Annotated in this window: 57 protein-coding genes and 1 pseudogene (2 of these 58 running past the window's edge); 11 read left to right on the top strand and 47 right to left on the bottom strand. The window is 71.1% G+C overall.

What is annotated here, in order from left to right; all coding sequences use genetic code 11:
* From C9J87_RS04960 to rpsB, 7 genes are all read right to left on the bottom strand, one after another.
* Positions 1-265: the 5' portion of a histidine phosphatase family protein gene (locus C9J87_RS04960; protein ID WP_107704879.1), read on the bottom strand. The gene continues 251 nt to the left of window position 1, outside the view; only the first 265 of its 516 coding nucleotides appear in the window; it begins with the start codon at positions 263-265; the stop codon falls past the left edge of the window.
* Positions 262-1,041, bottom strand: coding sequence for an SDR family oxidoreductase (locus tag C9J87_RS04965; protein WP_107704880.1), 780 nt, complete (start codon positions 1,039-1,041; stop codon positions 262-264). The genes C9J87_RS04960 and C9J87_RS04965 overlap by 4 nt, the downstream gene beginning before the upstream one ends.
* Before the next feature lie 4 nt (positions 1,042-1,045).
* Positions 1,046-1,939, bottom strand: coding sequence for a phosphatidate cytidylyltransferase (locus C9J87_RS04970; RefSeq protein ID WP_010833688.1), 894 nt, complete (start codon positions 1,937-1,939; stop codon positions 1,046-1,048).
* Between the two features lie 20 nt (positions 1,940-1,959).
* Positions 1,960-2,514: a ribosome recycling factor gene (gene frr, locus C9J87_RS04975; RefSeq protein WP_198017033.1), complete on the bottom strand. Its 555-nt coding sequence runs from the start codon at positions 2,512-2,514 to the stop codon at positions 1,960-1,962.
* 75 nt (positions 2,515-2,589) lie between these two features.
* Positions 2,590-3,306, bottom strand: a complete 717-nt coding sequence (pyrH, locus tag C9J87_RS04980; protein ID WP_010833690.1) for a UMP kinase — start codon at positions 3,304-3,306, stop codon at positions 2,590-2,592.
* A gap of 153 nt (positions 3,307-3,459) precedes the next feature.
* Positions 3,460-4,272 carry a translation elongation factor Ts gene (gene tsf, locus C9J87_RS04985; RefSeq protein WP_010833691.1) on the bottom strand — a complete coding sequence of 271 codons (813 nt, stop codon included), beginning with the start codon at positions 4,270-4,272 and terminating at the stop codon, positions 3,460-3,462.
* Between the two features lie 72 nt (positions 4,273-4,344).
* The gene (gene rpsB / locus C9J87_RS04990; protein WP_084622881.1) at positions 4,345-5,490 is read right to left on the bottom strand and encodes a 30S ribosomal protein S2, sunset domain variant; all 1,146 of its coding nucleotides are present in this window, start codon (positions 5,488-5,490) and stop codon (positions 4,345-4,347) included.
* Positions 5,491-5,909: 419 nt separating this feature from the next.
* Between rpsB and C9J87_RS04995 the strand changes: the two genes are divergently transcribed.
* Positions 5,910-6,515 carry a M23 family metallopeptidase gene (locus tag C9J87_RS04995; protein ID WP_010833693.1) on the top strand — a complete coding sequence of 202 codons (606 nt, stop codon included), beginning with the start codon at positions 5,910-5,912 and terminating at the stop codon, positions 6,513-6,515.
* A 202-nt stretch (positions 6,516-6,717) separates the two neighbouring features.
* Here C9J87_RS04995 and C9J87_RS05000 read toward each other — a convergent pair whose 3' ends face one another.
* The 14 genes and pseudogenes from C9J87_RS05000 to C9J87_RS05060 all read right to left on the bottom strand — a co-directional run bounded on the left by C9J87_RS05000 (position 6,718) and on the right by C9J87_RS05060 (position 16,972).
* Positions 6,718-7,668, bottom strand: a complete 951-nt coding sequence (locus C9J87_RS05000; RefSeq protein WP_010833694.1) for a tyrosine recombinase XerC — start codon at positions 7,666-7,668, stop codon at positions 6,718-6,720.
* Positions 7,669-7,738: 70 nt separating this feature from the next.
* Positions 7,739-8,875 (bottom strand): DNA-processing protein DprA, encoded by a 1,137-nt coding sequence (gene dprA, locus C9J87_RS05005; RefSeq protein WP_010833695.1) that lies wholly within the window; start codon positions 8,873-8,875, stop codon positions 7,739-7,741.
* Positions 8,872-10,488 carry a YifB family Mg chelatase-like AAA ATPase gene (locus C9J87_RS05010; protein ID WP_036493147.1) on the bottom strand — a complete coding sequence of 539 codons (1,617 nt, stop codon included), beginning with the start codon at positions 10,486-10,488 and terminating at the stop codon, positions 8,872-8,874. Before C9J87_RS05010 ends, dprA begins: the two co-directional genes overlap by 4 nt.
* Positions 10,488-10,871, bottom strand: coding sequence for a YraN family protein (locus C9J87_RS05015; RefSeq protein ID WP_010833697.1), 384 nt, complete (start codon positions 10,869-10,871; stop codon positions 10,488-10,490). Before C9J87_RS05015 ends, C9J87_RS05010 begins: the two co-directional genes overlap by 1 nt.
* A gap of 134 nt (positions 10,872-11,005) precedes the next feature.
* Positions 11,006-11,314, bottom strand: a complete 309-nt coding sequence (locus C9J87_RS05020) for a DUF2469 domain-containing protein (protein ID WP_010833698.1) — start codon at positions 11,312-11,314, stop codon at positions 11,006-11,008.
* Between the two features lie 3 nt (positions 11,315-11,317).
* A complete protein-coding gene (locus C9J87_RS05025) occupies positions 11,318-12,037 on the bottom strand; it encodes a ribonuclease HII (RefSeq protein WP_010833699.1) in 720 nt (239 codons plus the stop codon).
* Between the two features lie 10 nt (positions 12,038-12,047).
* Positions 12,048-12,854 (bottom strand): signal peptidase I, encoded by an 807-nt coding sequence (gene lepB / locus C9J87_RS05030; protein WP_107704881.1) that lies wholly within the window; start codon positions 12,852-12,854, stop codon positions 12,048-12,050.
* Positions 12,855-12,910: 56 nt separating this feature from the next.
* Complete coding sequence (gene rplS / locus C9J87_RS05035; protein WP_010833701.1) at positions 12,911-13,261, bottom strand: 50S ribosomal protein L19; 351 nt, start codon at positions 13,259-13,261, stop codon at positions 12,911-12,913.
* A 214-nt stretch (positions 13,262-13,475) separates the two neighbouring features.
* Positions 13,476-13,874 (bottom strand): GNAT family N-acetyltransferase, encoded by a 399-nt coding sequence (locus tag C9J87_RS20160; RefSeq protein ID WP_232819879.1) that lies wholly within the window; start codon positions 13,872-13,874, stop codon positions 13,476-13,478.
* A gap of 90 nt (positions 13,875-13,964) precedes the next feature.
* Positions 13,965-14,630 (bottom strand): annotated as a pseudogene (gene trmD / locus C9J87_RS20165) (tRNA (guanosine(37)-N1)-methyltransferase TrmD); the annotation flags it as partial.
* A complete protein-coding gene (gene rimM, locus C9J87_RS05045) occupies positions 14,627-15,184 on the bottom strand; it encodes a ribosome maturation factor RimM (protein ID WP_232819833.1) in 558 nt (185 codons plus the stop codon). The gene rimM and the pseudogene trmD, both read right to left, overlap by 4 nt.
* 182 nt (positions 15,185-15,366) lie before the next feature.
* Entirely contained in the window at positions 15,367-15,609 is a 243-nt protein-coding gene (locus C9J87_RS05050) for an RNA-binding protein (RefSeq protein ID WP_010833704.1), read from the bottom strand.
* 5 nt (positions 15,610-15,614) lie between these two features.
* The gene (rpsP, locus tag C9J87_RS05055; protein ID WP_010833705.1) at positions 15,615-16,145 is read right to left on the bottom strand and encodes a 30S ribosomal protein S16; all 531 of its coding nucleotides are present in this window, start codon (positions 16,143-16,145) and stop codon (positions 15,615-15,617) included.
* A gap of 173 nt (positions 16,146-16,318) precedes the next feature.
* Positions 16,319-16,972 carry a GNAT family N-acetyltransferase gene (locus tag C9J87_RS05060; RefSeq protein ID WP_232211513.1) on the bottom strand — a complete coding sequence of 218 codons (654 nt, stop codon included), beginning with the start codon at positions 16,970-16,972 and terminating at the stop codon, positions 16,319-16,321.
* A 159-nt stretch (positions 16,973-17,131) separates the two neighbouring features.
* Between C9J87_RS05060 and C9J87_RS05065 the strand changes: the two genes are divergently transcribed.
* Positions 17,132-17,740, top strand: coding sequence for a hypothetical protein (locus tag C9J87_RS05065; protein WP_107704884.1), 609 nt, complete (start codon positions 17,132-17,134; stop codon positions 17,738-17,740).
* Between the two features lie 69 nt (positions 17,741-17,809).
* On the opposite strand, the gene C9J87_RS05070 is transcribed toward C9J87_RS05065, so the two are convergent.
* A complete protein-coding gene (locus C9J87_RS05070; protein ID WP_107704885.1) occupies positions 17,810-18,889 on the bottom strand; it encodes an amidohydrolase family protein in 1,080 nt (359 codons plus the stop codon).
* 47 nt (positions 18,890-18,936) lie between these two features.
* On the opposite strand from C9J87_RS05070, the gene C9J87_RS05075 reads away from it, so the two are divergent.
* From C9J87_RS05075 to C9J87_RS05085, 3 genes are all read left to right on the top strand, one after another.
* Complete coding sequence (locus C9J87_RS05075) at positions 18,937-19,749, top strand: lysyl oxidase family protein (protein WP_107704886.1); 813 nt, start codon at positions 18,937-18,939, stop codon at positions 19,747-19,749.
* 174 nt (positions 19,750-19,923) lie between these two features.
* A complete protein-coding gene (locus C9J87_RS05080; RefSeq protein WP_010833710.1) occupies positions 19,924-20,265 on the top strand; it encodes a hypothetical protein in 342 nt (113 codons plus the stop codon).
* A 134-nt stretch (positions 20,266-20,399) separates the two neighbouring features.
* Complete coding sequence (locus tag C9J87_RS05085; RefSeq protein ID WP_051204221.1) at positions 20,400-21,641, top strand: MFS transporter; 1,242 nt, start codon at positions 20,400-20,402, stop codon at positions 21,639-21,641.
* Here the strand turns inward: C9J87_RS05085 and C9J87_RS05090 are convergent.
* The 7 genes from C9J87_RS05090 to C9J87_RS05120 all read right to left on the bottom strand — a co-directional run bounded on the left by C9J87_RS05090 (position 21,618) and on the right by C9J87_RS05120 (position 29,433).
* The gene (locus C9J87_RS05090) at positions 21,618-21,986 is read right to left on the bottom strand and encodes a hypothetical protein (protein ID WP_010833712.1); all 369 of its coding nucleotides are present in this window, start codon (positions 21,984-21,986) and stop codon (positions 21,618-21,620) included. The two genes, C9J87_RS05085 and C9J87_RS05090, sit on opposite strands and share 24 nt — an antisense overlap.
* A gap of 49 nt (positions 21,987-22,035) precedes the next feature.
* Positions 22,036-23,595: a signal recognition particle protein gene (ffh, locus tag C9J87_RS05095; RefSeq protein WP_010833713.1), complete on the bottom strand. Its 1,560-nt coding sequence runs from the start codon at positions 23,593-23,595 to the stop codon at positions 22,036-22,038.
* Positions 23,596-23,763: 168 nt separating this feature from the next.
* A complete protein-coding gene (locus C9J87_RS05100; RefSeq protein WP_157953120.1) occupies positions 23,764-26,001 on the bottom strand; it encodes a [protein-PII] uridylyltransferase in 2,238 nt (745 codons plus the stop codon).
* A gap of 4 nt (positions 26,002-26,005) precedes the next feature.
* On the bottom strand, positions 26,006-26,344 hold the full coding sequence (locus C9J87_RS05105) for a P-II family nitrogen regulator (RefSeq protein ID WP_107704888.1): 339 nt from the start codon (positions 26,342-26,344) through the stop codon (positions 26,006-26,008).
* The gene (locus C9J87_RS05110) at positions 26,341-27,675 is read right to left on the bottom strand and encodes an ammonium transporter (protein WP_107704889.1); all 1,335 of its coding nucleotides are present in this window, start codon (positions 27,673-27,675) and stop codon (positions 26,341-26,343) included. Before C9J87_RS05110 ends, C9J87_RS05105 begins: the two co-directional genes overlap by 4 nt.
* Before the next feature lie 121 nt (positions 27,676-27,796).
* Positions 27,797-28,135, bottom strand: a complete 339-nt coding sequence (locus tag C9J87_RS05115; protein ID WP_010833716.1) for a P-II family nitrogen regulator — start codon at positions 28,133-28,135, stop codon at positions 27,797-27,799.
* A complete protein-coding gene (locus C9J87_RS05120) occupies positions 28,132-29,433 on the bottom strand; it encodes an ammonium transporter (protein WP_198652277.1) in 1,302 nt (433 codons plus the stop codon). Before C9J87_RS05120 ends, C9J87_RS05115 begins: the two co-directional genes overlap by 4 nt.
* Positions 29,434-29,665: 232 nt before the next feature.
* Between C9J87_RS05120 and C9J87_RS05125 the strand changes: the two genes are divergently transcribed.
* The 4 genes from C9J87_RS05125 to C9J87_RS05140 all read left to right on the top strand — a co-directional run bounded on the left by C9J87_RS05125 (position 29,666) and on the right by C9J87_RS05140 (position 36,677).
* Positions 29,666-30,700 (top strand): glycosyltransferase family 2 protein, encoded by a 1,035-nt coding sequence (locus C9J87_RS05125; RefSeq protein ID WP_107704891.1) that lies wholly within the window; start codon positions 29,666-29,668, stop codon positions 30,698-30,700.
* Positions 30,697-31,536: a hypothetical protein gene (locus C9J87_RS05130; protein ID WP_107704892.1), complete on the top strand. Its 840-nt coding sequence runs from the start codon at positions 30,697-30,699 to the stop codon at positions 31,534-31,536. The genes C9J87_RS05125 and C9J87_RS05130 overlap by 4 nt, the downstream gene beginning before the upstream one ends.
* Positions 31,537-31,597: 61 nt before the next feature.
* Entirely contained in the window at positions 31,598-33,742 is a 2,145-nt protein-coding gene (locus C9J87_RS05135; RefSeq protein ID WP_107704893.1) for a glycosyltransferase, read from the top strand.
* Positions 33,743-33,746: 4 nt separating this feature from the next.
* Positions 33,747-36,677 carry a glycosyltransferase gene (locus C9J87_RS05140; RefSeq protein ID WP_107704894.1) on the top strand — a complete coding sequence of 977 codons (2,931 nt, stop codon included), beginning with the start codon at positions 33,747-33,749 and terminating at the stop codon, positions 36,675-36,677.
* Positions 36,678-36,732: 55 nt separating this feature from the next.
* Here the strand turns inward: C9J87_RS05140 and ftsY are convergent, their stop codons facing one another.
* The 17 genes from ftsY to C9J87_RS05225 form a co-directional block, all read right to left on the bottom strand.
* Positions 36,733-37,863, bottom strand: coding sequence for a signal recognition particle-docking protein FtsY (gene ftsY / locus C9J87_RS05145; RefSeq protein WP_010833722.1), 1,131 nt, complete (start codon positions 37,861-37,863; stop codon positions 36,733-36,735).
* A gap of 45 nt (positions 37,864-37,908) precedes the next feature.
* The gene (locus tag C9J87_RS05150; protein ID WP_036491045.1) at positions 37,909-38,088 is read right to left on the bottom strand and encodes a hypothetical protein; all 180 of its coding nucleotides are present in this window, start codon (positions 38,086-38,088) and stop codon (positions 37,909-37,911) included.
* 170 nt (positions 38,089-38,258) lie between these two features.
* Positions 38,259-38,702, bottom strand: coding sequence for an acyl-CoA thioesterase (locus tag C9J87_RS05155; RefSeq protein WP_010833723.1), 444 nt, complete (start codon positions 38,700-38,702; stop codon positions 38,259-38,261).
* Complete coding sequence (smc, locus tag C9J87_RS05160) at positions 38,699-42,256, bottom strand: chromosome segregation protein SMC (protein ID WP_010833724.1); 3,558 nt, start codon at positions 42,254-42,256, stop codon at positions 38,699-38,701. Before smc ends, C9J87_RS05155 begins: the two co-directional genes overlap by 4 nt.
* Positions 42,257-42,354: 98 nt before the next feature.
* A complete protein-coding gene (locus C9J87_RS05165; protein ID WP_010833725.1) occupies positions 42,355-43,623 on the bottom strand; it encodes an MFS transporter in 1,269 nt (422 codons plus the stop codon).
* A gap of 51 nt (positions 43,624-43,674) precedes the next feature.
* The gene (locus C9J87_RS05170) at positions 43,675-45,216 is read right to left on the bottom strand and encodes an LVIVD repeat-containing protein (protein ID WP_010833726.1); all 1,542 of its coding nucleotides are present in this window, start codon (positions 45,214-45,216) and stop codon (positions 43,675-43,677) included.
* A 47-nt stretch (positions 45,217-45,263) separates the two neighbouring features.
* The gene (locus C9J87_RS05175; RefSeq protein ID WP_036491047.1) at positions 45,264-45,455 is read right to left on the bottom strand and encodes a hypothetical protein; all 192 of its coding nucleotides are present in this window, start codon (positions 45,453-45,455) and stop codon (positions 45,264-45,266) included.
* Between the two features lie 106 nt (positions 45,456-45,561).
* Entirely contained in the window at positions 45,562-46,452 is an 891-nt protein-coding gene (gene mutM / locus C9J87_RS05180) for a bifunctional DNA-formamidopyrimidine glycosylase/DNA-(apurinic or apyrimidinic site) lyase (protein ID WP_010833727.1), read from the bottom strand.
* 2 nt (positions 46,453-46,454) lie between these two features.
* Positions 46,455-47,249, bottom strand: a complete 795-nt coding sequence (gene rnc, locus C9J87_RS05185; protein WP_010833728.1) for a ribonuclease III — start codon at positions 47,247-47,249, stop codon at positions 46,455-46,457.
* On the bottom strand, positions 47,191-47,376 hold the full coding sequence (rpmF, locus tag C9J87_RS05190) for a 50S ribosomal protein L32 (protein ID WP_036491049.1): 186 nt from the start codon (positions 47,374-47,376) through the stop codon (positions 47,191-47,193). The genes rnc and rpmF overlap by 59 nt, the downstream gene beginning before the upstream one ends.
* Positions 47,377-47,434: 58 nt before the next feature.
* Positions 47,435-48,007, bottom strand: coding sequence for a YceD family protein (locus C9J87_RS05195; protein ID WP_107704895.1), 573 nt, complete (start codon positions 48,005-48,007; stop codon positions 47,435-47,437).
* Positions 48,008-48,090: 83 nt separating this feature from the next.
* Positions 48,091-48,603 (bottom strand): pantetheine-phosphate adenylyltransferase, encoded by a 513-nt coding sequence (gene coaD / locus C9J87_RS05200; RefSeq protein ID WP_107704896.1) that lies wholly within the window; start codon positions 48,601-48,603, stop codon positions 48,091-48,093.
* A 5-nt stretch (positions 48,604-48,608) separates the two neighbouring features.
* Positions 48,609-49,196: a 16S rRNA (guanine(966)-N(2))-methyltransferase RsmD gene (rsmD, locus tag C9J87_RS05205; protein WP_107704897.1), complete on the bottom strand. Its 588-nt coding sequence runs from the start codon at positions 49,194-49,196 to the stop codon at positions 48,609-48,611.
* On the bottom strand, positions 49,193-51,400 hold the full coding sequence (locus C9J87_RS05210; protein WP_107704898.1) for an ATP-dependent DNA helicase RecG: 2,208 nt from the start codon (positions 51,398-51,400) through the stop codon (positions 49,193-49,195). Before C9J87_RS05210 ends, rsmD begins: the two co-directional genes overlap by 4 nt.
* The gene (locus C9J87_RS05215) at positions 51,401-53,047 is read right to left on the bottom strand and encodes a DAK2 domain-containing protein (protein WP_107704899.1); all 1,647 of its coding nucleotides are present in this window, start codon (positions 53,045-53,047) and stop codon (positions 51,401-51,403) included. It lies immediately after the preceding gene.
* A gap of 135 nt (positions 53,048-53,182) precedes the next feature.
* Positions 53,183-53,368 (bottom strand): 50S ribosomal protein L28, encoded by a 186-nt coding sequence (rpmB, locus tag C9J87_RS05220; RefSeq protein ID WP_036491057.1) that lies wholly within the window; start codon positions 53,366-53,368, stop codon positions 53,183-53,185.
* A 128-nt stretch (positions 53,369-53,496) separates the two neighbouring features.
* Complete coding sequence (locus C9J87_RS05225; RefSeq protein ID WP_107704900.1) at positions 53,497-54,447, bottom strand: thiamine-phosphate kinase; 951 nt, start codon at positions 54,445-54,447, stop codon at positions 53,497-53,499.
* Positions 54,448-54,577: 130 nt separating this feature from the next.
* Here C9J87_RS05225 and C9J87_RS05230 point away from each other — a divergent pair, with 130 nt between their 5' ends.
* Together C9J87_RS05230 and C9J87_RS05235 are read left to right on the top strand one after the other, a co-directional pair.
* Positions 54,578-54,814 carry an Lrp/AsnC family transcriptional regulator gene (locus C9J87_RS05230; protein WP_010833736.1) on the top strand — a complete coding sequence of 79 codons (237 nt, stop codon included), beginning with the start codon at positions 54,578-54,580 and terminating at the stop codon, positions 54,812-54,814.
* Positions 54,815-54,834: 20 nt separating this feature from the next.
* On the top strand, positions 54,835-55,278 hold the full coding sequence (locus tag C9J87_RS05235) for a DUF3515 family protein (RefSeq protein ID WP_157953121.1): 444 nt from the start codon (positions 54,835-54,837) through the stop codon (positions 55,276-55,278).
* A 4-nt stretch (positions 55,279-55,282) separates the two neighbouring features.
* Here C9J87_RS05235 and C9J87_RS05240 read toward each other — a convergent pair whose 3' ends face one another.
* Positions 55,283-55,943 carry the 3' portion of a D-alanine--D-alanine ligase family protein gene (locus tag C9J87_RS05240; protein ID WP_107704902.1) on the bottom strand. It continues 455 nt past the right edge of the window, so 661 of the gene's 1,116 nt are visible here — the last part of the coding sequence; its start codon lies beyond the right edge, outside the window — the gene reads right to left on this strand; the stop codon is at positions 55,283-55,285.

Consider the following 55,943-nt stretch of genomic DNA (forward strand, 5'->3'; position numbering starts at 1 on the left):
GCACGCGATCGCCGAAGTCCTCGAACCACCCCGCGGCGCGCTCGTGCTCGCGCAGGTCCTCGATGATCCCGACGTCGCTGTCGGTCAGCAGCTGGGCCGTCTCCTGCGCCTTGGGCTCGGGCGAGCAGAACCACGCCGCCCGGCTCGGCAGCCGCTCCCGCAGCGCCCAGACGTCGTCGAAGCCGGATGGGTCGAGCTCCCACTCGGCGGCGGGCCGCAGCGGGTCGACGAGCGGCCGGCCGTGACGGACGAGGTGCAGCGTCACAGGAACTCCCCCGCCCCACGCAGCCGCGTGCTCAGCACCCGGGCGGCCCGGCTCGAGTCGAGGCGTACGTCGATGGGCCCCGCGACACCCGCGGCGGCCCGGCTCGTGGCTCGCAGCGAGGCGGGGTCGAGCCGGTCACGGCGCGCGATCAGGCGACCCAGCTCGAACCGGCTCATCGCCTGGGCGCCCCCGACGTGCAGCACTCCCTGGAGGTGGTTGCCGGCGAGCTCGACGAGGGCGGCCGCCAGGTCGCCGACATGGACGGGGCAGCGCTGCTCGTCATCGAAGAGCGCCCCGTCGGCGCCCGACGCGAGCGCGTGCACGAGTCGTTCGTGCTGCGAGGTCCCGTCGCCGAGGATCAGCGACGTGCGAGCGACCACCACGTCGGGGCACACGGCGAGCGCCACGGTCTCGGCGGCGGCCTTCGCGGCGCCGTACGCCGTGATCGGGTCGGGCGGGGCGGACTCGTCGTAGAGCCCGTCGGCACCGGAGAAGACGACGTCGCTGGAGACGAGGACCAGTCGTGCTCCGTGGCGGGCAGCCGCGGTGGCGACGTGCGCGGCGCCGGTGGCGGTGACGTCCCAGTCCGACTGGACGTAGGCCGTGTGGATGATCGCGTCGGGGCGGTGGTGGCCGACGAGCGCCTCGACGGCGTCGCGATCGCGCAGGTCGGCGTCGTGCGAGCCGACGCCGATGACGTCGTGCTCGCGCGCAGCAGTCGCGACGACGTGGCGCCCGAGATAGCCGGTGCGGCCACCGGTGACGAGGAGTCGCACGGACCTAGAAGACGAGGTAGTGGAGCAGCAGCCAGATCGGGGCGACGGTCGCGAGCAGCGAGTCGAGGCGGTCCATCAGGCCGCCGTGCCCGGGGATGATCTGGCTCATGTCCTTGATGCCGAGGTCGCGCTTCATGACCGACTCGCAGAGGTCGCCCAGGGTCGCCATGACGACGGCGATCAGCCCCAGCAGGACACCCACCCACCAGTCACCGCCCAGGAAGGAGGTCACTAGCCAGACACCGACGGCGACGCACGCGATCAGCGAGCCGGCGAAGCCCTCCCACGACTTCTTCGGGGAGATCACCGGGGCCATCGGGTGCTTGCCGAACAGGACTCCGGCGATGTAGCCGCCGGTGTCGGAAGCGACCGTGATCGCGATGAACGTGACGACCGCGCGCATGCCGATGTCGTCGAAGTCGAAGCCGAACGACGGGTTGGTGCCGCCCTCCGCGAGCAGCAGGGCGACGAACGAGGCCAGGAACGGCACGTAGATCAGCGTGAACACCGACGCTGTCGCGTTCTTGACGTAGCCGTCGACGCCTCGGCGCAGCAGCCAGAGCATCACGATCAACGAGGTCACGGCCGTGGCGGTCACCAGGGCGGGCGCGCCCCAGACGTAGGCGACCACCACCATGACGACCGCGCCGAGCATCAGCGGCTGCTCGGGGATGTCGATGTCCTTGGCGGCCAGCCCCCGGTGCAGCTCCCACACGGCGACCACGACGGCCACCGCCACGATGAGCATGAACGCGGTCTTCCAGAAGAAGAGCGACAGATGGATCGCCGAGACCAGCACGACGCCGGAGATGATGGCGGCGGGCAGGTCACGACCGGCACGGCCGTGGTCCTTCTGGGGCGTCGGCTGAGAGGCGTCCGGCGCGGCGGGAGTCGTCATGATGTGAGGTCGGCTTCGGCTCAGACCTCGAGCAGCTCGGCTTCCTTGTTCTTGAGCATGTCGTCGATCGCATCGGTGTGCTTCTTGGTGATCGAGTCGAGCTTCTTCTCGGCGCCGGTGACGTCGTCCTTGCCGACCTCGCCGTCCTTCTCGAGCTTCTCCAGGCCCTGCTTGGCCGTGCGGCGCACGTTGCGGACCGCGACGCGGCCGTCCTCGGCCTTGCCCTTGGCCATCTTGATGTAGTCCTTGCGGCGCTCCTCGGTCAGCTCCGGGAAGACCGCGCGCAGCACCTTGCCGTCGTTGGACGGGTTGACGCCGAGGTCGGAGTCGCGGATCGCCTTCTCGATGTTGGCCATGGCGCCGATGTCGAAGGGCGCGATCAGGATCGTGCGCGCGTCCTGCGAGGTGAAGGACGCGAGCGCGGACAACGGCGTGGGCGTGCCGTAGTAGTCGGCGACGATCTTGGCGAACATGCTCGGGTTGACCCGGCCGGCGCGGATCGCCGCGAACTCCTCGCGGGTCGACTCGACCGACTTGGACATCTTGTCGTCGGCCTCGTTGAGGACTTCGTTGATCACGGCTGCTCCTAGTTGCAGATGGCGGCGTACTGCCAACGGTGCTTGCTGATGGGTCTGGATCGTGGGGCCGGATCAGCCGTCGCGGCTGACCAGCGTGCCAATCTTCTCACCTCGGACGATGCGCAGGATCGCGCCCTCGTCCTCGGCACCGAAGACGACCAGCGGCATGTCGTTCTCCATGCACAGCGCGAACGCGGTGGCGTCGGCGATCTTGATGCCCTGCTGGAGGGCGTCCTGGAAGCTCAGCGTGTCGTACTTCGTGGCGGTGGGGTCCTTCTTGGGGTCGGCGCTGTAGACGCCGTCGACGCCCTGCTTGGCCATCAGGACGACGTCGCAGCGGGTCTCGAGGGCCCGCTGGGCCGCGACCGTGTCGGTGGAGAAGAAGGGCATGCCGGCGCCGGCACCGAAGATGACCACGCGGCCCTTCTCGAGGTGGCGCATGGCGCGGCGCGGGATGTAGGGCTCGGCGACCTGACCCATCGTGATGGCGGTCTGGACACGGGTCTCGATGCCTTCCTTCTCCAGGAAGTCCTGCAGCGCCAGGCAGTTCATGACCGTGCCGAGCATGCCCATGTAGTCGGCTCGCGAGCGGTCCATGCCGCGCTGCTGCATCTCGGCGCCACGGAAGAAGTTGCCGCCGCCGACGACGATCGCGACGTCCACGCCCTCACGGACGACGGTCGCGATCTCGTGGGCCACCTTGGACACGACATCGGGGTCCACCCCGACCTTGCCGCCACCGAAGACCTCACCGGAAAGCTTGATCAGGACACGGTTGTAGGCGGTCACTCAGGAACCCTTTCGAAGGTGTTGTCGATGCCCGAGCAACCTACTCGACACGGGCAACGCGGGTCGACTCGGCAGCGGCTGCGGGGCACAAATGCCGGAGGGGTCGTACGCCGCGGCGTACGACCCCTCCGGATCAGTCTGTGAGGCTGGCGATCAAGCGCCGACCTCGAAGCGCGCGAAGCGCTTGACGGTGGTGCCGGCCTCGTCGAGGACGGTCTTGACCGACTTCTTGGCCTCGGAGACCGACTCCTGCTCGAGCAGGACGATCTCCTTGTAGAACCCACCGAGGCGACCCTCGACGATCTTGGCGATCGCCTGCTCGGGCTTGCCCTCCTCGCGGGTCTTCTGCTCGGCGATGGAGCGCTCGCTCTCGACGACGTCCGCGGGGACCTCGTCGCGGGTGAGGTACTGGGCCTTCATCGCGGCGACCTGCATCGCGGCGGCGCGGGCAGCACCGGCGTCGCCCTCGAACTCGACGAGCACGCCGACGGCGGGCGGCAGGTCAGCCGAACGCTTGTGCATGTAGACGACGGTCTCGCCGTCGAAGTAGGCGACCTGACCGAGCTCGATCTTCTCGCCGATGGTGATGGCGAGCTCCCCGACGACCTCGCCGACGGTCTTGCCGTCGAGCTCGACCGCCTTGAGGGTCTCCAGGTCGCCGGCCTTGGCGGCGTCGGCCGCGTCGGCGATGCGCTGGGCCACGGCGACGAAGTCGTCACCCTTGGCCACGAAGTCGGTCTCGCACTTGAGCTCGACCAGCGCGCCACCGGAAGTGGCGACGAGACCGGCGGAGGCCTCGCGCTCGGCGGCGCGGTTGGCGGCCTTGGCGGCACCCTTGACGCGCAGCAGCTCGACAGCCTTGTCGAAGTCACCGTCCGCCTCGGTCAGCGCCTTCTTGCAGTCCATCATCCCGGCCTGCGTCAGCTCACGGAGCTTCTTGACGTCGGCAGCGGTGAAGTCAGCCATGATCCCTCATCCTTCAGTTCGTGTGTGGTGAGCTGAAGCGGGCCGCGAGTCTCCTTGCGGCCCGCCAGCCGATCAGTCGTTCTTGTGCTCGGCGTTGACGAAGCCGGCGGCCTCGGCAGCCTCGGCGGTCTTGAACCAGACCTCGGCCTTGGTGCGGCCGTACCAGGGGCTGGTGGGCGCGTGGAACTTCATCGAGTCCTTGTTGCCCTTGATGTCGAAGCCCTCGGGAGCCGAACCGTCCTCGTTGGCGGGCGCCGAACCGGCGAACTCACCCTCGGCCGGGACATCCGCGAGCGGCTTGACCTCGGCAGCGGCCTCGTCGGCGGCGGGCGCCTCGACGACGGCCTCGGCGGCAGCAGCAGCGGCGGGAGCCTCGACAGCGGCACCGGTCGACTCGGCGGCGGGCGCCTCGGTCGTGGCGTCGCCACCGGTGGCCTCGACGGCAACCTTCTCGGCGTCACCCTCGAGGAGCTCGCGCTCCCACTCGGCGAGCGGCTCGGCGGCGGTGGCGTCGGTGGCCTTCGGACCGGAGCGGGCGATGAGGCCCTCGGCGACGGCGTCGGCGACCACGCGGGTCAGCAGGCCGACGGCGCGGATCGCGTCGTCGTTGCCCGGGATCGGGAAGTCGACCAGGTCGGGGTCGCAGTTGGAGTCGAGGATGCCGATGATCGGGATCCGCAGCTTGCGGGCCTCCTCGACGGCGAGGTGCTCCTTGTTGGTGTCGACGATCCACACGGCGGAGGGGACCTTGGTCATCTCGCGGATGCCGCCGAGGGTCTTCTCGAGCTTGGTGTGCTCCCGCTTCATCTGCAGGAGCTCCTTCTTCGTGCGACCCGAGCCCGCGACGGTGTCGAAGTCGACGTCGTCGAGCTCCTTGAGGCGGTTGATGCGCTGGTGCACGGTCTGGAAGTTGGTGAGCATGCCGCCGAGCCAACGCTGGTTGACGTAGGGCATCCCGACGCGCGTCGCCTGCTCGGCGATGGCCTCCTGGGCCTGCTTCTTGGTGCCGACGAACATCACGACACCGCCCTTGGCGACGGTCTCCTTGACGAAGGCGTAGGACCGGTCGATGTAGGCCAGCGACTGCTGCAGGTCGATGATGTAGATGCCGTTGCGCTCGGTCATGATGAAGCGCTTCATCTTGGGGTTCCAACGACGGGTCTGGTGACCGAAGTGGACGCCGCTCTCGAGCAGCTGGCGCATGGTGACGACTGCCATGTGATTCTCCTGTGTGATGGAGGCGCTCACCCGGTGTGCGCGACCTTGATGCAGGCCGAGCCGGGGATCGGATCTCCGAAGTGGTTTTCAGTTGCTTGCGCCCGACGGGTGTCGGTCGCCCTGACGCTCGCGCGCGATCCGATCCGGCTCGAATTCGAGCCGGAACTGAGGATCGGCGCCCACGGGTGGTCGGCCTCCAGGGAAAGAGGCCGTCGCGGTCTGCGAGCGTGCGAAGTCAGCCCGGGTCGATCTGGGTAGTGCTGGGCTGCTTCGCGAATCGTAGGCCACCCGCCCGTCGGCGTGCCAATCGAGCCTCGACCGGGCCCCGAACCGTCCACAGGCCCCTCGTCGGACGTCGTGTCCACAGGGTACGTCGCAGCGCGCGTGCCGCACCGTCGCGTGGGCGCGACGCTGGGTCGATGAAGCCGTTGCGCTGTCTCCTCCCGGTCGTGCTCGCCCTGCTGCTCGCCCTCGTCTGCGGCCCGGCCTCCGCCCTCCCCCGCCCGCCCGAGCCGGATCCGGTCGGCATCTGGCCGCTGAGTCCCGAGCCCGACGTGATGCACGGCTTCGACCCGCCCGACGACCCCTGGGGCTCGGGCCACCGAGGTGTGGACCTCGCCGGCACGGTGGGCCAGTCAGTGCTGAGCGCGATGGCCGGCCAGGTCGCCTTCGTGGGCAAGATCGCCGGCAAGCCCGTGGTCACGATCACCCACGGCGACACCCGCACGACCTACGAACCCGTCTCCTCCTCGCTCGAGGTCGGCGCCGTCGTGGCCGCGGGCGACCGCATCGGCTCGCTGAGCCTGCCGTTCAGCCACTGCTTCCCCCGCGCCTGCCTGCACTGGGGCTGGCTGCGCGGCGAGACCTACCTCGACCCGCTGGGCCTCGTCAGCGACGGCCGCGTGCGACTGCTGCCGCTGTGGCGCGAGTCGCCGATCGACCACGGAGCGACGGCGGCACAGTGGCGACCACCACCCCTGCCGTACGCCGCCTGGTATCCCCCGCTCCGGGCCCACCTCCCCTGACGACCGAGCCCTGACGACCGAGCCCTGGGTGACCCGACGCCGCGGTGAGTGAGCAACATTTCCCGGGGCGCGAATGTGGCTCACCCACCTGCCTGCCCGCGTGTCCTCGCAACTCGCCGACGCAGCGGTGGTCCAGCCACATTTCCGGCGCTCTGAATGTGGCTCAATCACCGCCGCCGAGGGGGCGGAGGCGGAGGTCCGCTCAGGCGCGCGGGTGGGCCTGGCGGTAGGCCTGCCGCAGCCGGTCGGTGGTGACGTGGGTGTAGAGCTGCGTCGTGGCCAGCGAGGCGTGGCCGAGCAGCTCCTGGACCGAGCGCAGGTCGGCCCCGCCCTCGAGGAGATGGGTGGCGGCGGTGTGGCGCAGGCCGTGCGGGCCCATGTCGGGCGCGCCGGGCACCTCGGCGATCCGGCGGTGCACCAGCTCACGCACGGCACGCGGGTCGATCCGGCGACCACGGGCGCCGAGGAAGAGGGCCGCGCCAGCACCCTCGACCCGGATGGCCGGACGGCCCAGGGTGAGCCAGCGGTCGACGGCCCGAGCAGCCGGCTGGCCGTAGGGAACCGAGCGCTCCTTGCGACCCTTGCCGAAGACCCGCACGACTCGCCGCTGGGTGTCGAGGTCGTCGATGTCGAGGCCGACCAGTTCTCCCACGCGGATACCGGTGGCATAGAGCAGCTCGAGCATCGCGACGTCACGCAGGCCGATGGGCGAACCGTCGTCGGCCCGCTCGGCGGCGGCCCGGATCAGGTCGGCGGCCTCGTCGGCGCGGAGCACCGGAGGCAGGGTCTTGTGCTTCTTCGGCGAGCCCAGCGAGGCCCCGGCATCCGACGGAGCCCGGCCCGTGCGGGCCAGCCACGCCGTGAACACCCGAGCGGCCGTGGCCCGACGGGCGATCGTCGTTCGCGACTTGCCCATGGACTGCTGCTTGGCCAGCCAGCTGCGCAAAGTGCGCAGGTCCAGCTCGCCGACGTCGACCAGCCCGAGCCGGGTGGCGTGGTCGAGCAGGCTGACGAGGTCACCGAGGTAGGCCCGGACCGTGTGCGGGGTCAGGTCGCGTTCGGAGGTGAGGTGCCGCTCGTAGTCGGCCAGGATCTTCGCCATCGACTCCGGGAGCTCGGCGTCGCGCGCCTCCACGTCTGCGTCGGTCGCCATCCTGCGATCGTAGGACGGCCTGGGCGGCGGACGCCGGAGCCACGACGGGAGGGTGGGGACCGTCGACCGGTCATCGGCCACCTCCGCCACGTCCGCCCCCTGCGACCAGCCGCCAGCCGTCGACGGCCAGGTGGACCAGGCCGGCCTCGGTCAGCTCCACCAGCACCCGGTCGGCCTCCTGCACACCGACGCCCGCGATGCTGCTGATCGACTCGGTGCTGGCCCCCCGCGCGACCGGCACCGCGTCGAGCACCCGCACCTGGCGCAGCGAGAACCCGTCATGGGCGCGCTCCGGCCCGCGCGGGACGGCCATCAGGTGCTCCCCCGAGCCGCCGACGAGCTCCAGCACCTCGGCCCCGCTCGTCACCAGCGCGGCCGAGCCCTTGCGGATCCACTCGTGCACGCCCTGGGACGTCGCGCTGGTGACCGGCCCGGGGACGCCCATCAGCACCCGGCTCAGCTGATCGTTCCAGTGGGCGGTGTTGAGGGCGCCGCTGCGCAGCGCCGCCTCGACCAGCACCGTGCCGCGGCTCAGCGCCGCGATCAGCCGGTTGCGGGACAGGAAGCGCACCTTGGTCGGCGCGGAGCCCGGCGGCGCCTCCGAGACCACGGCGTGACGCTGGGCGATGTGGTCGATGAGCTCGCGGTGGGCAGCGGGATAGGCACGATCGGCGCCGCAGGCGAGCACAGCGACCGTCGCTCCTCCGGCAGCGAGCGCGCCCCGGTGGCCGGCCTGGTCGATGCCGAACGCTGCCCCGGAGACCACCGGCCGGCCCGCGCGGGCAGCCGAGGCGGCCACGTCCGTGGCGACGTCGAAGCCGTAGGACGTCGCCGACCGCGACCCCACCACGGCGACGGACTCGCTCAGGTCGGTCAGCCGCATGGGACCGCGGACCCACAGACCCACGGGCACGCCCCCGAGCCCCTGCACCCGCTGGCCGTGCGCCAGGTCGTCGAGCTGGCTCGGCCACTCGTCGTCGGCCGGCGTGACGAACCGGACGCGCTGGCGATCGGCCACGGCCAGCACGCGCTCCGGGTCGACCGTCCGCAGCCTTGCGACCAGCTCGGGTCGCTCGTCGCCGTCCAGCAGCTCCTCGACCGTCCTGGCGGCACCGACGCTCGACACGCTGTCCGAGACGGCGCCGTCACCCGGCTCGATCGCGAGACTGAGCCGGACCCGGGCGATCAGCTCCTGCGCGGCGCTCACGACGCCAGCTCCATGAACGACATCGCCTCGAGGTTGATCGGCCCGCTGCCGCGCAGGGCGAGCGCCGTCTCGACATCCTGCTCCAGCGGCACCTCCCGCCCGGCCAGGTCGGCCACCGAGAGCGCCACCCGGTGCACGCGGGTCATGCCGCGGCGGGTGAGCCGCCCCTGGGACATCGCGTCGTCGAGCAGCACCTGCCCCTCGTCGGGGAGCGGCCAGTGCTCGGCGAGCACCGGCCCGGGGACGGCCGAGTTGAGGGCGAACCCGAGCCCGGCATAGCGGACAGCCTGGCGAGAGCGGGCAGCCGAGACCATCGAGCGGAGCTCCGCCGAGGTGCGGCGATGGGCGAACGGATCTCGACCGCGATGGCCGGCCATGGGCTGAAGCTCGCGCCAGATGTCGATGCGGTCGATGATCGGGCCGCTCAGCTTGCGCTGGTAGTTGCGGCGGACCGCGTCAAGGCAGTCGCACGTCAGGACGGAACCCTGGGCGTGGAAGTTGCCGCACGGGCACGGGTTGGCGGCGAGAACCACCATCCCCCGGGCGGGATAGGTCGCGGACTCCTCACCGCGGGCGATCGACACCTCTCCCGCCTCCAGCGGCTGCCGCAGGGCGTCGATCACGTCGGCGCGGAACAACGGGAACTCGTCGAGGAAGAGCACACCGTGGTGGGCGAGGCTCACCTCGCCGGGCCGGGCGCGGCCGGTGCCGCCGCCCAGGATGCTGGCCCGGCTGGCGTCGTGGTGGGGCGCGAAGAACGGCGGCCGCGTCACCAGCGAGTCGAGGGTGCCCACGAGCGAGTGGACCGCGGTCACCTCGAGGGACTGCTCCAGGGTGAGGTCGGGCAGGATCGTCGGGATCCGCTCGGCGACCGTCGTCTTGCCGGCGCCGCGCGGACCGCTGAGCATGATGTGGTGACCGCCGGCGGCCGCCACCGTGACGGCGCAGATCACCTCCTGCATGCCCTCGACCTCGGACATGTCGACCTCGTCGCGGAGGTCCTGGCCGCGCCACGACAGCAGCCTCGCCGACGTCGTGCCCTCCACGGGCGGCGCGGCCGGCACGTCCTCGCCCCGCAGCTCGGCGACCACCTGGGCCAGGGAGCGCATCCCGAAGACCGTCATCCCCGGCACCATCATCGCCTCCTGCGCCTGCGGCTCGGGGACGAAGACGCGGTGGATGCCGCGCGCCCTCGCGGCCAGCACCATCGGCAGCACCCCGGTCACCGGACGCAGGTTGCCCGACAGCGTGAGCTCGCCGATGAACGCGGTGTCCTCGAGGGCGGCCTGCTCGATGCGGTGGTCGGGAGCTCCGTCCTTCGGACGCGTCCGGTCGGCGGCCTTCACCGCCACCGCGATCGCCAGGTCGAAGTGGGTGCCGCTCTTGGGCAGGTCGGCCGGCGCCAGCAGGATCGTCACCCTCCTGCTCGCCGGCCACGACGGGACGGCGTTGTTGATCGCCATCCGCACCCGGTCGCGCGCCTCCTGGATGGCCTTGTCGGGCCGGCCCACCAGGAAGGTGCCCGGGGTGCCGGCCGAGATGTCGACCTGGACGTCGATGAGGTGTCCCTCGGTGCCCGCGAGGGCGATGCAGCGAGCGGTGGCCAGTGTCATCAGCACAACCCCCGGACGTGCTCGAGCTCCGGCTCGCCGGTCCGCGGACGCAGCACCGCGACGAGGTCGAGACGGATGTCGTCGGGGTGGGCGTCGTGGACGCTCAGCCAGCAGGCCGCGAGCCGGCGCAGGCGCTCGACCTTGCTCCGGCGGATCGACTCGTGGGGGGTGCCGTAGTCGTTGGAGCTGCGCGTCTTGACCTCGCAGATCACCAGCGTGCGCCCCTCCCGCAGCACCAGGTCGATCTCGCCCTGGGGGCAGCGCCAGTTGTGGTCGAGCAGCACCATGCCCTGGCGCGTCAGGAAGAGGGCGGCCAGCCGTTCGCCGTACGCCCCGAGCGCCTGGTTGTGGGTGAGCTGCGGCGGACTGCCTGCGGTGTCCATGGGTGACCTCCTCGATCGGAGGTCACAGCACACCGGCTGCCACGGACAACCGCGCGCCCGACCGGGACCGGGCTGTGGACGACGCAGCGCGGCACCCGGCTGTGGACGGATTGCGGCCCGTCCCGGGCACCGGATCAGTCCTTGGGAGGCTCGATCTCCTGCTCGCTGAGCTCCTCGACGTTGACGTCCTTGAACGTCAGCACCTTGACGTTCTTGGCGAACCGGGCCGGGCGGTACATGTCCCAGACCCAGGCGTCGGTCATCGAGACCTCGAAGAAGACGTCACCGTTCTCCGTGCGGGCCCGCACGTCCACCTGGTTGCACAGGTAGAACCGGCGGTCGGTCTCCACGACGTACTTGAAGATGGTGACGACGTCGCGGTACTCCCGGTAGAGGGTGAGCTCCATCTCGGTCTCGTACTTCTCGAGCTCCTCGGCGCTCATGCCTCACTCCTCCTCGTACGACGCAGCGTCGTGGTGCTCATTCTGCACATCCAACGGCGGCTCGAGCCCCGCGGCCCGCCGCACGTTGACGAACCGCATGCGGTGCACGGGCGACGGGCCGTGCTCGTCGAGCGCGACCGAGTGCACGTCGGTGATGTAGCCCTTGTGGGTCTTGAAGTCATAGACGGGGTACGTCGAGTCGAGCTCGACCATCATCCGGTCCCGTGTCACCTTGGCGAGGACCGACGCGGCGGCGATGCACGCGGCGACCCGGTCGCCCTTCCAGACGGCCAGCCCGGGCACCTCGAGGCCGTCGACGGGGAACCCGTCGGTGAGGACGTAGGACGGGCGCTCCTCGAGCAGTGCGACGGCGCGACGCAGCGCCTCGACGTTGGCGACGTGCATGCCGAGGCGGTCGCACTCCTCGGAGTCGATGACCACGACCGACCATGCGACGGCGCGTCGCACGACCTGGGCGTAGACGCGCTCGCGAGCCTTCTCGGTGAGCAGCTTGGAGTCGGCCAGCCCCGGCACGATCCCGGCCCTGCCCGGCGGCAGGATGCAGGCGCCGGCCACGAGCGGGCCGGCGCACGCGCCCCGACCGGCCTCGTCGACGCCGGCGATGGGCTCGATCCCGACCCGGCGCAGCGCGCGCTCGTAGCCGTAGAGGCCGGCGTCGCGGCGAACGGTGGCGCCGACGGGGAGGTGCGTGAGGGAGGTCATGGCAGGCGGATCAGGACGCGGCGGGGATGTCCTCGAACGTGTCCGGACGCGCCACCCAGTCGAAGCGCTCGCGCGGCCACATCAGCACGAAGACCCGGCCGACGACGAGGTCGACCGGCACGAACTCGGGTCCGGAGACGCAGTCGGTCTCGGCAGCGGGCTTGCACATGTGCTGGCTGGAGTCGGCCGAGTGGCCCCGGTTGTCGCCCATCACGAACACCCGCCCCTCCGGCACCGGCCCGGCGGTCCAGTCGGTCGAGCACTGGTTGACCATCGGGCCGTTGCACTTGGTGCCCTTGTCGTCCTGGACGTAGGTCTCCTCGTCGAGGGGCTTGCCGTTGACCAGGATCCGCCCCTTCTCGTCGCAGCACTCGATGACGTCGCCGGCGACGCCGATGACGCGCTTCACGAGGTGGCCACCGGAGGGGTAGAGGCCGATCTTGGCCATCACCTTGGGCAGCGTCCCGGACGGTCCGGCGGACTCGGCGGCGTTCAGCCAGCCGCCCGGGTCCTTGAAGACCACGACGTCGCCGCGCTGCGGCTCGCCGCCGCCCCAGTAGGAGACCTTCTGGACGAGGATCCGGTCGTCGCGCACGAGACCGGGCTCCATCGACTCCGAGGGGATGTAGAACGCCTGGAGGAAGAGCGCCTTGATCGCGATCGCCAGCACCAGCGCGACCGCCAGCAGCAGGATCGTCTCCTGCCAGAGCGGGAGGTGGTGGCGGTCGGAGCCCTTCTCGCCGTCCTGGGAAGACGACGACCGCGGCCCCTCCGGCTGGGTGTCAGACGGGGAAAGGCCGCGGTCGTGTGAAGTCACTTGCAGAGACTATCCAGTGTCCGGTCGATCTCCGGACACGAGGCGCAGGGGCGAGCTCAGAACTCGCGGCGCTCCTTGATCTTGGCAGCCTTGCCGCGCAGGTTGCGCAGGTAGTAGAGCTTGGCGCGACGCACGTCACCGCGGGTGACGATCTCGACCTTCTCGAAGATCGGGGAGTGCAGCGGGAAGGTGCGCTCGACGCCGACACCGAAGGTGACCTTGCGGACGGTGAAGGTGCGGCCGATGCCCGAGCCGTGGATCCGGATGACGACACCCTGGAACTGCTGGACACGCGAGCGGCTGCCCTCGATGACCTTCACGTGGACGTTGATGGTGTCACCGGCGCGGAAGGCCGGGACGTCGGTGCGAAGGTTGTTGCTGACGAGCTCGTTGAGCACGTTGGTCATGATGACTCCTCACGATTGCCACAGGTCAGCCGCGGAATAGTTGTGCGGATCGGTGCGGTCCAGCCTGCGTGGCCGGCGGCGTCGTACACCCCCTGTGGCAGGTGATCGTCGCGAACTCCCCCGCTCGTGTTCTCCGGGGCGAGAAGTTTGGCCGACTGGACCAAGGAGCGAGTCTGCCAGATCGGGGCAACGTCGGCGAAATCAGCAGCGTGGATCAGCGCCGCCTGGTCAGCACCACGGCACCGGGCTCCCCGGCGAGCGGGCCCCGCAGGCGGTAGCCCGCCTTCTTGTACATCCGGATGTTGTCCAGGCTCCCCGCGCCCGTGAACAGGACGTACGTCGACACGCCGGCCGGCGCCGCCGCCTCGATGCGCTCCAGCATGTCCCGCCCGAGCCCCTGCCCCTGCAGGTCGGGGGCCACCATCAGCCGGCCGACGTCCCAGGCGCCGGCGTGGTCGCCGTGCGTCTCCACCCGGCCGCGGGCCGCCGCGACCAGCCGGCCACCTCGGCGGCGGACGATGACCGTCCACTGGCCCAGCCATCGGCGTACGTCCTCGAGCGACTCGTGGAGGGCGGGGATCCGCACGCTCGGGTTGGCGTCCTGCTCGGCCACCCAGCAGGCGAGCTGCAGCGTGAGGATCTCGCCCGCGTCGGCCGGGGTGGCGAGGCGGACCTCGTCGTCGCCGACGGTGGTGGCGGCGACCAGGTCGGGCCGGCGCTCGGCGGTGCGCCGCACCGCCTGCTCGCGCCGCCAGCGGGCGATCTTGCCGTGGTCGCCGGAGAGCAGCACGTCAGGCACGTCGTGGCCGCGCCAGGAGGCGGGCTTGGTGTAGACGGGGTATTCGAGCAGGCCGTCCTCGTGGGACTCCTCGACCAGCGACTCGGCGTTGCCCATGAAACCGGGGATGAGGCGCACGACGGCCTCGGTGATCGCGAGCGCGGCCACCTCTCCCCCGTTGAGGACGTAGTCGCCGAGCGAGATCTCGCGGACGGTGCCGATCGTCGCGGCGTGCTCGATCACGCGCTGGTCGATGCCCTCGTAGCGGCCGCAGGCGAAGACGAGGTGCTCGTGCGCCGACAGCTCGCGGGCCACGGCCTGGGTGAAGGGCTGTCCGCTGGGCGTCGTGAAGATGATCGCCGCGCCGGTGGCGACCTCGTCGAGGGCCGCGCCCCACGGCTCGGGCTTCATCACCATGCCGGCGCCACCGCCGTACGGCGTGTCGTCAGTGGTGTGGTGCTTGTCGGTCGTCCAGTCGCGCAGGTCGTGCACGGCGATGTCGAGCAGGCCCTTGGCGCGCGCCTTGCCGGGCAGGCTCAGCTCGAGGGGCGCGAGGTAGTCGGGGAAGATCGAGAGGATGTCGATCTTCACTCGTCGACCTTGTCGTCGGGGAAGGGCGTGACGAGGCCGGGGCGGTCCGCGATCACGACCCGGCCGGCGGCGACATCGACCTCCGGCACCAGCGCGGCGACGAACGGGACGAGGGTGTCGCGCCCGTCGAGGGTGCGGACGGTGAGCAGGTCCTGGGCCGAGCCGTGCACGACGGCGGTCAGCTGTCCGAGGTGCGTGCCCGCCTCGTCGTACGCCGCCAGGCCGATCAGCTGGTGGTCGTAGAACTCCTCCGGGTCGACCGGGGCGTCCTCGGGGCCGAGCGTGGCGTGCAGGACGATGCCGCGCGCCGCCTCGGCCGCGTCGCGGCCCTCGATCTCCTCGAAGGTCAGGAGCAGGACCTGCTGGTGCCAGCGGGACCGGGCGACGGTGAGGCTGCGGATCGCGCTGGCCGAGCCCTGCGGGGGCTGGGCGCGCAGGGCCTGGCCGGGAGCGAACCGGCGCTCCGGCTCGTCGGTGCGCACGTCGATGGTGACCTCACCGCGCAGACCGTGCGGCTTGCCGATACGACCGACGACGACCTCGATGCTGTCCACGGGCGAAAGGGTATCGGCGGCCGGTCGGTTCCCCCGCATATGCGGGGGAAACGAACGTTCCAAGGGGTTGTAACACCCAGGAACCTTCCACTCCCCCGCATATGCGGGGGATCAGGGGACTCCAGGGACGACGAAACGGGCGCCACCCCGAAGGGTGACGCCCGTTGCAGTTCGACGTGAGATCAGCGTCGGCGGTCGACGTCCACGAAGTCGACCCGCGCCCCACCGCGGCCCGCGAGGGCCGAGACGACGGTGCGGAACGCCGTGGCCGTGCGGCCGTTGCGACCGATCACCTTGCCGAGGTCGTCGGGGTGGACCCGGACCTCGAGGATGGCGCCACGACGCAGCTGCTTGTCGCGGACCGAGACATCGTCCGGGTTGTCGACGACACCCCGGACGAGGTGCTCGAGAGCTTCGGCGAGCACTCGGCTCAGCTCTCGCTCTTGCCGGCGTCCTCGGCCGTGACGGTCTCGGCCGCCTCGGCCGCGTCAGCCGCGCCCTCGGGGGTCTCGTCCGCGGGCACCGGAGCGGGGGTGGCCTCGGCGGCGGCCGGAGCAGCCTCCTCGGTCTTCTTCTCGGTCTTCTTCTTCGCGGTCACCGCGGCGGCCTTCGGCTCGCTCGAGGCCTCCTTGAGGGCCTCGTTGAAGATCTCGAGCTTGTCGCGCTTCGGCTCCTTGACCTTGAGCGTGCCCTCGGTGCCCGGCAGGCCCTTGAACTTCTGCCAGTCACCGGTGATCTTCAGGAGGACCTCGACGGCCTCGGTCGGCTGCGCGCCGACACCGAGCCAGTACTGCGCCCGGTCGGAGACGATGTCGATGTACGACGGGTCTTCCTTGGGGTGGTACTTGCCGATCTCCTCGAGCACTCGACCATCGCGCTTCTTGCGCGAGTCGACGACGACGACGCGGTACTGCGGGACCCGGATCTTGCCCAGGCGCTTCAAACGGATCTTGACGGCCACGTTTGTGGTGTCTCCTCAGAAATTGTGGTGTGTGAACGACCCCCGCCAGGTGGGGACCGGGTCGGGTCATCCGATGGGGCGCCGCGACGGCCGGGTGAGAGGGCCCTGCCATTGCTGCGACTCAGCGCGCGATTCTGCCACGTCCTGCTGGCTTCTGAACAATCCGGTGCGGATCAGTCCGCGACCCCGATCAGGCGCCGCACGGGCTCGGCGCCCGACACCTCGACCGGGACGTCGGGCCGCACCAGGTCGCCGGGGCCCAGGGAGAGCATCGTCATCTCCGCGAGCTCGCCGCGCCGCTCGTAGCGCTCGGTGCCGTTGACGCGGTAGCCGACCTTGCGACTGACCGCCAACGAGGCGGGGTTGTCGACGAAGGCACCGGACGTGATCTCGGTGAAGCCGAGGTGGTCGAAGAGCAGCACGCACATGGCCTGGCGCATCAGCGTTCCGAGGCCGCGCCCCTGGTGCTCGGCACCGAGCCACGACCCGGTCTCACCCGTACGGCGAACGACGAAGTTGCTCGTGGTCACCCCCTGGACCCCGACCAGCTCGCCCCGCCACCACACGCCGAGGTTGAGCACCCACGACGCCGGCGAGAAGTCGGCGCGGGTGCGCCAGTGGTACTGCGCGAAGTTGAGCGGCAGCTCCTCGGGCGCGACGTCCGTCCACGGGAACGAGAACGGCATCCGGTCGGGCGCGTGGATGCCGCGAGCAGCCAACGCCCCCAGCGTCACGAGGTCGTCGTCGCTGATGCCGCGCAGCTCCAGGTCACCGGCACTCACGCGCAGGTCGAGGACCGGGAAGACCTGGCCGATGGGTGTCGTCACGCAGCCAGCCTCGCGGAGCATGTTCACGGGCGGCAACTCCTTTCCACCCCCCGAGAGGGTGGGAACGAGCATCGTCGCGGTTGTCCCGTGGCAGACCGCAAGGCAGACTTCCGAACGGAAATGCATGACGCACGGATACCTACCCCCCGAGGAGATCCCATGATCCGCACCCGACGCCTCACCGCGACCCTGGTCGCGACGGCTGCCCTCGCCGTCCCGACCGCGGCGCTCCCGACGGCGGTCGCCGCCGACGGTCAAGCGACCACGGCCAGTGACGCCAAGGCAGCACCCAAGGCCCAGACCAAGCAGCTGCTCAAGGACATCGCCGGCAAGGACAAGCGCCTGGCCCGCTTGGCCGAGAGCAACGCCGTCGCCGGCCTCGCCGACGACACCGAGGGTGCGCTCGTCGCCAACCTCGGCGCCGCACAGGAGGATCTGGCCGGGATCAAGACCTCGGTCGAGGCCGCCGACACGACGTTCGACACCCGCGCGGCCCGCAAGGAGCTGCGCTCCTTCCGCGTGGTGAACTTCCGCCTGGCGCTCAACGTGCTCAAGCAGGCGGAGGGCCTCGCCGAGGCCGCGGCCGCCGACCCGGAGGCCGTCGAGCACCTCGCCCTCGCCGAGGAGGCCGCGCTGGCCATCACCGCGACCAGCACCAAGGCCGACATCAAGGCTGCTCGCGCGCACCTCCAGGAGGCCCGCGCCGAGCTCGAGCCCACCGAGGACACCGAGCCCACCGAGGAGCCCGCTCCCTCCCCGGCGGCCTGACCCGGACGCAGAGCACGAAGGGCGGTCACCCCGTGGGGGTGACCGCCCTTCGCCGTACCTGGGGACCCGTCAGCCGCCGGCCACCACGCGTCCGCGGAGCACGACGGTGGTCGGTTCGTGGAGCACGGTCAGGTCGAGGAGCGGGTCGCGCGGATAGACCACGAAGTCGGCCGGAGCGCCCTCGGTGAGGGTCGCGTTCCAGCCGAGCCACTCGCGGGCCCGCCACGACGCGGCACCGAGCGCGTAGTCGGCCGACATGCCCAGCTCGTGCATGGCCAGCACCTCGCCGGCGATGTTGCCGTGGCGGCTCACTCCCCCGCCGTCCGACCCTGCGTAGAGGGCGACGCCGAGCTCGTGGGCGGCCATGATCGTCTCGCGCTGGCGGGCGTGCAGGTCGGTCATGTGGTCGGAGTACTGCGGGAACTTGTCGCGGCCCGCATCGGCGTACTGCGGGAACTTGGCGATCTGCATGACGGTCGGCACCAGGGCGATGCCGCGTGCTGCCATCGTCTCCGCGAGGTCGGTCGACAGGCCGGTGCCGTGCTCGATGCAATCGATGCCAGCCTCGATCAGCACCGGCAGCACCGCCTCGCCGAAGCAGTGTGCGGTCACCTTGGCGCCGTGCTGGTGGGCGGCGGCGATCGCCTCGGCGAAGTCGGCGGCCGGGAAGGACGGGGCGAGGTCGCCGGTGTCGCGCGAGATCCAGTCGCCGACGAGCTTGACCCAGCCGTCGCCGCGCTGCGCCTCCTGCACGACGGTCTCGACCAGGGTCGGCGGCTCCACCTCGTGGGCGTAGTTGCGGATGTAGCGCTTGGTGCGGGCGATGTGGCGCCCGGCGCGGATCAGCCTCGGCAGGTCGTCGCGGTCGTGGATCCACGACGTGTCCGCCGCCGACCCGCAGTCGCGGATCAGCAGGGCGCCGGCGTCGCGGTCCTCGATCGCCTGCGCCTCGGCCTCGGCGTCGGAGATCGCCCCGTGGTCGTCGAGGCCGATGTGGCAGTGCGCGTCGACCAGGCCGGGCACGATCCAGCCCTGCGCCGCCGTGTCGGCGCCTGCCTGCGGCTCGTAGGTGACGGTGTCGCCGACGACGTAGAGGTCGCGGACCTCGCCGTCGGGAAGGACGGGACCGGAGAACTTCAGCGCGCGCATACCCAAACCCAATCACGTCCGTCGATCCACCCGCGAGGGCCGAGCCGATGTGCCACGATCCCGGCATGCCGCCCGCGGGGAGTCGCATCACCCGGCAGCTCGCTGCCCTCAGCGTCGTTGCCCTGCTCTCCGGCTGTGGCGGTGACGCCGAAGCCAGGTGGGCCGAGGAGCCCGTCGGCTCCGCGCTCCTGCCCGACTTCGCGCCCGTCCCCCCGTCCGACATCCACACCAAGCAGATCGACGGTGCGTGGACGGTCGAGTTCAGCTCGACCCTGGTCAACGTGGGCGAGGGCGACTTCCACGCGACGGCCGACAAGCAGCTGGACGACTCCTGGGTCCTGACCCAGGACATCGAGTACGACGGTGGCGGAGCCGAGCACGTCACCACCGACGCACAGGCGGTCTGGGGCGGCGACGGCCACGAGCACTGGCACGTCGAGCGCTACGTCGTCTACCACCTGTTCGCCCTCGACGAGGCCGGGAAGGTCACGGGGCCGGCACGCACCGACCACAAGGTCGGATTCTGCATCTACGACTTCGAGCGAGCCGAGGTCGACCTCGGCTCGGACGAGCCGACCTACGACCGCAAGGGTTGCGGCGAGGAGGACTCGACCCACCTCGTGATGGGACTGAGCCCCGGCTGGGCCGACCACTACAACTGGGACCTGCCCGGGCAGAGCATCGAGATCGACGGGCTCGCCGACGGCGACTACCGCATCTTCGCGGTCGCCGACGAGGGGACCGTGTTCCGCGAGGAGACCACCGAGAACAACGAGACCTGGGTCGACTTCACCTTGTCGAGCGACCCGCAGGGGAACCGGTACGCCCTGCTCGGGGACGTCGGCCCCTCGCCCGCGTGAACTGGTCCAGACCACTCGCGGGGCCCGTTCGTCAATATTGGGCTAGTTGTCCCCCGCCACACCTCGACCGCGCGGCCTCGTCACGACAGTGGGGCGTCCTACCGGAGGCCGCTGGCCGACGACGCGGTCACGGTGGCCGTATGTCGCCCGCGGTCCAACAGACAGGGGAACAGCATGAAGCACAAGAAGATCCTGGTCGCCGTGGCAACCACGGCGATGATCGGCCTCGCGTCACCCGCGATCGCCGCCGACCTCGCCAACGGCAACGGCCAGACCTGCGGGGACGGGGTCGGGGTGTGGCACTTCGTGAACAACCAGACGCACGGCGCTGCCAGCGGCCTCCTCACCGCGACCTTCACCGACGGGGTGCACTCGATGGTCGCGCCCAGCAAGAACACCGGGTCGACGCAGCACTTCTACGTGGAGTCGACCGGCATGCTGGTCTCCGCGAGCACCAACCTGCCCGGCAGGCTCGTGCTCTCGGACTTCAGCTGCGAGGACAGCAAGAAGAAGTGAGCTGACGACCACCGGGGACTCGTCGCACGGACCGGACCGGTCGGCCTACAGCCACCGGCCCACGCCCGCGCGTCGAGTCCCCGGCCGTCAAAAGCTGAGGCGTCGCGAGGGATCCGGCGCCTACTGTGTCGCCGGTGAGCCTGCGCGAACACGCCTCCCCGCTGCGCGTGGCCAACTTCCGCTACTTCTTCCTCGGCGAGATCGTCAACACCGCCGGCTCCTCGATGTCGGGGATCGCGCTCGCCTTCGCGGTGCTGGACATCGACGACTCCGCCACCTCCCTGGGCCTGGTCGCGGCGGCCTCGACGGTGCCCATGGTCGCGTTCATGCTCATCGGCGGCGCCCTGGCGGACCGGCTGCCCCGGGCAGCGGTCCTGCGCGGGTGCAACCTGATCCAGGGAACCGTCCAGGCGATCACCGCGACCCTGGTGCTCACCGACCGGGCCGAGGTGTGGCACCTCGTCGCACTCTCGTTCGTGAGCGGGACGGTGTTCGCGGTCAGCTATCCGGCGTTCCACGGGATGGTGCCGATCCTGCTGCCTCCCGAGGAGCGCAAGTCGGGCTTCCTGCTGATCGGCCAGTCCGACGCGCTGCTGCGGATCGGTGGCCCCGTGCTGTCCGGCATCTTGGTCGCCACCGTCGGACCGGGCTGGGCGTTGGCGATCGACGCGGCGACGTACGTCGTGGCAGCGGTGTTCCTGAGCCTGGTCCGGCTGCCGTTCGGCGAACGGCCCGAGCGTCGGACCAGCGTCATCGGCGACTTCGTCGTCGGGTGGTCCTTCGCCCGCCAGCTCGGCTGGGTGATCCCGGCCTCGTGCTGCGCACTCGTGTTCAACGCCCTGATCAGCGGCTCGATCTACGTCCTCGGCCCCGTGGTCGCCGACGACACGATCGGCAGCCAGGGCTGGGGCCTTGCGGTGTCCGGCCAGGCGGTCGGACTCTTCGTCGGGACCCTCGTCCTGGTGCGGATCACCATCCGTCGACCGATGTGGGTGATCATGATCGGCTTCGCCGTGATGTCCACCCCGATGCTGCTCCTCGGGACCTGGGTCAACACCGCCGCGCTCGCCGTGGCCTTCTTCATCGCCGGCGCCGCGCTCAGCGCCCTCGGGCTGGCCTGGAACCTGACGGTCCAGGAGAAGGTCCCCGAGCACATGCTGTCGCGGATCATGGCGATCGACGGGTTCTTCTCCTTCGTCGCGATGCCGATCGGACAGGTGCTGGTCGGCCCGTTGTCGAGCCAGTTCGGCATCCGTGGCGTCGAGCTCGGCAGCGTCGCGCTGTGCATCCTGGTCATGCTCGTCGGCCTGTCCGTCCCGGCCATCAGGAACCTGCGCCTCGAGGGCCCGCGATCAGATCTGGTCGAGCAACCATGACGGGCTCATCGCCCGGGCGCCGAGTCCCTCGCAGCGCCCCCGCAACACGTGGTCGGCGCTGATCAGCACGACGCTGTCGCCCTTGTCACGGGCCGCGGCGACCTCGGCGATGATCGCGCTGTCGCCGTCGCGGGGCGCGTGCACGGTGCGCACGTGCTGGTCGCGCCCGGGTCGCACACCCGCCTTCGCACCGCCCTCGAGCACCAGCACGATGGCGTCGTACGACGTGTCCCCCACGAGCAGGCGCTCGTGCAGCCGGCGTGCGGCGCCGGCGCGGTCCTTCCACCAGCCGTCGGGGACCGAGCCGACCACGTTGGCCGCGTCGACGACCAACACGGACGTCATGAGCAGTGGTCGTTCGAACGACCAGTTCCCATGACGTCAGCGCGACCGGTCACTTGAGGAACTTGGAGAAGTCCTTGGGCAGGTCGAGCGCGGCCGCTGCCTTCTCGTAGTCGATGTCCTCGCCGGCGTTGCCGAAGGGGTTGGCGGCCTTCTCGGCTGCGGCGGCCTTGGCTGTGGCCGCCTCCTGCGCTGCCTTGGCGGGGTTGCCCGAAGAACGCTTGCCCTTCTTCTTCGGCGCCTGCTTGCCGCGCTTGCCGGCGCCGACAACGCCCGCACCAGGCATGCCGGGCATACCGGGCATGCCGCCGCCGCCCATCATCTGCTTCATCATCTTCTTCGCCTCGAAGAAGCGGTCGACGAGCTGGTTGACGTCGGAGACCTGGCGGCCCGAGCCCTTGGCGATGCGGGAGCGGCGCGAGCCGTCGATCAGCTTGGGGTTGTCACGCTCGGCCGGCGTCATCGACTGGATGATCGCCTGGATCCGGTCGATCTCCTTCTCGTCGAAGTTCTCGAGCTGCTCGCGGAACTGGCCCATCCCGGGCAGCATGCCCATGATCTTCGACATCGAGCCCAGCTTGCGCAGCTGCTGCATCTGCTTGAGGAAGTCGTCGAGGGTGAAGTCGCCGGTCTGGAGCAGCTTCTCCGCGGCCTGGCGCGACTCCTTCTCGTCGAAGGTCTTCTCGGCCTGCTCGATCAGGGTGAGCATGTCGCCCATGTCGAGGATGCGCGAGGCCATGCGGTCGGGGTGGAAGAGGTCGAAGTCGGTCATCTTCTCGCCGTTGGAGGCGAACATGACCGGTTTGCCGGTGATCGAGGCGATCGAGAGCGCCGCACCACCGCGGGCGTCACCGTCGAGCTTGGTGAGCACGACGCCGTCGTAGCCGACGCCGTCGAGGAACAGCTGGGCGGTGGTGACCGCGTCCTGGCCGATCATCGCGTCGACGACGAAGAGCACCTCGTCGGGCTGCACGGCGTCGCGGATCTCGGCGGCCTGCTTCATCAGCTCCGCGTCGACACCGAGGCGACCGGCGGTGTCGATGATGACGACGTCGTGCAGCTTGCGCTTGGCGTGCTCGATCGACTCGCGGGCCACCCAGACGGGGTCGCCGACGCCGTTGCCGGGAGCGGGCGCGAAGACGGGCACGCCGACTCGCTCGCCGTTGACCTCGAGCTGCTGGACGGCGTTGGGGCGCTGCAGGTCGGCCGCCACCAGGATCGGGGTCTTGCCCTGCTCCTTGAGCCAGAGCGCGAGCTTCGCGGCGAGGGTCGTCTTGCCGGCACCCTGGAGGCCGGCGAGCATGATGACGGTGGGCCCGGTCTTGGCGTAGCGCAGGCGACGCGTCTCGCCACCGAGGATGGTGACGAGCTCCTCGTTGACGATCTTGATGATCTGCTGGGCGGGGTTGAGCGCTCCGCTGACCTCTTCGCTGCGGGCACGCTCCTTGACGGCGCCGACGAACTCCTTGACCACCGGCAGCGCGACATCGGCCTCGAGCAGCGCGATCCGGATCTCACGCGCGGTCGCGTCGATGTCGGCCTCGGACAGCTTGCCCTTGCCGCGCAGGTGCTTGAAGGTGTCGGCGAGCCGGTCGGAGAGAGTGGCGAACACGTGTGGTCAGTCCTCGGGGTCGTTCACGGGTGGTACGGCGGGTGGCGAGGGGGTCCCCGCGCGATCGGCCAAGCCTAACCGTCGGTCGAGGGGATCTCGCGAACGACCACTGCAGGGGTCCCGAACGCGTGCTGCCCGCTGCCCTGCGCTGCCATGGCCGCGATGGTGTCAGGCCTCGACGGTGCCGAGGAGTGCGGCACGCACGTGGTGGGCCGCGTCCGCCGCCCGTTGCTCGGAGAGGGCGCCGGCATCGCGCTCCTGGACGTAGAACACGTCCACGGCCTGCGGTCCGAGCGTGGACACGTGGGCCGAGCGCACCGACAGGTCGAGTCCGGCCAGCGCGTGGCACACCAGCCACACGACGCCGGGACGATCGTCCATCCGCACCTCGAGCACGGTCGCGCGATGCGACGCGTCGGCCCTGACGACCACGACCGGTGCCAGCCTGGTCGGCACCGGTCGGCTGAGGCGCGAGACCGCGTCCACGCGTCCCTCGCTGATCGCCACCAACCGGGTGCGCAGGACCGCCGGGTCGAGGTCGGGGTCGGCCACCTCCCACACCGAGACCCCCACCTCCAGGCCGTCGTCCTCCTGGGACCAGGCGCGCGCCGAGCGGACGGTCGCACGCTGAAGCGCGAGCGCGGCCGCGGCGTCCGCCAGCAGGCCCACCCTGTCGGGGGCGAGCACCGTCACCCGGGCTCCCGCCTGGTCGGCCTCGACGAGGACGGACACTCCCCCGCGGCGTACGGCATCAGGCACCGGCACGTCGCCGTCGGAGGCGTCGGCGGGCGGCGGCTCACCACCGGCCGACACCAGCGCGTGCCGGGACAGGCGGTCGATGAGACCGGCACGCCAGGTGGACCACGCCTTCGGGGAGGCAGCGCGCGAGTCGGCCTCGGTCAGCGACCGCAGCAGGCCCAGCGCCTCCCCACCGGAGACCTTGGCCAGCAGCGCCTCGACGGTCGCCGGGTCGTCGGGATCGCGGGACGTGGCGATCTCCGAGAGCAGGAGGTGGTGCCGCACGAGCAGGGCGATGAGGTCGACGGCGGCGGCGTCGAAGCCCATGCGCGTGGCGATGGCCCGGGCGATCGGCTCACCCGCCACGGAGTGCTCGGTCAGCTCGCCCTTGCCGATGTCGTGCAGCAGCGCAGCGACGAGCAGCACGTCGGGGCGAGCGACGTGGCGGATCAGCGTGGACGCCTCGATGCAGGTCTCGATGACATGACGGTCGACGGTGAAGCGGTGGATCGGCGAGGCGTGGGGCAGCGTGCGGATCCGCTCCCACTCGGGCAGGAAGCCCGTCAGCGCGCCGGTCTCCTCCAGCGTCTCCCAGACCGGCAGCAGTCCGGGACCACTGGCGAGCAGGCTGACCAGTGCGTCACGGGCCTCCTCGGGCCACGGATCCGGGAGCGGCGGGCAGTCGCGCACGAGCCGAGCGGCCGTGGCCGGCGCCAGCACGACGTCGCGCTCGGCCGCCTCGGCCGCTGCGCGCAGCAGCATCACCGGGTCCCGGTCGGGGCGGGCCTTGGCGTCCAGCACGACCTCGCCGCGCGACAGCGCGATGCCCGGAGCGATCGGCTGCAGGGAGGGCCGCCGGGCGCCGGTCACCGAGGTCGGGCGATCGAGCACGTCCTCGACGCGGCGCCAGGTGAGGCGGGAGAGGTGACTGAGCCGACGGCCGATCTCGCGCACGTGCCGCTGCGCCGCCTCGGCGTCGGGCAGCCCGAGGCGGACGGCGAGCGGTGCCCACAGCTCCGGAGCGACGCGGTCGCTGGGCCGCCCGGTCTCGTCGTGCAGCAGGTCGCGGAAGTCGAGCAGCGCCTGCCGGGACGTCTCGAGCTCGGGGCTGCTCGCATCGACCAGCCAGGTCACCTCGAGCGCCCGGAGCACGGTGGCATCGCGCAACCCGCCCTCGGCCTCCTTGATGTCGGGGACCGACACGTGGGCGAGCTCGCCGACCGTCTGGTGCCGCTTGGCCACGAGGTCGCGCAGCGCTGGCAGCCGCTCACGGGCCTGGCGACGCCAAGCCGCGAGCATCGTCGTGCGCAGCCGCAACGTCAGGTTGGGGTCGCCGGCGAGGTGGCGGATGTCGAGCAGTCCGAGCGCGACCTTGAGGTCCTCCTGCGCCGCCGCGGTCATCTCCGAGAGCGAGCGCACCGAGTGGTCGAGCCGCGACCCGGAGTCCCAGAGCGGATACCAGACCTGCTCCGCGACCTCCCCGAGCTCGACTGCGTCGTCGTGCACGAGCACGACGTCCAGGTCGGACTGGGGCGCGAGCTCACCTCGGCCGAAACCGCCCGCCGCGATCAGGGCGACACCGGTCTCGGGACCACCCGCCTTGTCGTACGCCGCTCGGCAGAGCTCGTCGGCAGCAGCCGTTCGCGCGGTGCGCTCGATGGCCGTCATCGGGTCAGATCGCGCCCTCGTCGCGCTCACCGGTGCGGACCCGCACGACGGACTCGACGGGGGCCACCCAGACCTTGCCGTCGCCGATGCGACCCGTCTGCGCGGACGCCACGATCGTCGAGACCACGTCGTCGGCATCGGCGTCGTCCACGACGATCTCGATGCGGATCTTGGGCACCAGGGCGATGTCGTACTCCGCACCGCGGTAGACCTCGGTGTGACCCTTTTGCCGGCCGTAGCCGCTGACCTCGGAGACGGTCATCCCGGTGACGCCGACGGTCTCCAGGGCGGCGCGGACGTCCTCCCACTTGTGCGGCTTGATGACTGCAGTGACGAGCTTCATGGCCGGTCCCTCTGTTCGTTGTCGTCGTGACGGGTCAGGTTGTCCAGGAACGAGGAGCCCGAACGGGTTCCCGCAGTGGCGTGCAGGTCGTAGGCCGTCTCGGCGTGGATGATCAGGTCGATGCCGCTGATCTCGTGCTCCTCGTGGATCCGGAAGCCCATGACCTTGTCGACCACGAGACCGATGATGCCGGACACGACGAACGCGTAGACCAGGACGGCCCCACCGCCGACGAGCTGCTTGCCGAGCTGGTCCGCGCCTCCGCCGTACAACAGGCCGTCGACGCCCGTCGGTGCGGCCGCGGACGCGAGCAGGCCGATCCCGAAGGTGCCGACCAGGCCGCCGACGAGGTGCACGCCGACGACGTCGAGCGAGTCGTCGTAGCGCCAGCGGTACTTGAGGCCGACCGCGAGGGCGCAGACGACACCGGCGACGAGGCCCATCACGATGGCGCCGATCGGGGTGACCGATCCGCACGACGGCGTGATCGCGACCAGGCCGGCGACCAGTCCGGAGGCCGCACCCAGGGACGTCGCGTGCCCGTCGCGGACGCGCTCCAGCGCGAGCCAGCCGAGGGCACCGGCCGCGCCGGCGACCAGGGTCGTGGTGAAGACGATCGCGGCGGACTGGTTGGCGGCGAGTGCGGAGCCGGCGTTGAAGCCGAACCAGCCGACCCACAGCAGGCCGGCGCCGAGCATGACCAACGTCAGGTTGTGGGGGCGCATCGGGTCCTTGCCGAAGCCGAGGCGGGGGCCGAGGACGAGGGCCAGGGCGAGGGCGGAGGCGCCGGAGCAGATCTCGACGGCCATGCCGCCGGCGAAGTCGATGGCACCGAGCCGGTTGGCGATCCAGCCGCCGGTGTGGTCACCGGCGGAGAAGTCGAAGACCCAGTGCGCGACGGGCGCATAGACCAGCAGGGTCCACACGGTCACGAACACCATCCAGGCACCGAAGCGGGCCCGGTCGGCGATCGCTCCGGAGACGAGAGCACCAGTGATGACGCAGAACAGTCCCTGGAAGACCGCGAACAGGATGTGCGGGACGGTGCCGGTGTTGCTGTCCTCGGACATCAGGGAGGAGAGGCCGGCGTATTGCCGCGGGTCGCCGACCAGGCCGCCGCCGAGGTCGTCGCCGAACGCGAGCGAGTAGCCGACGAGCACCCACACGACCGTGATGACGGCGAGCGAGCCGAACGTCATCATCATCATGTTCAGCACGCCCTTGGAGCGGACCATGCCGCCGTAGAACAGGGCCAGGCCGGGGGCCATCAGCAGGACCAGGGCCGCGGAGACCAGGAGCCAGGCGGTGTCACCGGAGTCGAGGGAAGTCATGGGACGTCACCTTCCGTGCCTCGCGTTTCACACACCGACACTGTGTGTTTCAGACAGGTAAATGAACGCGGCCCGCTGCCCCGCCGGACCATCCCGGCGGGGCAGTGGCTCACGCGCTCGATCAGATCGCTGCTTCGTCCTTGTCCCCCGTGCGGACGCGGACCACGGTCTCGACCGGGCTGACCCAGACCTTGCCGTCGCCGATCCGTCCCGTCTGGGCGGTCTTGACGACGATGCCGACGACGTCCTCGGCGTCGGCGTCGTCCACGACGATCTCGAGGCGGATCTTGGGCACCAGGGCGATGTCGTACTCCGCACCGCGGTAGACCTCGGTGTGCCCCTTCTGCCGGCCGTAGCCGCTGACCTCGGAGACGGTCATCCCCGTGACGCCGAAGGTCTCCAGCGCCTCGCGGACGTCCTCCCACTTGTGGGGCTTGATCACTGCGGTGACGAGCTTCATGCGTTGGCTCCTTCGGTGCTCGAGGTGCTGGAGGTGCTCGCGGCCAGGACGCTCTTGCCGCCCCCGCTGCTGCCGCTGTGCAGGTCGTAGGCGGACTCGCCGTGCTCGGCAAGGTCGATGCCGTTGACCTCGTCCTCCTCGTCGAGGCGCAACCCGATCGTGTACTTGATGGCCAGGCCGATGATCGTGGTCAGCACGCCCGAGTAGACGACCGCGACCAAGACACCCAAGGACTGGTCACCCAGCGAGCCGAACCCGCCGCCGTACAGGAGGCCGTCGATGCCGCCGGCACCCTCGGAGGTGGAGAACAGGCCGATCAGGACCGTGCCGACGATGCCGCCGACCAGGTGCACGCCGACCACGTCGAGCGAGTCGTCGTAGCCGAGCCTGTACTTCAGGCTGACGGCCCAGGCGCACAGGCCACCGGCGATGAAGCCGATCGCCACCGCGCCCTCGATGTCGACGGCGCCGGCCGCGGGGGTGATGGCGACGAGACCCGCCACGATGCCGGATGCGGCACCGAGCGAGGTGGCCTTGCCGTGCAGCAGGCGCTCGATGAGCAGCCAGCCGAGGATCGCGGCGAAGGTGGCCAGCGTGGTGTTGGCGAACGTGCGACCCGTCTCGGAGTAGAACTGCGCGAGGAACGCGGTCGGGTCCTCGTCGAAGGTCGTGCCGAAGACGATCGAGCCGACGTTGAAGCCGTACCAGCCGAGCCACAGCATGCCCGCGCCGAGCATGGTCAGCGTCAGGTTGTGCGGGCGCATCTGCTCCTTGGGCCAGCCGATCCGCTTGCCGAGCAGCAGCACCAGGACCAGCGCCGCGACACCGGCGTTGATGTGGACCGCCGTACCCCCGGCGTAGTCCTGGGCGCCGATGCGGCCGCAGATGAGCGAGTCATCGGTGCAGCTGAAGACCATGTGCGCCATCGGGAAGTAGACGATGACGGCCCACAGGGGCAGGAAGACCACCCAGGCCGAGAACTTCAGCCGGTCCGCGACGGCACCGCTGATCAGCGCGGCGGTGATGATCGCGAAGGTCATCTGGAACATCACGTAGATGTAGTTGTCGGTCGTGACGCCGTCGAGCCAGAACAGCTCGAAGGGGTTGGCGAAGAACGTGCCCTCGCCCCCGAAACCCATCGACCAGCCGACCGCGACGTACAGGATGCCGACGATGGCTGCCGCGATGAACGACATCATGATCATGTTGAGCACGGACTTCGATCGCGACATGCCGCCGTAGAAGAGTGCCAGGGCAGGCACGGTCATCATCAGCACAAAGGCAGTCGCGATCAGCATGAACGCGTAGTAGCCGTCCACAGAACCTCCAGGGAACGTTCGGGGGTGGGCCACGCCTGCGCGACGACGGTGTCGTGCACGGGTCCACCTGATACGAGAACCCTGACCGCGCGACGTTTCACCGCTCGCCGCTTCATGTTGCGTTCGGGCAACAGATTTCGTCGTGGTGTTACGTCCGCATGAACGACGCCGCCCGGGCGCACAGCGGCCGCTCATCGATACACTCCCCCGCATGACCGGAAGCAGCGCCGATCGCACGGCGCGCACCGGCGTCGTACTCGTCAATCACGACAGCGCCGAGGACACCGTCGGCTGCATCGCGTCCCTCGAGGCCTCGCACGACCTCGACATGGACGTCGTCGTGGTGGACAACTCGGCCTCCGCGCAGTCACTGGCGACCCTGCGTGCGCTCGTGGGCGACCGTGCAGTCGTGCTGTCGAGCGGCGGCAACATCGGCTATGCCAGCGGCTCCAACGTCGGCATCCGGCACTGCCTGGAGCGCGGCAACGAGTTCGTCTGGCTGCTCAACCCCGACACCCGGATCGAGCCCGAGACGCTGCCGCGCCTGCTGGAGCTGCTCGCCGACGTGCCCGACTGCGGCGTGGTCGGGCCCCGGATCGTGCAACCGGCCGCCCCCGGCGCCCCCGAGACGGTCTGGTTCGACGGCGGCATCGTCGACGAGGCCAAGGCGGGCGAGACACGACACGTGCACCAGGGCCGCGAGCTGGCCAAGGTCAGCGCCCCCGTCGCGCGCGACGTCGACTACGTCACCGGGGCGTCGCTCCTCACCCGCCGGACCGTGCTGGAGACGGTCGGGCTGCTGCCGGAGGACTACTTCCTCTACTTCGAGGAGACCCACTGGTGTCGCGACGTCCGCCGCGCCGGCTGGCGGGTCATGGTCGAGCAGCGGGCGCGCATGGTGCACCACCAACGCTCGAGCGGGGCGCTGCCGTCGCCGTACCACCTCTACTACATGACGCGGAACCGCTACCTGTTCGTCGAGCGCGCGCTCGGCGGCGACGGTGAGGCCGCACTGGGCCAGCTCGAGGGCAAGTGGCTCAAGAACTGGCGCCGCAAGGTCGCCGCCGCGGCACCCGAGTGGCTCGACGAGTTCGACTCGCTGGTCGAGCTCGCGGCCACCGACGCGCGCGCCGGACGTGACGGGCGCAATGATGCTGTCTCACACGTGCCGTGGCCGGACGATGTGGAGCGCGGCGAGGAGCTCGCCGTCGCGACCGACAAGGGGACCGAGGTGAGCGACCGATGACGACCAAGGGCCGAGACGACGTCGCCACCGTGATCGAGCGGACGCTCGCCGGTGGCCCGCGTGTCCTGCACATCGCGCTCGATGCCTCGACGGTGCCGGTCCGGCTCGCGCAGGAGCACGACCGGGAGGTCGAGTGCCTGCGCTGGCCCGCCGAGCCGGACGAGCAGTGGGGTCCCGACGTGGGCCGTCGCGACGCCGTGGACGACTGGGCACAGCCCTTCCTGGTCGCGCCCGTCGACGTCGTGGTCGTCGAGGACGTCCTCGACGAGAGCCACGACGCCGACCAGTTCTTCCGCACCCTCGGCACCGGCGCCCTGGTGCCGGGCGCGCTCGTCGTCGTCTCCGGTGTCCGCGACCTCAGCGGACCGATCGCCTCGGCCGGGTTCGTGCTCGAGTCCGACGCCGCCGTGGCACTCGACGAGCGCCGCCACATCACGGTCGCGCGCTTCCCCTCGTTCACCACCGCCCGGCCGCAGTCCCCCGACGCCGACGAGGCGAGCGCCGCCGAGGTCCGCCGACTCGCCCACGAGCTCGAGCGCACCCGTGAGCTGCTCGCCCGGGAGCGCGCCACCATCGCCCGGGAGATGCAGTCCGGCAAGGACGAGCTGCTCTCGATGGACCGTCAGGTCAACGACCTCCAGGAGCGCCTGCAACGGCTACGCCACAAGAACGTCCTGCTCCGCGCCCGCGTCGCCCAGGTCTCGCGCGAGCGCGACCTCGCCCAGGACCAGGTCGCCTCGCTCGAGCAGGACCTCTTCCTGGCCCGCGACTCTCGCGCCGTACGCGCCGTGGCAACCGTGGTCGAGCGGGCACGTCGCCGCAAGGACGGCGCATGAGCACCCCACGACGTTCTTCTCCCCCGCTTCGCTCCTCCGAACAACGCCACGGGGACCCCGCATGAGCCCCGGCTCGACCTCGCCTCACGACGCGGAGGAGCTCTCCTCCGTCGACCGGCGGCGCGCGGCCTACCGCCAGCTCATCGACGGCGAGCTCGCGACCGGCGACAGCGAGCGCGTGCTGTTCTTCGTGCACTCCGTCGACCTGCGCCACGCCACCCCCGACCTGATCGCGGCCGCGGGGCTCGGGCTCGCGCTGGCCGACCGTGGCTACGGCGTGCGGCTCGTCCCCCGCCACCGGTGGCACCTCGGCGGAGCCGCCGACATCTGGATCGCGACCACCCCCGACGCCGATCCCTCCCAGGCTCCGGCCGGCGCCTGGCGGATGGCGTGGGCGCACAGCGACGTCGAGGCCTGGGCCGAGCTCGACCACCTGATGGCCTACGACCAGGTCCTGGTCGGCTCCGAGGTGGGCCGCAGCCTGCTGTCGACGACCTCCGCCGGCCGGCTCGACGTGCTGCGCAACGCCGCCGACACCGAGCTCTTCGCGCCTCGCGAGCCCGACACCGAAGCGCGCGACGGCGTCGCCAGCCTGGGCGTGTACGTCGAACGCGGCCGTGCGATCCAGCCGCTGATCAACGACGTGCGGTTCACCGTGCCCCTGACCGTCTATGCCGAGCCGCAGCGCAACATGCGCTCCAGCCTCCTCGGCCGGCTCGAGGAGCCCATCGCCTGGCTGCGCGCCCCCGAGGTGCTGACCCGCTCCGCCCTGACGGTGATCGAGCTGCCCAGCACCGCGGTCGGCGATGCCACGATGCCGGCCCACTTCTTCGAGAGCATCGCGTGCGGCTCGCTGCCGATCGTCAACTCCAGGCTGGGCGCCACCGAGGCGGGGCTCGAGGTCCCGACCTACACGACCTCGGAGGGACTGGGTGACCTGATCACGTCGCTGCTGGCCGACCCCGAGGAGATCGGCTCCCTCGTCGCCGACCTGCGCGAGCGCGTCGCGCGCGAGCACACGTGGGACCTGCGGGCGCGCGAGCTCGAGGACTGTGTGGCCACCGGGCGACGCGACCAGTCGACGCCGCCACCCCAGCGGGCACTGCACTACTTCCCGGACTACAACCGCGCCAACCCCTACCAGGGGATGCTCTTCGCCGGGCTCGGCTCCGTCGATGCCTATCCGAAGGCCGTCAGCGACGTGATCGAGCACCTCGAGAACCGCTCGGTCGCGTCGGTCCCGGGGATCCTCAACATCCACTGGACGACGCCGATCCTGCAGTACGCCACCGGCCCCTTCCGGGCTGCCATCGAGCTCGACCGCTTCAGCGCCGCCTTGCACAAGTTCCGCACCGCGGGCGGTCGACTGGTGTGGACGCTGCACAACGTCCTGCCGCACGAGGCGCGCCACGTCTGGGCCGAGACCCAGCTGGCGCAGCTCCTGGCCGACCGGGCCGACGCGATCCACGCGCTGTCCGAGATCACCGCGCGCCAGGCCTCCGAGGTGCTTCGCCTCGACCCGCGCCGCGTCGTGGTCATCGAGCACTCGAGCTATGTCGGGCAATATCCCGACTGGATCAGCCGTGACGCGGCCCGCGCCCAGCTCGGGCTGTCCTCGCAGGACAAGGTGCTGGTCGCCCTGGGCGGCATCCGGCCCTACAAGGGCCTGGGGCGGCTGCTCGACGTCTTCCACGAGCTCGCCGAGGAGGACGCCAGCCTCCACCTGCTGGTGGCTGGCAAGCCCGCCGCCAACGAGGAGACGGCCGGCCTGCAGCGACGCTGCGAGCAGTCCTCACGGGTGCTCTCGGAGTTCTCGCACGTGCCCGACGACCAGCTGCAGGTGTGGTTCGGCGCCGCCGACCTCGCGGTGCTGCCCTACTCCCGCATCCTCAACTCCGGCGTCTTCTGGCTCGCGCAGACCTTCGGCCTGCCGATCGTCGGCCCACGCACCGGTGCGCTGCTCGACCTCGCCGACGAGCCACACGTGCGCCTGTTCAACCCGCGCGACGACCGCTCCCTGAAGGAGACCCTGCGCTCGACGATCAGCGAGCTCGTCGACGACCCCGAGCGGGCGAGGGCTGCGCACGCGTCGTCGCTCGACGCCGCCCGGTCCCGCCCGCCGCAGCGCATGGCGAAGGACTTCGCCACGTTCATCGAGCCGATGCTGACCGGTCAGGACCGAGCCTCTCGGCGGGCCGCGGGGTGATCGCGTGATCGAACCCCTCATGAGCTCGGCGGCCCGGCACTCCGCCCGTGACCTGGTCGCGTCGGGGCTGCTCGACCTCGACTGGATCGGCGCCCAGCTCGGCACCCAGCCGACCACGGCCGAGGACGCCGCCCGCGCCGTCATCAACACCCCGGACATCTCCCCGCACCCGCTCTTCGAGGCGACCTGGCTGCCGGGCAAGGGCGTGTGGCAGGCCGGTGACCTGCCGCCGTCGCTCTGGTACGTCACCGAGGGCCCGCGTCGCAACCGGCTGGCCCCCCACCCGCTCATCAACACCGAGCGGATCCTCGAGGAGAACCCCGCCGCCCGCGACCACGAGTTCGGTCCGCTGGCCTGGTGGTCCGACCACGCGACGCGCGAGACACCGATGCCGGTCCGTCGCGGCTACCCGCACCTGCAGTGGGGCGAGTTCCGCGACAACGCGCTGCGCGCCGCCCGCGAGTGGCAGGTGCTGTCCTACCTCGACGCCAACCCCGGCGCGCACCAGCACTCCCCCGACACTGCCGGCCCGGTTGTCACCGTGCTGATGAGCGCCCAGGACGTCGGCCCGCTCCTCGAGCCGACGATCGCGGCCCTCCAGGACCAGACCCTCGACCAGTGGGAGCTGCTCGTCCTCGACCGCGGCTCCATCGACGCCACCAGCAGCGTGGCGACCGAGGCCGCCACCCGCGATCCCCGGGTCCGGGTCGTGCTCGGCTCCCGCACCCAGCTCGGTCGCACCCTCAACCGCGGCATCCAGCGCGCCCGCGGCGAGTTCCTCGCCTTCCTCGAGCCCGGTCACCTCTGGCATCCCGAGTTCCTGGCGCGCGGCGTCGGCGTGCTCCGAGCCGGCGACCGCTCCGCCGTCCATGCGTTCGCCGGCCCCGACACCCGGCTGTCGGGCGAGCTCGTCACGCCGTCCCAGTTCGACCTGGGGACGACGTTGGTACGCCGTACGACCCTCGAGGAGGTCGGGACCTTCGACGAGGGCGAGTCGGAGGAGACCGTCACGACCTTCGTCGAGCGGCTCCGCTCGTCGCAGATCGTCGGCTGGGCCAACCCGCTCGTCCTCGTGCGTGGCGTCACCGCGGACGCTCCCACCACCGTCAACTGGGAGGCTGCCCAGGCCACCGCGCGCGTCGCGGGGCGCACCAGCATCGTGCTGCCGATGGGCCACGGCTCCCGTGGCACCGTCGACTGGCTGCTCGCCGGGCAGCCGGACGTCGAGGTCGTCGTGGTCGCGACCCGGGACCGCCGCGGACCGCACCTCCTGACCTCGGCGCTGGCCGGCCTCCTGCCCGCGGTCACCAGCATCTCGGTGCCGGCCGGCACCCGGATCTCGGCGGCGACCAACATCGGGATCGCGCACACCACCGGCGACCGCGTCGTCCTCCTCCGCCCGGAGGCCCAGCCCGCGCCCGAGCTCCTGGCGCGCCTCGCCGAGACCCTCGCCGATCCCGACGTCGCCGTGGCCCAGCCACTGGTGCTCGACCGTCGGGGACTGATCATCTCCGCCGGCGCCGGGTTCCCGAAGAACGACGGCCGCCTCGGACTCCTGTTCGCCGGTCACCCGTCCTCCGACGCACGCCGGCTCGGCGAGACCGAGATCCCGGCGCCCGCCGCCCCCATGGTGGCGCTGCGCGCCGATGCCCTGCTGGCGCTGCACGGGCTCGACACCACCTTCCCCGACGTCCTGGCCGAGACCGACCTGGGGCTGCGCGCAGCCGCCACGGGCGTCGGGCGCAGCGTGCTGGTGCCCGACGTGAGCGTCACCTCGCGCACGGCCTACGCCGAGCCCGCCGACCTCAAGATGGCGATGGCTGCGCTGCGCTCGCGCCGGCACACGATCCCCGAGGACCACACCGGCGAACTGTGGCTCTCCACCGGGTTCGAGGTCACCGGGATCCGCACCCAGCGCGTGTCCGCCGACCCCGACGACCCCGACTCCGACTCCGTCCTGCTGCAGCAGCAGGTCGTCCGCCACGTGCGCGGCATCGACGAGCACCCACCGCGCCTGCGCTGGACGATCGACACCGCGGCGCCGGCCGGACCGCGCGGCGAGCGCTGGGGCGACACACACTTCGCCCGTTCCCTCGGGGCTGCCCTCGAGCGCAGCGGTCAGGACGTCTCGGTCGACTCCCGTGACGCACGGCACCGGTCCTCGCGCGAGCACGACGACGTCGTGCTGGTGCTGCGTGGTCTCGATCTGGTCGAGCCGCACCCGACCGCGCTCAACATGCAGTGGATCATCAGCCACCCCGACCTGGTCTCACTGACCGAGCTCAAGTCCTTCGACCTCGTCTACGCCGCCAGCCTCAGCTGGCCCGCTCAGGTGCGCCGCGAGTGGGGCCTCCCGGTGGAGCCGCTGCTGCAGTGCACCGACCCGCGCTTCTTCAACCCCGACCGGGGCGTCCCGGACACCGGCCCGGCCGTGCTGTTCGTCGGCAACTCGCGCGGCGTCTTCCGCCAGGCGGTCCGCACCGCCCTGTCCGCCGAGGCCGACCTGACGGTGCACGGCGCCGACTGGGACGAGTTCCTCGACCCTGCGGCGGTCGCGTCGTCCGGCGTGCCCAACGACGAGGTCGGGGCGCTGTATGCCTCCGCCGGTGTCGTCCTCAACGACCACCACGTCGACATGCGCCGCGACAGCTTCCTGTCCAACCGGCTCTTCGACGCGGCTGCGTGTGGTGCCCGGATCGCCACCGACCCGGTCGCAGGCCTGCGGGAGACGTTCGGCGACCTGGTCCAGCCCTTCCACGACGAGAGCGACCTGGCGCGGCTGATCACGCCGCCGTACTCCGCCTTCCCCGACATCGAGACCCGCCGCGCTCAGGCGCTGCGGATCATCGCGGGGCACACCTTCGACCAGCGCGCCGAGCGACTGGTCAAGGACGCCGTCACCGCACTGCGTGATCGCGAGCGCGCCCGGCGCTGAGGCGGTTCAGCCGCCGCCACGGAGTGATCCGGGGCCGGAGAGTCGCTGAGGTTGTTCAGCCGCCGAGGAGTGCGTCGACGAACGCGCCAGCGTCGAACGGCGCGAGGTCGTCGGCGCCCTCGCCGAGACCGACGAGCTTGACCGGGACGCCGAGCTCGCGCTGCACCGCGACGACGATGCCGCCCTTGGCCGACCCGTCGAGCTTGGTGAGCACGATGCCGGTCACGTCGACGATCTCGCTGAAGACGCGAGCCTGGATCATGCCGTTCTGGCCGGTGGTGGCGTCGAGGACGAGCAGCACCTCGGTCACGGGCGCCTGCTTCTCGATGACCCGCTTGACCTTGCCGAGCTCGTCCATGAGGCCGGCCTTGTTCTGCAGGCGTCCGGCCGTGTCGACGATGACGGTGTCCACGCCCTGCTCGACGCCCTGCTTGACGGCCTCGAAGGCGACGCTGGCGGGGTCGGAGCCCTCGGGGCCGCGGACGACGTCGACGCCGACCCGCTCGCCCCACGTGGCGAGCTGCTCGACGGCCGCGGCACGGAACGTGTCGGCCGCGCCGAGGGTTACCGTGAGGTCCTCCGAGACGAGGATGCGGGCGAGCTTGCCGACGGTGGTGGTCTTGCCGGCCCCGTTGACGCCGACGACCAGCACGACGCCGGGCTGGCCGTCCGCACCGCTCACCTGCAGGCGACGGTCCATGGTCGGGTCGACGAGCTCGAGCAGCTCCTCGCGGAGCACGGCGCGGGCGTCGACGACCTGGCCGCCCTCGACGCGCAGACGGGTCCGCAGGCGCTCGACCAGCTGGGTGGTGGGAGCGACGCCGATGTCGGCGGTCAGCAGGGTGTCCTCGATCGACTCCCAGGTGTCCTCGTCGAGGCGGTCGCGGCTCAGCAGGGCGAGCAGGCCGCGGCCCAGAGTGCCCTGGGAGCCCGCGAGGCGCTGGCGCAGCCGGACGAGGCGTGAGGCCGTGCTCTCCGGCTTCTCGAGCGCCGGCCGCTCGGGTGCCGGGACCTCGGTCGGTGTCTCGACGTCCGCCTCGGTGGGCGGGGGTGCGATGACGTCGGTGCCGGCGCGCGGCACCGAGGGAGCCTTGCCGCGGCGGCCGGTCAGCAGGCCGACGAGCATCAGCACGCCGACGACGGCGATGCCGATGATCAGATAGAGCCAGTCACCCAGGAAGTCCATGGGCGCAATCCAATCACGCTGCCCACGACGGGGCTCAGGCGAGGATCAGGCGCGGATGTCCTCGTGGTCGCCGATGGTCGGCAGCGAGTCGACGCCCTTGCGCATCGCGTCCCCGAGCTGCGGGACGACGGGCAGCTGCTGCCCCCGGTGCGGGTAGGCGACGTACAGGACGACCGCCGCCGAGACGACGAGGACGAGCAGCATCATGAGGACGAACGCCAGCATGTGGTTCAACTCCCGAGGTGTTGTGCACGTGCCTACACCGTGGCACAAGGGCCGCGCGGAGCGCGATTCAAGACCCCCCTCTGCGGTGTGTCGCCCACCACATCGGTCGTGCCCGGCGGTGCGTGACCCACCTTGTCGTACGGCGACCTGTGGCTCACCCGCCGCGGTGCTCAGCGCAGCAACGGCTCCACGGCCGCGCGGATCACGTCGGGCATCGCCACGACCGGGCGGTTGCCGGCGCCGTGCTCGTTGTCGACGTAGACGTGCACGAACCGGCCCTCGGCGGCCGCCTCGTCGGAGTCGCCCTGGAACAGCCCGATGCGGTAGACGATCGAGGAGTTGCCGACCTTGTCGACGACCATCCCCATCTCGATCGGGTCGGGGAAGCCGATCTCGCGGAAGTAGCGGCACGACGTCTCGGCCACGACCCCGATCTGCGGCAGCGCCCGGACGTCGACCCCGGTCGCCTCGTAGAGGTGGGCGTTGACGGCCGTGTCGAAGAGCTCGTAGTAGGTCGCGTTGTTGAGGTGGCCGTAGGCGTCGTCGTCGCGCCAGCGCGTCGTCGCGGTGCGCCACGCGACGTAGTCGGCGCGGGTGGGGCGAGGGGCGCTCATGCCGACTCCGCCCGCTCGAGGCGCTGGGAGATGACGGTGGTGACGCCGTCGCCGCGCATCGTGACGCCGTAGAGCGCGTCGCCGACCTCCATCGTGCGCTTCTGGTGGGTGATGACCAGCAGCTGGGAGTTCTCGCGCAGCTCCTCGTAGATCTCCAGCAGCCGTCCGAGGTTGGTGTCGTCGAGCGCCGCCTCGACCTCGTCGAGGATGTAGAACGGCGAGGGGCGGGCCTTGAACAGCGCGACCAGGAACGCCACCGCGACCAGCGAGCGCTCGCCACCGGAGAGCAGCGAGAGCCGCTTGACCTTCTTGCCGGCCGGTCGGGCCTCGACCTCGATGCCGGTGTTGAGCATGTCGTCGGGGTCGGTGAGCACCAGCCGGCCCTCGCCACCCGGGAAGAGGCGGGCGAAGGTCGAGTCGAAGGCCTTCTCGACGTCGGCATAGGCCTCGGTGAACACCTGCTGCACGCGGTCGTCGACCTCACGCACGATGTCGAGGAGGTCCTTGCGGGTGCGCTTGAGGTCCTCGAGCTGCTCGGTGAGGAACTTGTGCCGCTCCTCCATCGCGGAGAACTCCTCGAGCGCGAGCGGGTTGACCCGGCCGAGCTGCGCCAGCGCACGCTCGGCGGTCTTGAGCCGCTTCTGCTGCTCCTCGCGGACGAACGGCACCGGCTCGGGCGGGGTCTCGTCCTCGGCGACCCCGAAGAACGGCACCAGGGTCGTCGGGCCGTAGTCGTTGATCAGGCCGTCGGCGTCCAGGCCGAGCTCCTCGAGCGCGCGCTCCTCGAGCTGCTCGATCCGCATCTTCTGCTGGGTGCGCGCCATCTCGTCGCGGTGCACGGAGTTGACGAGCTCGTCGTGCTCGCGGCCCAGGTCGCGCAGGGTTCCACGCACCGTCAGCAGCTGCTGCTCGCGCTCCTGGCGCGACTCCTCGACCGCTGCCCGCGCGTCGGCCGCCAGCATCACGCTGCGCTCCAGGCGCTGGAGCACCACCGTCACCCCCGCATTGACCGCATCGGCAGCAGCGCCCTCGCGGATCAGCCGCTCGCGACGCTCGGCGGCCTTGGCCCGCGAGTCACGCTCGGCCCGGGCAGCGCGCAGCAGCGAGTCGGCGCGACCGTTGAGCGCCCGGGCCCGCTCCTCGGTCGTGCGCAGCGACAACCGGGCGTCCATCTCGCCCTGACGGGCAGCCTTGGCCACCTCGACGAGGCGTTCGCGCTCGGTGACGTCCGGCTCCTCGTCGGGCGACTCCTCGGCGGTGGCGAGTCGCAGCTCGAGGTCGGCGAGACCGGCGCTGTCGCTCTCCCGAGCCGTCTCGGCCGAGGCGATCGCGCGCTCGAGCCGCTCGGCCTCGCCGCGTGCGGATCGCGCCTGCGAGCCGTACTGCCCCAGCTCCTCGGCCACGGCGGCGAGCGTCGCGTCCGACTCGTGCAGCTTGGCGAGCGCGACGTCGGCGCGCTTGAGCGCGTCGTGCCGCTCCGCCTCGAGGCGGGAGATCTCGAAGCCGAGGCGCTCGGTCGAGGCCGTCGCCTCCTGGAGCTGACCGACCGCCTCGTCGACCGCGGCCTGGATCTCGAGCAGGCTCGGCTGGCTCGACGAACCACCGGCCGCGAAGTGCGCCCCGATCAGGTCACCCTCCCGGGTCACCGCGGTCAGGTCGGGCAGGTCGGCGACGAGGGCGCGCGCGGCGGCCAGGTCGTCGACGACGGCGATCTTGAACAGCAGCCGGGCGACGGCGGCCCGGAGCTCGCTCGGGGCCTCCACCGCGTCGAGGGCGTACGTCGCGTGCGGGGGCAGGGCAGGCCAGGCCGCCTCGTCCACGGGGCCGCCGCTGAGCAGCATCCCCGCCCGACCGAGGTCGTCGCCCTTGAGGTGCGCGATCGCCTCGAGCGCCGCATCGGCGCCGGTGACGACGACGGCGTCGGCGGCGCTGCCGAGGGCGGCCGCCACGGCCGCCTCATAGCCCGACCGCACGCTCAGCAGGGCTGCCACCGAGCCCACCAGCCCGGAGACGGAGTCGGAGTCGGTGGCTGCGAGCAGGGCGCCGGCGCCGTCCTTGCGGTTGAGCCCGATCTCGAGGGCGTCGCGACGGGCGACGAGCCCGGCCCGGTCGCGATCGGCCTGCTGGGCCTCCTCGCGGGCCTTGGCCAGGCGTTCGTCGATGTCGTCGAGGGCGGCGACGGCCGCCTCGTGCTCGGCGTCCAGGCCCTCCTCACCGGCGTCGAGGCCGGCGACCTTCGTCTCGAGCGCGGTGAAGTCCTTGGTGGCCCGCTCGGCGCGGGCGAGCGCCTCCTCGCGGGCGGCGGAGAGCCGGCCGATCTCGTCGGCGGCCGCGGCGGCGCGCGACTTCAGCGCGTTGACCTGGCCGTGCAGCCGGGCGAGGCCCTCGCGCCGGTCGGCGGCGGCTCGCACCAGCCCGGCGATGCGGCGCTCCTCTGCTGCCGCGGCCTCCTCCGCCGTACGCCGATCGGCGACCGCAGTCTCGAGAGCGGTGCGGTGCTCCTCGACCTGCGTGCCGATGGCCGTCTCCTGCTCACGGACCCGCGCGGCCTGGGCCTCGAGCTCGTCGGGGTCGCGACCGGAGTCGACCGTGTCCATGTCGGCGGCACCAGCGGCGTTGCGCAGGCGTTCAGCCGCCAGCGACTGGGTGCCGCGCAGGCGTTCGCGCAGGCCGGAGAGGGCGAACCAGGTCTCCTGGGCCTTGGCCAGCTGGGGCAGGTCGGTGCGGAGCGCGGCCTCGAGGGTCGCTTCCTGCTCGCGTGCCTGCGCCAGCGCCGCCTCGACCTCGGCGCGGCGCTCGACGAGGATCGTCTCGTCGGCCATCTCCTGCTCGAGCGCGTGCCGCGCGGTGACCAGGTCATCGGCCACCAGCCGCGCCCGGGCGTCTCGCACGTCCGCCTGCACGGACGCGGCCCGGCGGGCGACCTCGGCCTGGCGTCCGAGCGGCTTGAGCTGGCGCCGGATCTCGACGAGCAGATCGTTGAGCCGGTCGAGGTTGGCCTGCGTGGAGTCGAGCTTGCGGAGCGCCTTCTCCTTGCGCTTGCGGTGCTTGAGGACGCCAGCAGCCTCCTCGATGAAGCCGCGGCGGTCCTCGGGGGTCGCGTGCAGGATCGTGTCGAGCTGGCCCTGGCCGACGATGACGTGCATCTCGCGGCCGATGCCGGAGTCGCTCAGGAGCTCCTGCACGTCGAGCAGCCGGCAGCTGTTGCCGTTGATGGCGTACTCAGAGCCGCCGTTGCGGAACATCGTGCGCGAGATCGTGACCTCGGCGTACTCGATCGGCAGCGCACCGTCACTGTTGTCGATGGTCAGCTGGACCTCGGCGCGCCCGAGCGGCGGGCGACCGGAGGTGCCGGCGAAGATGACGTCCTCCATCTTGCCGCCGCGCAGCGACTTGGCGCCCTGCTCGCCCATGACCCAGGCCAGCGCGTCCACGACGTTGGACTTGCCGGAGCCGTTGGGCCCGACGATGCAGGTGATCCCGGGCTCGAGCTGGAGCGTCGTGGCGGACGCAAAGGACTTGAAGCCCTTCAGCGTGAGGCTCTTGAGATACAACGTGCAGCTCCCCTGCAATTTCGTCAGTCGCGGTGAGTACGGCGTCTGTGTAATACGGGTGGGGCATCCTTGCAGACGCCGGGGGAAGCACGTCCACCCTAACGGCCCGGACGGGACTCCTCGGGGAGGTGCGCGCCGCCCGTCTCGTCGGCGTGGGCGATCTTGGCCAGCTCGCGCCAGACCAGCGCCAGCGTCAGCCCGGACCCCACGAACGCGAACCACCACGGCGCGGTCACGCCCCACTGCTGCGCGATCAGGCCGCCGAGCAGCGAGCCGATCAGCATGCCGCCCATCACGCACAGCATGTAGACCGAGCCGACGCGCCCCTGGAACTCCGTGGGCACCGCACGCTGGCGCACCGCGTTGGACAGGGTGCCCCAGACGAAGGCGTAGGCGCCGAAGAAGAACATCAGCGGGTAGGCGGCGTACGGCGACGTCGTGAACGCCATCGCCAGGTGGAAGACCACCTCGCACAGCAGCACGGCGCGCATCAGCGTCGCGAGCGGCACCCGCTTCTCGATCCGTCCGTAGGCGAACGTGCCGAGCAGCCCGCCGAGCGCTGAGGCCGTGGTCAGCAGGCCGAAGCCCGCCTCGCCGATCCCCACCCGCTCGAGCGTCCAGAGCACCAGCACCGACCACGGGGCCGCCCACGTGATGTTGAAGGCGACGATCACGAGCGCCAGCGTGCGCACCGGGCCGTTGCCCGCCAACCAGCGCACGCCCTCGACGATGTCCTGGCGGACGTGGGTGTCGACGTGCGCGCGCACGGCGCCCTTGGGCGTGGCGATCTGCGAGACCAGCACGACGCCGAGCCCGACGCAGATCGTCTGGATGAGGAAGGGCCAGACCATCCCGGCCGCGAACAGCAGCGCGCCGAGCGCGGGGCCGATCAGCTGGTTGGCCGTGAGGAAGCCGAACTGGATGCGGGCGTTGGCGATGCCGAGGTCGCGCTTGTCCACCAGCATCGGCATCAGGGTGCTCGTGGTCGTGTCCGCGAACACCTCGGCGACCCCGACCAGGAACATCGCCGCCAGCACCAGCCAGATGTTGACCTGCCCGCTGTAGATCACGGCGCACAGCCCGACCAGGACGATCGTCCGGGCGCCGTCCATCGCCATCACCACGACGCGTCGGTCGAGCCGGTCGGCGAGCGCGCCGGCGACGAGGCCGAACAGCAGCCACGGCAGCTGGCGCGCGATCGCCGCGGCCGCCACCAGCACCGGGTCGTGGGTCTGCGAGGCGACCAGCAGCGGCCCCGCGGCCATCATCAGCCCGTCGCCGATGTTGGTGGTCCACGACGACGCGACGAGCCAGCGGAAGCTCACGCCGAGCCGCGAGGGAAACACGGTCTCGACGATTGGGCTCACAAGTCCGGGAGCCTAACCGCGCTCCCGGACCGGGCCCTACGGGTTTTCGCCTCAGTCGCGGTGCAGGATGCGGCGGCGCCGTACGACGACCAGCAGGGCGCCGAGGCCACCCAGCACCCCGACGGGCACCGCGTCGACGAGCCTGAGGTCGGCGCCCGAGCCGCCCGGCAGCAGGACCGGGTCGGGCACCGCACCGACGGCGTCACCGTCGACGTCCACGGCCAGCACGTCGAGGCCACGCACGAGGTCGACGGAGTAGGCCAGGTTGGTCTTCTTGCCGGTGGCGACGCCGCGCGAGTTGTAGACCGGGACCCAGTAGCTGTCCCAGACCTCGGAGGCACCGAACCAGGCGAAGCCGTGGCTGCTGGGCGCGAGCGGGTCGGACACGTCGATGATCTGGGTGCCACCGCCGTAGTAGCCCACCGACACGAGCCCGGACTGGTGGTAGTCGAACCAGTGGGCCGAGCAGAACGCCCCGACCGGCAGCGGGTACGTCGCCAGGTCGGCCAGCTCCACCTTGGCGAGCGGCACGATGGACCCGTCGGAGCCGTCCATCCGCTTGACGTGCCAGGTCTGGAACGACCCGGCGGTCGCGCAGTTCGTGTCCTCGTAGTCCTCCTCGGTGACGAGCAGGATGTTGCCGTTGGCCAGCGAGGGGGCCGCGTCGGGGCGGAAGGCTCCGGCGTTGGGGTGGAAGGAGTTGTGGTGGATGAAGTTGTTGTAGCCGTTGGTCATGCCGCCACGCGACGAGTCCCCGGCCGCCCCCGTGTTGGCGATCTCCACGGGGCGCACGGGGTTGGAGACGTCGAAGACGTAGGACCCGCCCGCACCCGTGTGGACGCCGCGACCGGCGCCGTCGAAGTTCCACTTGTGCCCGCCCCAGCCGACCGCGTCGGAGCGGAACGGCTGCACTCCCCCGGCGACCGGGTCGCTGTCGACCTCGACGGGCCGGTCGAGGTCGCTGAGGTCGAAGATCGAGAAGCTCCCCTGGCCGGGCACCTGGCTGTCGTCGCCGGCGGAGTAGACGTAGCGGCAGTCGGTGTCGACGACGCAGGTGACCGTGTGGGTGCTGGTGGTCGAGGGGACCCGCGAGCGGATCCTCGGCGCCGTGGGGTCGGTGACGTCGACGACGATCAGCTCGTAGTCGCCGCGCGCCGGGTCGTTGACGTGCTCGATGTCGCCGGGTGAGGCCTGGTAGAGGTCGACGCCGATGAGGGCGAACCGCTGGGTCACTCCACCGACCTTGCGCTCGCCGCAGTTCATCGCCTCGTTCTCGAACTGCAGGCTCGGCAGCGTGCCGACCCGCTGCGGATCGAGCGGGTTGCTGATGTCGTGCACGACCACCGAGTCGAGGCCGGACATGACGAACAGGGGCGCCGTCTTCATGAAGCAGCCCGAGATCCCGGCCGAACCGGGGTTGCTGTCGACGAGGCTGACGCTCGGGCTCATGACGACCGGGGCACTGAGGCCGGCGTCGTAGCTGCCCTGCTTCTGCTCCAGCCGATCACGATCGCCGTGGGCGAGGGCAGGGGCACTCACGCCGACGGTGGCGGCGAGGGTGAGGGCCGCGACCGCGGCGGGGAGGGTGCGCATGGCACCTCAACGACGCAGGCGCGTCGGGGGTCACGACCTGTTGGTGATCAGGCGGGGAGCATCTCCGGCGCGAGGACGCCAGCTGTCTGCTGGGCGAGCAGCTGGTCGTTCTCTGCCTGGAGACGAAGGATCATCGTCTCCAGGTCGGTGACGCGGGTGCGGAGCCGACGGTTCTCGGTGGTGAGTGCCTCGGTGGTCCGCAGGTCGCTGTTCATGTAGCCGATCAGCGCCTTGGCCATGGATGGGGGCCTTTCGCGAGTTGGGGGGTGGCCGCGATTCGGACCACCTACAACAGTCCCACCGCAAGGGCTTTCGGTCAATCTGGGGACAGGACAATCGCGCGGGTCAGGGACGTGGGCGACGCGCCCGCGGAGCCTTCTGGCACTGCGGGCAGAAGAACGACGACCTGTTCATGAAGGCCGCTCGCTTCATCGGGGTCCCGCACCGGTCGCAGGGCTCCCCCTCGCGGCCGTAGGCGTGCAGCGACCGGTCGAAGTAGCCGGACTCGCCGTTGACGTTGACGTAGAGCGCGTCGAAGGACGTGCCGCCCTGCCCGAGCGCGTCGCGCATGACCTCGCTCGCCTGGTCGAGCACGTCGCGAGCCTGCGCCAGCGTGAGCCGGTCACCGGGACGGTCGTAGTGGAGCCGCGCTCGCCACAGCGCCTCGTCGGCATAGATGTTGCCGATGCCCGAGACGAGGTTCTGGTCGAGCAGCTGGCGCTTGATCCCGACCGTACGGCGACGCATCCGCCGGACCACGTCGTCGCGGTCGAACTCCGGGTCGAGCGGGTCGCGGCCGATGTGCGCGATCTCCGTCGGCAGCTCCGCACCCCCGTCGGAGATGAGCAGGCCGCCGAACATGCGCTGGTCGACGAACCGCATCTCGATCTCCGCTGGTTGAGCAGGTCGCCCCGCGACCGTGTCGAAACCAAGGAGAAACCGCACCCGCAGGTGCTTCTCGTCGCCAGCGCCGGGCTGCTGGAGCAGCATCTGCCCGCTCATGCCGAGGTGGCCCAGGACGGCGTCGCCGGAGCTGAGGGCCAGCCAGAAGTACTTCCCGCGGCGGCGTACGGCCTCGACGCGGTGGCCGATCAGGTCGGCGACGAAACCGTCGGAGCCGCGGGGGTCACGACGCAGCGGACGCGGGTGCAGGACCTCGACGCCGGTGATGGTCGCGCCGGTGACATGACGGGCCAGCCCCGCGCGGACGACCTCGACCTCTGGGAGCTCGGGCACGGTCAGGCTTGGTGGCCTGCGTCGCCGACCGGCTGCGGGTGAGCCTCGGAGAGCTCGAGGTAGGCGGTCTCGGCCGCACCCTGCTCGGCCTGCTTCTTCGAGCGGCCGGTGCCGTGGCCGTAGAGCTGGTCACCGACGCGGACGCGGGCGACGAAGGTCTTCATGTGGTCGGGGCCGTCGTCCTCGATCACGTATTCCGGCACGCCGAGCGTCAGGGCCGCGGACAGCTCCTGCAGGGAGGTCTTCCAGTCCAGTCCGGCCCCCATGGAGGCGGCGGCGGTCATCACGTCGTCGAAGAGCAGGTGCACGACGTCGGCGGAGGCGTCGATGCCGCCGCTCATGTGGATCGCACCGATCAGGGCCTCGACGGTGTCGGAGAGGATCGAGGCCTTCTCGCGGCCGCCGGTCGACTCCTCGCCGCGGCCGAGCTTGATGTGCTTGCCGAGGTCGATCCGGCGAGCCACGTCGGCCAACGCACGAGCGTTGACCACGGCGGCCCGGAGCTTGGCCAGCCGCCCCTCGGAGAGGTCGGGGTGGCTGGTGTAGAGCGTCTCGGTGACCACGACGCCGAGCACCGAGTCGCCGAGGAACTCGAGGCGCTCGTTGGTCGGCAGCCCACCGTTCTCGTAGGCGAACGAACGGTGGGTCAGCGCGCGCTCGAGGAGCTCGGGATCCAGGACTGGATTCCCGAGCGCCTCACGCAGCTCCTGGGTGCTCAGCGGAGTTGCTTGAACTCGCTCAGAGGACCTGGCGACGGGCGGCGCGGGCGCCGTACTGGCCGCAGGCGCCGCAGGCACGGTGCGGCAGGTGCTTCTCGGCACAGGCCGGGTTGGCGCAGGTCACGAGGCTCGGCGCGACGGCCTTCCACTGCGACCGGCGGTGGCGCGTGTTGCTTCGCGACATCTTCCGCTTCGGAACAGCCATGGTTCTCTCCTTGTGTTGCCGACCGAGTCGCCTCGGGCGTAAGTGTCAGTCTGGGGATTCAGTCTGTGGTGGTGCTGGGGTCCTGCAGTGTCTCAAGCCCTTGGAGTCCGGCCCACCTCGGGTCGATCGGCTCCTCGTGCCCGTGCTCGGGATCGTCGGCCAGTCGGGCGCCACACTCGACGCACAAACCGGGACAGTCCTCTTCGCACAGCGGCTGGAACGGAAGTGCAAGCACCACCGCGTCCCGCAGCAGTGGCTCGAGGTCGAGCAGGTCGTCCTCGAGCCGGCTGGTCTCGTCCTCAAGGTCCGTGTCGGACGCGTCGTGCCGGACGTCGTCGTACACGAACAGCTCCTGGAGCCGGACGGAGATCTCGTCCTCGATCGGCGCCAGGCACCGTGCGCATTCGCCGTCCAGCTCTGCCGTAGCGGAGCCGGAGACCAGCACGCCCTCCATGACCGCCTCCAGCCGCAGGTCGAGTTCGACCGGCGAGCCTTCGGGGACACGCAAGACTTCGATGCCAAGTTCTGTCGGCGCCGGGACGGTGCGAACCATTTCCAGCTGGGACCCCGGGCGGCGGCCGAGCTCGCGTGTGTCGAGCACGAGCGGCGCTCTCGGGTCCAGGCTGGTCATCACTTCACTCCAAACCGGACACTGAACAGAACCACGGAATCGTAGCCGTCCGGCGGGTGAACGGGCAAAACGGAGGTCAGTCGCTACTGGCTCTCGCGCTCGGCCAGCCGCTTGAGCAGCAGCTCGCGCACGAACTCGGGCACCAGACCGGTCACGTCGCCGCCGAAGGTGGCCACTTCCTTGACCAGGCTGCTGGCCAGGAACGACCACTCGGGGCTGGTCGGCACGAACACGGTCTCGACCGGCGCGAGGCTGGAGTTCATCTGCGCCATCTGCAGCTCGTAGTCGAAGTCGCTGACCGCGCGCAGGCCCTTCACGATCGCATCGATCTGGTGCTCCTGGCAGAAGTCGGTGAGCAGGCCGGTGAAGCCGTCCACGCGCACGTTGTCCCAGCCCGCACAGGCCTGGGCGAGCATCTCGATGCGCTCCTCGGCCGAGAAGAGCCGGTTCTTGGACTTGTTGACGCCGACAGCGACGACGACCTCGTCGAAGAGCTTGGCCGAGCGCTCGATGATGTCGAGGTGGCCGTTGGTCACCGGGTCGAACGAACCGGGACAGACGGCCCTGTGGAGCCGGCCGGGGGTGCGTCCGGGCATCTGGGTCACTCCTGAGCATCGGTGGAGGCAGCGGGGGCGGCGTGACCGTACCAAAGCATCGTCTCGCCGTACTTCTTCGACCGCTCACCCGCGAGACCCTCCGGCCATGCCAGGTCGGGTCCACGCACCGACCGCTCCACGACCACCAGGGCCCCCGGCACCAGCCAGTCGCCGGCCACGAGGTCGGCGAGGGCCGCGGTCACGTCGGCGTCGGAGAGTGGATAGGGCGGATCCAGGAAGGCGATGTCGTAGGGCGCCGAGGGTGGCTTGCGGAGCGCGGCGACCACCGAGGTCGCGGTGACGTTGGCCCGCGCGGCGCCCAGGGTCTCGGCATTGCGTGCGATCAGGGCCGCCGTCTTGCGGTCCTGCTCGACGAGCGTGACCACGCCCGCTCCCCGCGACCAGGCCTCGAGGCCGACTGCACCCGAGCCGGCGTACAGGTCGAGGAACCGCAGGCCGTCGAGCGAGCCGCACCACGCCTCGATGGCGGAGAAGAGGGCCTCGCGCACGCGGTCGCTGGTCGGGCGGGTGGCGACACCGCGCGGTGTGACCAGGCGCCGTCCGCCGGCCGCTCCCCCGATGATCCGCGTCATGACTTGTCCACGAACTCGGAGTGCTGCGAGGCCTCGGTGCGGACGACGGCTGCCGCCAGGACGGGGTACGGCGCCAGGTCGGCGTCCTCCGCCAGCAGCTCGTCGGCCGCCTCACGAGCCCGGATGATCGTCTTCTCGTCGCGCAGCACGCGCAGCGTGACCAGGCTCGAGCGGAAGCCCGACTGGCTGGCCCCGAGCACGTCGCCCTCGCGGCGCTGCTCGAGGTCGACCTTGCTCAGCTCGAAGCCGTCGGTCGTCGACGCGACGGCGTCGAGCCGCTCGCGGGCCGGGGTGTCGGCCTCGGCGCGGGTCACCAGCAGGCACAGGCCCGGCAGCCCGCCTCGACCGACGCGCCCGCGGAGCTGGTGGAGCTGGCTGACGCCGAACCGGTCGGCGTCGAGGAGCACCATCGTGGTGGCGTTGTGGACGTCCACACCGACCTCGATGACCGTGGTGGAGATGAGCACGTCGATCTGCCCGGCCGCGAAGGCGCGCATGGTGCGGTCCTTCTCGTCGGGCGGCAGCTTGCCGTGCAGGATGGCGGTGCGCAGGCCCTGCAGCGCTCCCCCGGCGAGCTCCTCGTGGAGGTCCTCGACGGCGGCGAGCGGCACCTTCTTCGTCGTGACCTCGCCGTCCTCGTCGACGTCGAGCTGGTCGCTCTCGCCCTCCTCGAGGGTGTCGCCGCTGATGCGGGGGCACACGACATAGACCTGGTGTCCCTTGGCGACCTCCTCGCGCACCCGCTCCCACACGCGACCGATCCACGACGGCTGGTCGACGAGCGGCACGACGTTGGTCTGGATCGGGGCGCGACCGGCGGGCAGCTCGGTCAGCACCGACGTCTCGAGGTCGCCGAACACGGTCATCGCGACGGTGCGCGGGATCGGGGTCGCGGTCATCACCAGGACGTGGGGTGGCGACCCGGCCTTGTCGGTCAGCGCGGCCCGCTGCTTCACCCCGAATCGGTGCTGCTCGTCGACCACGACCAGGCCGAGGTCGGCGAAGGCGACGGTGTCCTCCAGCAGCGCGTGGGTGCCGATCACGAGGCCGGCCTCCCCGCTCGCCATCAGGTCGAGCGCCTGGTCCTTGGCGGCCCTCGACATCGACCCGGTGAGCAGGGCGACCGAGGTGCCGTCGGCGGCGCCGCCGAGCATGCCGCCCTGCGCGAGGTCGCCGAGCATCGCGGAGATCGAGCGGTGGTGCTGCTGGGCGAGCACCTCGGTGGGGGCGAGCAGGACGGCCTGGCCGCCGGAGTCGACGACCCGGAGCATCGCGCGCAGGGCGACCAGCGTCTTGCCGGAGCCCACCTCGCCCTGCAGCAGCCGGTTCATCGGGTGTGGCTGGGCGAGCTCGGCCTCGAGGACCGCGCCGATCTCGCGCTGGCCGCCGGTGAGCTCGAAGGGCAGCCGGGCGTCGAAGGCCGCGAGCAGGCCGCCGCCCCCGATCCGCGCCTGGGCACCCAGGGCGCGCTGGGCGGCACGCCGGCGCGCCAGCACGAGCTGCAGCACCAGCGCCTCCTCGAAGCGGAAGCGACGCTGGGCGGCCCCGGCCTGGGCGTAGTCGTCGGGGCCGTGCACGAGCCGGAGCGCGGTCATCACGTCGAGCACGTCGTAGCGCTCGCGCAGCTCACGCGTCAGCATGTCGGGCACGTCGGTGACCAGGTCGAGGGCGACCCGGATCACCTTGATCAGGTCCCACACGTAGAGCTTGTTGGTGAGCGGATAGACCGGCAGCAGCTTGCTGAGCGTCTCGTCCTCGCCCTCACCGTCGCCGAACATCAGCTGGTGGGGCTGCTCGAGCTGCCAGCTGCCGTTGAAGATCTTCGCCTTGCCGGTGAAGAGCCCCCGGCTGCCGGACGCCATCTCCTCGGCGTAGGAGTTGGCCTGCCCCGCATAGGGGCTGAAGAACGACAGCGAGAACGAGGGCCCGTTGGTGCGGATGCGGACCTCGGTGCGGAACTGCGTCTTGCGGCCGCGCTGGAACGGCCGGACGGCACTGCTGGTGACCTCGCCGACGACCGACAGCAGCTGCCCGACCTCGGGGGTGCCGACCTCGGACAGCTCGGTGGTCTCGACGTAGCGACGGGGGAAGTGCCGCAGCAGCTCCCCCACCGTCGTGATGCCGAGGCCCTCCTCGACGAGCTTGCGCTTGGGTGAGCGTCCGAAGACGCTGGCCACCGGCGACTCAGGCGTGATCGAGACCATTCACTCCACGCTCACCAGCAGGGGATAACGCTCCTGGCCGCCGTCGTGCACGGTGACGTCGATTGTCGGGTGCGTGCTCTCGACGTACGCCGCAGTGCTGGCGGCGAGGTCCTCGCCCCCGGCGCCCGAGACGATCGTGACGAGCTCGCCACCACCGCCCAGCAGCCGCTCGACGACACCGACGGCCACGGCGTGGGCGTCCTGGCCGACGATCACGAAGTCACCGGCGATGACACCGAGGACGTCGCCGGGCTCGCACGGCCCCGCCATCGTCATCGCCTGCTTGGCCGCGACGGTGACGGCCCCGTGACGGGCGTGGCGGGCGGTCGCGGTCATCTCCCGGACGTCCTGGTCGAAGGTGCGACCGGGCTCGTGCACGGCGATCGCCGCGAGGCCCTGCACCTGGGCCTGCGAGGCGATCACCTCGACCCGGACCTCGCCGCTCTCCTCGGCGGTGCGCGCCGCGATCTCGGCGACCCGGATCGAGTCGGCGTCGTTGGGCAGGACGACCACCTCGGCGGCGCCGCACGCGACGATCGCCTCGAGGATCTGTCCGGTCGAGGGGCGACGGCCGGGTCCGCCCGGCACGACGACCGCGCCTGCCTCCTCGAACAGCGCTGCCAGGCCGGGCCCGGCTGCCACGACCACGACCTTGCGGCCGCTGCGGGTGGTCGGCCGGCGGCTCTCGCGGTTGTCGGCGACCTGTTCGGCGAAGTGGGTGACCCGGACGCGGTAGGGCCGGCCGGCCTCGATGCCGGCCTCGATCGCGGCACCCACGTCGTCGACGTGGACGTGGACGTTCCAGAGGCGCTCACTGCCGACGACGACGAGGCTGTCGCCGAGGCCGGCCAGGGCCTTCTTCAGCACCGGGATGGCGCTGTCCTCGGCATCGAGGAGATACATCACCTCGTATGAGGGGCCGTCGGGCGACAGGTCGGCACCGGCGGCCGCGGGCAGCCGCACCGGGATGCGGTGGACACCGGCCGGAGCCGGCGGTGGCCGCCGGCCGGTGGTCACGGTCTCGGCAGCGTCCAGCACGACGCACAGGCCGCGACCGCCCGCGTCGACGACACCGGCATCGGCCAGGACCTTGAGCTGGCTGGGCGTGCGGGCCAGCGCCTCGCGGCCCGCACCGGCCGCTGCCGTGAAGACGTCGCGGGCGCGGGCACCGGGCTCGGCGGCGCGCGCCACGGCAGCGTCGGAGGCGGCCCGGGCGACGGTGAGGATCGTGCCCTCCACGGGCACCCCGACAGCGGCGTAGGACGCGTCGGTCGCCCGCTGCATCGCCTCGGCGGCCACCAGGGCGTTGCGCGACTCGCCGGTCTCCTCGGCCAGCCGCGAGACATAGGCCCCGAGCATCTGGCTCAGGATGACGCCGGAGTTGCCGCGGGCCCCCAGGAGCGCGCCCCGAGCCAGGATCCGCATCGCCTCGAGGCGGTCGAGCTCCGGGTCCTGGGCCACCGCCTGCACGATCGCGTCGCGGGCGGCCGAGATGGTGAGGAACATGTTGGTGCCGGTGTCGCCGTCGGGCACGGGATAGACGTTGAGCGCGTCGATCTCCTCGCGCGCACCGGAGAGGGCGTCGGTGGCGATCTCCACGAAACGGGCCAGGGCAGCCGTCGAGATGCCGCTCGGCACGGTCTCCATCAAGCACCTCTCGCGGTCGTGTTCGTCGAAGGGCACAGGCTAGCGGTGGCCCCCGACATCGAACAGCCGGAGCCGTTCCAACGCGACAGGCCCCGAGAGCAGAGCTCTCGGGGCCTGTCGGGAAAACGCGTCAGGTCAGCGGCTGACCTTGCCGGCCTTGATGCAGCCGGTGCAGACGTTCAGTCGCTTGGGTGCACCGTTGACGGTCGCACGCACGCGCTGGATGTTCGGGTCGAAGCGACGCTTCGTAATCTTGCGCGACCAGGGTCGGTTGTTGCCGAAGCCGGGCTTCTTGGCGCAGATGTCACAGACGGCAGCCACCGTGTACTCCTGAAGATTCGTTGGTGATTCGAGAACGTTCGGGCCCGCCTGGGACCGAGACCGGCCAGCGAGCAACCGAACAAGAGTATCCGAACCGCGGGGCTGGATGAAATCGAGCGACGAATGGCTCAGAAGTGGGTCCAGCCGGTAGGGCCCTCGTACTCCCCGCCGTCGACGGTCACACCCTCTCCGTCCTGCACCGAGCCGATGACCTGCCAGCCCTCGGGCACGGCCCCGGCGCTGGGGAAGGTCGCGAGCAGCGCGTGGTCGTCGCCGCCGCCCAGCACGAACTGCAGCGGCTCCACACCGAGCGCGGCCCCCACTGCGACGAGCGGCTCCGCGAGGTCGAACGCCGTGCGGCGTACGTCGATCGCGACACCGCTCTCCTCGGCCAGGTGGCGCGCCTCGGCGAGCAGGCCGTCGGAGATGTCGATCATGGACGTCGCGCCCGCTTCTGCGGCGATCCGGCCGGCGGCGTACGGCGGTTGCGGGCGGCGGTAGGCCTCCACCAGCACACGCGGCGAGCGGAAGCCGCGGCCGAGCACGGCCAGCCCGCCGGCCGCCCAGCCCTGCCGCCCCATGATGGCGAGGACGTCACCGGCCGCCGCGCCGGAGCGCACCACGGGCGCCTGGGTGCACGCGCCGATGACGGTCACCGCGATCACGATCTCGTCCGCGCGCGTCAGGTCTCCCCCGACGACGCTCGCGCCGACGGTGGCGCACTCGGCGGCGAACCCGCGCGCGAAGTCGAGCGCCCACTGAGCCGGCAGGTCGGGCGGTGCCGCCAACCCGATCGTCAGCGAGTGTGCGCTGCCGCCCATGGCGTTGATGTCGGAGAGGTTCTGCGCGGCGGCGCGGTGCCCGACGTCCTCGGCGCTCGCCCAGTCGCGACGGAAGTGGCGCCCCTCCACCATCAGGTCGGTCGAGACGACGACGTGGCCGTTGCGGATCCGCAGCACGGCGGCATCGTCGCCGGGGCCGATGAGCACGTGCTCGCCCTGCTCGAAGAGTGCGGTGAAGGCCTCGATCAGGCCGAATTCGCCGGCGTCGGCCAGGGTCGCTCCTGCGGGAAATGCCATGCGGCCCATCAGACCAGATGGGTGTGCCGGACGCCGGTGACGGGCAGCTATCGAGAAGTGGCTGCTGTCGCGGTAGGTTGGCGCTCGCACGCGAACCTGTTCCACTCAGCTCGACACCGAGGAGTCCACGATGGTCGTCCAGGCCTACATCCTGATCCAGACCGACGTCGGCAAGGCCGCCGAGGTCGCCAAGGCCATTGCCCAGGTCAAGGGCGTCACGCTCGCCGAGGACGTCACCGGTCCCTACGACGTGATCGTCCGCGCCGAGGCGCGCAACGTCGACGAGCTCGGCAAGCTGGTCGTCTCCAAGGTGCAGAACCTCGACGGCATCACGCGCACGCTGACGTGCCCCGTCGTCCACATCTGAGCCTGGCTCACCGACGCCCCGTGTCCCTCCGGACGCGGGGCGTTGCTGTGCTCGGCCTCCTGCTGGTCACGGGCTGCTCCCCCGACCTGCCGGCGATCTCCGACGCCGAGGCCGACGCCTGCGCCGAGCTGACGGCCGCGCTGCCGGACCGGGTCGCCGGCGAGGACCTCTCCGACGACAGCGACCGCACCGCCGCGTGGGCCGGGATCGAGCTCACCTGCGGGGTCGGGCTGCCGGCGGCGTACGACGAATATTCCTCCTGCTCCGTCGTCGGCGGCGTGGGCTGGTTCCTGCCGCCCGCGGACCTCAAGGAGCCGTCGGTCGACATCGTCGCCACGGCCCTGACCCACTCGCCGCGCGTCAGCGTCGTGATCCCCGCCGAGCACCGCGGCAGCGACGCAGTGCTGGTCGAGATCGCGCCCGCGATCGAGGAGACGCTCGCCGAGGGCGAGCCCTGCCTCTGACCGGTCAGCGCAGGCCGGTGTCGCGCTCGAGCGCGAGCGTGATCAACCGGTCGACGAGGTCGGGATAGCTCACGCCCGACTCGGCCCACATCTGCGGGAACATCGAGGTGGGCGTGAAGCCCGGCATCGTGTTCAGCTCGTTGATGATGAGCGACCCGTCAGGCAGGACGAAGAAGTCGACGCGCGCTAGTCCCTCGCACGACAGGGCCTCGAACGCACGCACGGCCAGTCGTCGCAGCTCCTGCTCGACCTCGGGCGGCAGATCGGCGGGCAGGTCGATCTCGGTGTCCTGGCCGGAGAGGTACTTCGCCTCGAAGTCGTAGAACTCGTGGTCGCCGCCGGTGCGGACCTCGGCCGGGCGGGACGTCTCCGGGTCGCCGTCGGTCGTGGCCAGCACGCCGCACTCGACCTCGCGACCACCCACGATGGCCACCTCGACGAGCACCTTGGCGTCGTACTCCAGCGCCAGGTCGATGGCCTCGGCGATCTCGCTTCGGTCGTGGATCTTGCTGATGCCGATGCTCGAGCCGCCGCGCGCGGGCTTGGCGAAGGAGGGGTAGGCCAGGGCCTCGATGCGCTCGGTCGTGGCGAGCTGGTCGGTCCGCCACTCGCGACGGGTGATCGTGATGCCGGGCGTGACGGGCAGGCCCGCCGCCTCCAGCACG

The sequence above is a fragment of the Nocardioides allogilvus genome (genome assembly GCF_003047285.1).
Classification (GTDB): domain Bacteria; phylum Actinomycetota; class Actinomycetes; order Propionibacteriales; family Nocardioidaceae; genus Nocardioides; species Nocardioides allogilvus.

Bases quoted from the DNA above. Each gene is read 5' to 3' on its own strand.
- C9J87_RS04970 (WP_010833688.1), bottom strand. From the start codon at position 1,939: ATGACGACTCCCGCCGCGCCGGACGCCTCTCAGCCGACGCCCCAGAAG.
- tsf (WP_010833691.1), bottom strand. From the start codon at position 4,272: ATGGCTGACTTCACCGCTGCCGACGTCAAGAAGCTCCGTGAGCTGACG.
- rpsB (WP_084622881.1), bottom strand. From the start codon at position 5,490: ATGGCAGTCGTCACCATGCGCCAGCTGCTCGAGAGCGGCGTCCACTTC.
- C9J87_RS04995 (WP_010833693.1), top strand. From the start codon at position 5,910: ATGAAGCCGTTGCGCTGTCTCCTCCCGGTCGTGCTCGCCCTGCTGCTC.
- C9J87_RS05000 (WP_010833694.1), bottom strand. From the start codon at position 7,668: ATGGCGACCGACGCAGACGTGGAGGCGCGCGACGCCGAGCTCCCGGAG.
- C9J87_RS05010 (WP_036493147.1), bottom strand. From the start codon at position 10,488: ATGACACTGGCCACCGCTCGCTGCATCGCCCTCGCGGGCACCGAGGGA.
- C9J87_RS05015 (WP_010833697.1), bottom strand. From the start codon at position 10,871: ATGGACACCGCAGGCAGTCCGCCGCAGCTCACCCACAACCAGGCGCTC.
- C9J87_RS05020 (WP_010833698.1), bottom strand. From the start codon at position 11,314: ATGAGCGCCGAGGAGCTCGAGAAGTACGAGACCGAGATGGAGCTCACC.
- C9J87_RS05025 (WP_010833699.1), bottom strand. From the start codon at position 12,037: ATGACCTCCCTCACGCACCTCCCCGTCGGCGCCACCGTTCGCCGCGAC.
- rplS (WP_010833701.1), bottom strand. From the start codon at position 13,261: ATGACCAACGTGCTCAACGAGCTCGTCAGCAACAACCTTCGCACCGAC.
- C9J87_RS05065 (WP_107704884.1), top strand. From the start codon at position 17,132: ATGATCCGCACCCGACGCCTCACCGCGACCCTGGTCGCGACGGCTGCC.
- C9J87_RS05070 (WP_107704885.1), bottom strand. From the start codon at position 18,889: ATGCGCGCGCTGAAGTTCTCCGGTCCCGTCCTTCCCGACGGCGAGGTC.
- C9J87_RS05075 (WP_107704886.1), top strand. From the start codon at position 18,937: ATGTGCCACGATCCCGGCATGCCGCCCGCGGGGAGTCGCATCACCCGG.
- C9J87_RS05080 (WP_010833710.1), top strand. From the start codon at position 19,924: ATGAAGCACAAGAAGATCCTGGTCGCCGTGGCAACCACGGCGATGATC.
- C9J87_RS05090 (WP_010833712.1), bottom strand. From the start codon at position 21,986: ATGACGTCCGTGTTGGTCGTCGACGCGGCCAACGTGGTCGGCTCGGTC.
- C9J87_RS05100 (WP_157953120.1), bottom strand. From the start codon at position 26,001: ATGACGGCCATCGAGCGCACCGCGCGAACGGCTGCTGCCGACGAGCTC.
- C9J87_RS05105 (WP_107704888.1), bottom strand. From the start codon at position 26,344: ATGAAGCTCGTCACTGCAGTCATCAAGCCGCACAAGTGGGAGGACGTC.
- C9J87_RS05110 (WP_107704889.1), bottom strand. From the start codon at position 27,675: ATGACTTCCCTCGACTCCGGTGACACCGCCTGGCTCCTGGTCTCCGCG.
- C9J87_RS05115 (WP_010833716.1), bottom strand. From the start codon at position 28,135: ATGAAGCTCGTCACCGCAGTGATCAAGCCCCACAAGTGGGAGGACGTC.
- C9J87_RS05120 (WP_198652277.1), bottom strand. From the start codon at position 29,433: ATGCTGATCGCGACTGCCTTTGTGCTGATGATGACCGTGCCTGCCCTG.
- C9J87_RS05125 (WP_107704891.1), top strand. From the start codon at position 29,666: ATGACCGGAAGCAGCGCCGATCGCACGGCGCGCACCGGCGTCGTACTC.
- C9J87_RS05130 (WP_107704892.1), top strand. From the start codon at position 30,697: ATGACGACCAAGGGCCGAGACGACGTCGCCACCGTGATCGAGCGGACG.
- C9J87_RS05135 (WP_107704893.1), top strand. From the start codon at position 31,598: ATGAGCCCCGGCTCGACCTCGCCTCACGACGCGGAGGAGCTCTCCTCC.
- ftsY (WP_010833722.1), bottom strand. From the start codon at position 37,863: ATGGACTTCCTGGGTGACTGGCTCTATCTGATCATCGGCATCGCCGTC.
- C9J87_RS05150 (WP_036491045.1), bottom strand. From the start codon at position 38,088: ATGCTGGCGTTCGTCCTCATGATGCTGCTCGTCCTCGTCGTCTCGGCG.
- C9J87_RS05155 (WP_010833723.1), bottom strand. From the start codon at position 38,702: ATGAGCGCCCCTCGCCCCACCCGCGCCGACTACGTCGCGTGGCGCACC.
- C9J87_RS05170 (WP_010833726.1), bottom strand. From the start codon at position 45,216: ATGCGCACCCTCCCCGCCGCGGTCGCGGCCCTCACCCTCGCCGCCACC.
- C9J87_RS05175 (WP_036491047.1), bottom strand. From the start codon at position 45,455: ATGGCCAAGGCGCTGATCGGCTACATGAACAGCGACCTGCGGACCACC.
- rpmF (WP_036491049.1), bottom strand. From the start codon at position 47,376: ATGGCTGTTCCGAAGCGGAAGATGTCGCGAAGCAACACGCGCCACCGC.
- C9J87_RS05195 (WP_107704895.1), bottom strand. From the start codon at position 48,007: ATGACCAGCCTGGACCCGAGAGCGCCGCTCGTGCTCGACACACGCGAG.
- coaD (WP_107704896.1), bottom strand. From the start codon at position 48,603: ATGCCCGGACGCACCCCCGGCCGGCTCCACAGGGCCGTCTGTCCCGGT.
- rsmD (WP_107704897.1), bottom strand. From the start codon at position 49,196: ATGACGCGGATCATCGGGGGAGCGGCCGGCGGACGGCGCCTGGTCACA.
- C9J87_RS05210 (WP_107704898.1), bottom strand. From the start codon at position 51,400: ATGGTCTCGATCACGCCTGAGTCGCCGGTGGCCAGCGTCTTCGGACGC.
- C9J87_RS05215 (WP_107704899.1), bottom strand. From the start codon at position 53,047: ATGGAGACCGTGCCGAGCGGCATCTCGACGGCTGCCCTGGCCCGTTTC.
- C9J87_RS05225 (WP_107704900.1), bottom strand. From the start codon at position 54,447: ATGGCATTTCCCGCAGGAGCGACCCTGGCCGACGCCGGCGAATTCGGC.
- C9J87_RS05230 (WP_010833736.1), top strand. From the start codon at position 54,578: ATGGTCGTCCAGGCCTACATCCTGATCCAGACCGACGTCGGCAAGGCC.